At 71.0% G+C, this 57,671-nt stretch carries 46 protein-coding genes, 2 tRNA genes and 1 pseudogene (1 of these 49 only partly in view); 30 read left to right on the top strand and 19 right to left on the bottom strand.

What is annotated here, in order from left to right; all coding sequences use genetic code 11:
- Positions 1–278: the 3' portion of an HNH endonuclease gene (locus tag ACFWBW_RS06220; RefSeq protein ID WP_385368873.1), read on the top strand. 277 nt of this gene lie to the left of the window's left edge; only the last 278 of its 555 coding nucleotides appear in the window; its start codon lies off the left edge, out of view; it ends in the stop codon at positions 276–278.
- 162 nt (positions 279–440) lie between these two features.
- Here the strand turns inward: ACFWBW_RS06220 and ACFWBW_RS06215 are convergent, their stop codons facing one another.
- Entirely contained in the window at positions 441–3,467 is a 3,027-nt protein-coding gene (locus ACFWBW_RS06215; RefSeq protein ID WP_385368871.1) for a beta-N-acetylglucosaminidase domain-containing protein, read from the bottom strand.
- Positions 3,468–3,949: 482 nt separating this feature from the next.
- On the opposite strand from ACFWBW_RS06215, the gene ACFWBW_RS06210 reads away from it, so the two are divergent.
- The 3 genes from ACFWBW_RS06210 to ACFWBW_RS06200 are packed head-to-tail and all read left to right on the top strand — an operon-like array spanning position 3,950 to position 6,477.
- On the top strand, positions 3,950–4,147 hold the full coding sequence (locus ACFWBW_RS06210; RefSeq protein WP_385369051.1) for a hypothetical protein: 198 nt from the start codon (positions 3,950–3,952) through the stop codon (positions 4,145–4,147).
- A gap of 15 nt (positions 4,148–4,162) precedes the next feature.
- On the top strand, positions 4,163–6,217 hold the full coding sequence (locus ACFWBW_RS06205) for a 4-alpha-glucanotransferase (protein WP_385368869.1): 2,055 nt from the start codon (positions 4,163–4,165) through the stop codon (positions 6,215–6,217).
- Positions 6,218–6,237: 20 nt separating this feature from the next.
- Positions 6,238–6,477 (top strand): hypothetical protein, encoded by a 240-nt coding sequence (locus ACFWBW_RS06200; RefSeq protein ID WP_385368867.1) that lies wholly within the window; start codon positions 6,238–6,240, stop codon positions 6,475–6,477.
- A 136-nt stretch (positions 6,478–6,613) separates the two neighbouring features.
- Here the strand turns inward: ACFWBW_RS06200 and ACFWBW_RS06195 are convergent, their stop codons facing one another.
- Positions 6,614–7,105: a MarR family winged helix-turn-helix transcriptional regulator gene (locus ACFWBW_RS06195; RefSeq protein ID WP_385368865.1), complete on the bottom strand. Its 492-nt coding sequence runs from the start codon at positions 7,103–7,105 to the stop codon at positions 6,614–6,616.
- A gap of 114 nt (positions 7,106–7,219) precedes the next feature.
- Here ACFWBW_RS06195 and ACFWBW_RS06190 point away from each other — a divergent pair, with 114 nt between their 5' ends.
- The 3 genes from ACFWBW_RS06190 to ACFWBW_RS06180 are packed head-to-tail and all read left to right on the top strand — an operon-like array spanning position 7,220 to position 10,067.
- On the top strand, positions 7,220–8,161 hold the full coding sequence (locus ACFWBW_RS06190; RefSeq protein WP_385368863.1) for an EamA family transporter: 942 nt from the start codon (positions 7,220–7,222) through the stop codon (positions 8,159–8,161).
- Positions 8,162–8,203: 42 nt separating this feature from the next.
- On the top strand, positions 8,204–9,154 hold the full coding sequence (locus tag ACFWBW_RS06185) for a DMT family transporter (protein WP_385368861.1): 951 nt from the start codon (positions 8,204–8,206) through the stop codon (positions 9,152–9,154).
- 10 nt (positions 9,155–9,164) lie between these two features.
- On the top strand, positions 9,165–10,067 hold the full coding sequence (locus tag ACFWBW_RS06180; protein WP_385368859.1) for a LysR family transcriptional regulator: 903 nt from the start codon (positions 9,165–9,167) through the stop codon (positions 10,065–10,067).
- Between the two features lie 304 nt (positions 10,068–10,371).
- Here the strand turns inward: ACFWBW_RS06180 and pepN (ACFWBW_RS06175) are convergent, their stop codons facing one another.
- Positions 10,372–12,957: an aminopeptidase N gene (pepN, locus tag ACFWBW_RS06175; RefSeq protein ID WP_385368857.1), complete on the bottom strand. Its 2,586-nt coding sequence runs from the start codon at positions 12,955–12,957 to the stop codon at positions 10,372–10,374.
- Positions 12,958–13,097: 140 nt separating this feature from the next.
- On the opposite strand from pepN (ACFWBW_RS06175), the gene ACFWBW_RS06170 reads away from it, so the two are divergent.
- Positions 13,098–13,610, top strand: coding sequence for a DUF1203 domain-containing protein (locus tag ACFWBW_RS06170; RefSeq protein WP_385368855.1), 513 nt, complete (start codon positions 13,098–13,100; stop codon positions 13,608–13,610).
- Positions 13,611–13,685: 75 nt separating this feature from the next.
- Here ACFWBW_RS06170 and ACFWBW_RS06165 read toward each other — a convergent pair whose 3' ends face one another.
- A complete protein-coding gene (locus ACFWBW_RS06165) occupies positions 13,686–14,714 on the bottom strand; it encodes an aspartate-semialdehyde dehydrogenase (protein ID WP_385368853.1) in 1,029 nt (342 codons plus the stop codon).
- A gap of 252 nt (positions 14,715–14,966) precedes the next feature.
- Between ACFWBW_RS06165 and ACFWBW_RS06160 the strand changes: the two genes are divergently transcribed.
- Positions 14,967–16,466, top strand: a complete 1,500-nt coding sequence (locus ACFWBW_RS06160; protein WP_385368851.1) for a M28 family metallopeptidase — start codon at positions 14,967–14,969, stop codon at positions 16,464–16,466.
- Positions 16,467–16,569: 103 nt separating this feature from the next.
- On the opposite strand, the gene ACFWBW_RS06155 is transcribed toward ACFWBW_RS06160, so the two are convergent.
- Positions 16,570–19,887 (bottom strand): S8 family serine peptidase, encoded by a 3,318-nt coding sequence (locus ACFWBW_RS06155; protein WP_385368849.1) that lies wholly within the window; start codon positions 19,885–19,887, stop codon positions 16,570–16,572.
- A gap of 273 nt (positions 19,888–20,160) precedes the next feature.
- Positions 20,161–20,721, bottom strand: a complete 561-nt coding sequence (locus tag ACFWBW_RS06150; RefSeq protein ID WP_385368847.1) for a CGNR zinc finger domain-containing protein — start codon at positions 20,719–20,721, stop codon at positions 20,161–20,163.
- Positions 20,722–20,914: 193 nt separating this feature from the next.
- Between ACFWBW_RS06150 and ACFWBW_RS06145 the strand changes: the two genes are divergently transcribed.
- The gene (locus ACFWBW_RS06145; RefSeq protein ID WP_385368845.1) at positions 20,915–21,820 is read left to right on the top strand and encodes a pyridoxamine 5'-phosphate oxidase family protein; all 906 of its coding nucleotides are present in this window, start codon (positions 20,915–20,917) and stop codon (positions 21,818–21,820) included.
- Positions 21,821–21,885: 65 nt separating this feature from the next.
- Here ACFWBW_RS06145 and ACFWBW_RS06140 read toward each other — a convergent pair whose 3' ends face one another.
- Together ACFWBW_RS06140 and pepN (ACFWBW_RS06135) are read right to left on the bottom strand one after the other, a co-directional pair.
- Complete coding sequence (locus tag ACFWBW_RS06140; RefSeq protein ID WP_385368843.1) at positions 21,886–22,845, bottom strand: hypothetical protein; 960 nt, start codon at positions 22,843–22,845, stop codon at positions 21,886–21,888.
- 310 nt (positions 22,846–23,155) lie between these two features.
- Positions 23,156–25,711, bottom strand: coding sequence for an aminopeptidase N (gene pepN, locus ACFWBW_RS06135; protein WP_385368842.1), 2,556 nt, complete (start codon positions 25,709–25,711; stop codon positions 23,156–23,158).
- A 111-nt stretch (positions 25,712–25,822) separates the two neighbouring features.
- Here pepN (ACFWBW_RS06135) and ACFWBW_RS06130 point away from each other — a divergent pair, with 111 nt between their 5' ends.
- On the top strand, positions 25,823–26,470 hold the full coding sequence (locus ACFWBW_RS06130) for a DsbA family protein (protein WP_385368840.1): 648 nt from the start codon (positions 25,823–25,825) through the stop codon (positions 26,468–26,470).
- 51 nt (positions 26,471–26,521) lie between these two features.
- Complete coding sequence (locus tag ACFWBW_RS06125) at positions 26,522–27,238, top strand: hypothetical protein (RefSeq protein ID WP_385368838.1); 717 nt, start codon at positions 26,522–26,524, stop codon at positions 27,236–27,238.
- 37 nt (positions 27,239–27,275) lie between these two features.
- On the opposite strand, the gene ACFWBW_RS06120 is transcribed toward ACFWBW_RS06125, so the two are convergent.
- The 3 genes from ACFWBW_RS06120 to ACFWBW_RS06110 all read right to left on the bottom strand — a co-directional run bounded on the left by ACFWBW_RS06120 (position 27,276) and on the right by ACFWBW_RS06110 (position 31,128).
- Positions 27,276–27,932, bottom strand: coding sequence for a superoxide dismutase (locus ACFWBW_RS06120; RefSeq protein WP_385368836.1), 657 nt, complete (start codon positions 27,930–27,932; stop codon positions 27,276–27,278).
- A 192-nt stretch (positions 27,933–28,124) separates the two neighbouring features.
- Positions 28,125–29,540 (bottom strand): amino acid permease, encoded by a 1,416-nt coding sequence (locus ACFWBW_RS06115; RefSeq protein ID WP_385368834.1) that lies wholly within the window; start codon positions 29,538–29,540, stop codon positions 28,125–28,127.
- Between the two features lie 145 nt (positions 29,541–29,685).
- Positions 29,686–31,128 carry an amino acid permease gene (locus ACFWBW_RS06110; protein WP_385368832.1) on the bottom strand — a complete coding sequence of 481 codons (1,443 nt, stop codon included), beginning with the start codon at positions 31,126–31,128 and terminating at the stop codon, positions 29,686–29,688.
- A 283-nt stretch (positions 31,129–31,411) separates the two neighbouring features.
- Between ACFWBW_RS06110 and ACFWBW_RS06105 the strand changes: the two genes are divergently transcribed.
- Positions 31,412–31,993 carry a biotin transporter BioY gene (locus ACFWBW_RS06105; protein WP_385368831.1) on the top strand — a complete coding sequence of 194 codons (582 nt, stop codon included), beginning with the start codon at positions 31,412–31,414 and terminating at the stop codon, positions 31,991–31,993.
- A gap of 121 nt (positions 31,994–32,114) precedes the next feature.
- Here the strand turns inward: ACFWBW_RS06105 and ACFWBW_RS06100 are convergent, their stop codons facing one another.
- Positions 32,115–33,554 carry an amino acid permease gene (locus ACFWBW_RS06100; RefSeq protein WP_385368830.1) on the bottom strand — a complete coding sequence of 480 codons (1,440 nt, stop codon included), beginning with the start codon at positions 33,552–33,554 and terminating at the stop codon, positions 32,115–32,117.
- 220 nt (positions 33,555–33,774) lie between these two features.
- Here ACFWBW_RS06100 and ACFWBW_RS06095 point away from each other — a divergent pair, with 220 nt between their 5' ends.
- Both ACFWBW_RS06095 and ACFWBW_RS06090 read left to right on the top strand, forming a co-directional pair.
- Positions 33,775–34,260: a ribose-5-phosphate isomerase gene (locus ACFWBW_RS06095; protein WP_385368828.1), complete on the top strand. Its 486-nt coding sequence runs from the start codon at positions 33,775–33,777 to the stop codon at positions 34,258–34,260.
- A gap of 79 nt (positions 34,261–34,339) precedes the next feature.
- Positions 34,340–35,146 carry an Fpg/Nei family DNA glycosylase gene (locus ACFWBW_RS06090; protein WP_385368826.1) on the top strand — a complete coding sequence of 269 codons (807 nt, stop codon included), beginning with the start codon at positions 34,340–34,342 and terminating at the stop codon, positions 35,144–35,146.
- Positions 35,147–35,189: 43 nt separating this feature from the next.
- Here the strand turns inward: ACFWBW_RS06090 and ACFWBW_RS06085 are convergent, their stop codons facing one another.
- Complete coding sequence (locus ACFWBW_RS06085) at positions 35,190–36,425, bottom strand: GNAT family N-acetyltransferase (RefSeq protein ID WP_385368824.1); 1,236 nt, start codon at positions 36,423–36,425, stop codon at positions 35,190–35,192.
- Between the two features lie 117 nt (positions 36,426–36,542).
- On the opposite strand from ACFWBW_RS06085, the gene ACFWBW_RS06080 reads away from it, so the two are divergent.
- Entirely contained in the window at positions 36,543–37,688 is a 1,146-nt protein-coding gene (locus ACFWBW_RS06080; protein WP_385368822.1) for a PP2C family protein-serine/threonine phosphatase, read from the top strand.
- 759 nt (positions 37,689–38,447) lie between these two features.
- On the opposite strand, the gene ACFWBW_RS06075 is transcribed toward ACFWBW_RS06080, so the two are convergent.
- The gene (locus ACFWBW_RS06075; RefSeq protein ID WP_385368820.1) at positions 38,448–38,837 is read right to left on the bottom strand and encodes a hypothetical protein; all 390 of its coding nucleotides are present in this window, start codon (positions 38,835–38,837) and stop codon (positions 38,448–38,450) included.
- 15 nt (positions 38,838–38,852) lie between these two features.
- Between ACFWBW_RS06075 and ACFWBW_RS06070 the strand changes: the two genes are divergently transcribed.
- From ACFWBW_RS06070 to ACFWBW_RS06050, 5 genes are all read left to right on the top strand, one after another.
- Positions 38,853–39,662, top strand: a complete 810-nt coding sequence (locus tag ACFWBW_RS06070; protein ID WP_385368818.1) for an ABC transporter ATP-binding protein — start codon at positions 38,853–38,855, stop codon at positions 39,660–39,662.
- A complete protein-coding gene (locus ACFWBW_RS06065; RefSeq protein ID WP_385368816.1) occupies positions 39,662–42,085 on the top strand; it encodes an FtsX-like permease family protein in 2,424 nt (807 codons plus the stop codon). The genes ACFWBW_RS06070 and ACFWBW_RS06065 overlap by 1 nt, the downstream gene beginning before the upstream one ends.
- Positions 42,086–42,349: 264 nt before the next feature.
- Entirely contained in the window at positions 42,350–43,741 is a 1,392-nt protein-coding gene (locus ACFWBW_RS06060; RefSeq protein ID WP_385368814.1) for a pyridoxal phosphate-dependent decarboxylase family protein, read from the top strand.
- Positions 43,741–44,193 (top strand): HD domain-containing protein, encoded by a 453-nt coding sequence (locus ACFWBW_RS06055; protein WP_385369049.1) that lies wholly within the window; start codon positions 43,741–43,743, stop codon positions 44,191–44,193. Before ACFWBW_RS06060 ends, ACFWBW_RS06055 begins: the two co-directional genes overlap by 1 nt.
- A gap of 130 nt (positions 44,194–44,323) precedes the next feature.
- Entirely contained in the window at positions 44,324–44,518 is a 195-nt protein-coding gene (locus ACFWBW_RS06050; protein ID WP_250739483.1) for a hypothetical protein, read from the top strand.
- Positions 44,519–44,618: 100 nt separating this feature from the next.
- Here ACFWBW_RS06050 and ACFWBW_RS06045 read toward each other — a convergent pair whose 3' ends face one another.
- The 4 genes from ACFWBW_RS06045 to ACFWBW_RS06030 form a co-directional block, all read right to left on the bottom strand.
- Positions 44,619–45,338 (bottom strand): hypothetical protein, encoded by a 720-nt coding sequence (locus ACFWBW_RS06045; RefSeq protein ID WP_385368812.1) that lies wholly within the window; start codon positions 45,336–45,338, stop codon positions 44,619–44,621.
- 386 nt (positions 45,339–45,724) lie between these two features.
- Entirely contained in the window at positions 45,725–45,958 is a 234-nt protein-coding gene (locus ACFWBW_RS06040) for a hypothetical protein (RefSeq protein WP_385368810.1), read from the bottom strand.
- Between the two features lie 163 nt (positions 45,959–46,121).
- The gene (locus ACFWBW_RS06035; protein WP_385368808.1) at positions 46,122–46,391 is read right to left on the bottom strand and encodes a hypothetical protein; all 270 of its coding nucleotides are present in this window, start codon (positions 46,389–46,391) and stop codon (positions 46,122–46,124) included.
- 54 nt (positions 46,392–46,445) lie between these two features.
- Positions 46,446–47,201 carry a GntR family transcriptional regulator gene (locus tag ACFWBW_RS06030; RefSeq protein WP_385368806.1) on the bottom strand — a complete coding sequence of 252 codons (756 nt, stop codon included), beginning with the start codon at positions 47,199–47,201 and terminating at the stop codon, positions 46,446–46,448.
- A gap of 734 nt (positions 47,202–47,935) precedes the next feature.
- Here ACFWBW_RS06030 and ACFWBW_RS06025 point away from each other — a divergent pair.
- From ACFWBW_RS06025 to ACFWBW_RS06000, 6 genes and pseudogenes are all read left to right on the top strand, one after another.
- The gene (locus ACFWBW_RS06025; protein ID WP_385368804.1) at positions 47,936–48,664 is read left to right on the top strand and encodes a GntR family transcriptional regulator; all 729 of its coding nucleotides are present in this window, start codon (positions 47,936–47,938) and stop codon (positions 48,662–48,664) included.
- Positions 48,661–48,942 carry a hypothetical protein gene (locus tag ACFWBW_RS06020; RefSeq protein WP_385368802.1) on the top strand — a complete coding sequence of 94 codons (282 nt, stop codon included), beginning with the start codon at positions 48,661–48,663 and terminating at the stop codon, positions 48,940–48,942. The genes ACFWBW_RS06025 and ACFWBW_RS06020 overlap by 4 nt, the downstream gene beginning before the upstream one ends.
- A 406-nt stretch (positions 48,943–49,348) precedes the next feature.
- Complete coding sequence (locus ACFWBW_RS06015; protein ID WP_385368800.1) at positions 49,349–51,940, top strand: NB-ARC domain-containing protein; 2,592 nt, start codon at positions 49,349–49,351, stop codon at positions 51,938–51,940.
- 412 nt (positions 51,941–52,352) lie between these two features.
- Positions 52,353–53,300, top strand: a pseudogene (locus tag ACFWBW_RS06010) (replication initiator); the annotation flags it as partial.
- A complete protein-coding gene (locus ACFWBW_RS06005) occupies positions 53,293–53,496 on the top strand; it encodes an excisionase family DNA-binding protein (RefSeq protein WP_385368799.1) in 204 nt (67 codons plus the stop codon). The pseudogene ACFWBW_RS06010 and the gene ACFWBW_RS06005, both read left to right, overlap by 8 nt.
- Positions 53,496–54,662, top strand: a complete 1,167-nt coding sequence (locus ACFWBW_RS06000) for a tyrosine-type recombinase/integrase (RefSeq protein WP_385368797.1) — start codon at positions 53,496–53,498, stop codon at positions 54,660–54,662. The genes ACFWBW_RS06005 and ACFWBW_RS06000 overlap by 1 nt, the downstream gene beginning before the upstream one ends.
- Positions 54,663–54,731: 69 nt before the next feature.
- Here the strand turns inward: ACFWBW_RS06000 and ACFWBW_RS05995 are convergent.
- Positions 54,732–54,802, bottom strand: a tRNA-Gly gene (locus ACFWBW_RS05995).
- A gap of 178 nt (positions 54,803–54,980) precedes the next feature.
- Here ACFWBW_RS05995 and ACFWBW_RS05990 point away from each other — a divergent pair.
- The 3 genes from ACFWBW_RS05990 (at position 54,981) to ACFWBW_RS05980 (ending at position 57,600) form a co-directional block, all read left to right on the top strand.
- Positions 54,981–55,057 (top strand) — tRNA-Pro (locus ACFWBW_RS05990).
- Positions 55,058–55,246: 189 nt separating this feature from the next.
- A complete protein-coding gene (tig, locus tag ACFWBW_RS05985) occupies positions 55,247–56,650 on the top strand; it encodes a trigger factor (protein WP_385368795.1) in 1,404 nt (467 codons plus the stop codon).
- Positions 56,651–56,982: 332 nt separating this feature from the next.
- Positions 56,983–57,600, top strand: a complete 618-nt coding sequence (locus tag ACFWBW_RS05980; RefSeq protein WP_250739480.1) for an ATP-dependent Clp protease proteolytic subunit — start codon at positions 56,983–56,985, stop codon at positions 57,598–57,600.
- The last annotated feature ends 71 nt before the right edge of the window (positions 57,601–57,671 follow it).

Genomic DNA, 57,671 nt, shown 5'->3' with positions numbered 1-57,671 from the left:
TCGATCACGTCATCCCGCGCAGCCGGGGCGGACAGCACGCCTGGGACAACGTCGTCGCCGCGTGCCGCCGCTGCAACCACGTCAAGGCCGACCGGCACCTCGTCGACCTCGGCTGGCGCCTGCGGCACCAGCCGGCTCCGCCGTCCGGGCTGGCCTGGCGGATCATCGGGACGGGGCACCGGGATCCGTGCTGGATGCCGTACCTCCAGCCGTACGGGGCGGAGGACGCGCTGGACCGCATCGGGGTCCCGGTCGCCGCAGTGGCGGTCGCGTCGTAACCCCCTGAGCCGGACCCGGTCCTCGAACGCCGGACGGGCTGGATGTGCCGCCGCGCGGCCCAATTCAGCCTCACCGGCGTTCGAGGCGCGGGGTCCGGGGCGGAGCCCCGGGGAACGGGCGAAGGGCGGGTAGGGGACTGCCCCGCAGGGCTGCCCGGCGCCCTACGGGGCCACCGCGAAGGCTTCGGCGCCCAGCAGGCTGCAGCCGTAGCGGGTGGCCCGGGCCTCGCAGGTGACCCGGACGAAGCGGGCCGGGGCGGCCACCGGGTCCAGGTGGACGGAGTCCACCCCGCCGCGCGAGGCGACCGTCGCCGACGGATGCCAGGTGACACCGTCCGCAGAGGTCTCCACACGGAACCGGGACGGGTAGGCCTCCTGCCAGCGCAGCCGCAGCAGCCCGATCCGCGCCGGAGCCGGCAGCTCCGCCTGCCACCAGGCCCCGTCGGCCGCCGGCGAGGACCAGCGGGTGGCCGGGGAATCGTCAAGCGCCCCCGAGGCGGGGAACGCCGGGGTCTCGTCGGCGGAGGACGAGGCCACGGCGGAGCGCAGCAGGTCCGGGCCGGCCGTGCGCGGATGCGCGCGGACCTTCAGCGTGTGGGTCTGGGAGCCGAAGGCGACCGGAACCTCGTAGGTGCCCGGCGCCGTGCCCGCGGCCACCGCGACCTCCACCGGGACGGTCGCCGTCGTACCGCGCGCGGCCGCGGCCGTCTCCGGCAGGCGTACGGAGATCCCCGGCGGCGGCGTCGCCGACAGGGGGCCGCGGACCTCGCCGGGACGCAGTGCGGACAGCTGCGCCGGGATGCGCTGCGGGGCCCCGCCGATCTCCGCGTCCACGGCCGGGGCCAGCTCGAAGCGGGCCTCCGGGCCGTCCGCCGTCCACGGGACCACGCCGTGCACGGCCGGAGCCGGACCCGACCAGACGAGCCGGACCGCGTCGGCCCGCAGGCCGCCCAGGTCCGCCTGGGTCCAGCCCGACACCGCCGCGTCCGCGACCTTGCGCCAGCCCTCTCCCGGTACGCGGGCCTCCACGGCGCCCCGGCTGCCGGGCGGCAGCGGGTCGGTCATCACGGTCACCACCGACACCGGCCGGGCACCGGACAGCTCGACCGTCCACGCGTCGGCCTGCCGGGTCACCGTGCCGGGCGCGCGGGCCGCGCCGGTCCACGCGTCGGCCTCGGCAGCGGCCCGCGTCAGGAAGGGGTCCAGCACCGCCTTGTCGACCCGGGCGGCCTCCGCTCCGGACAGCGCCGCGCGGGCGGCGGTGAGGGCCCGCGATGCCCGCCAGGCCGCCGCCCCGTCCCCGCGGGCCTGCGCCTGGAGGACGTCGAGCGCCAGTTCCCCGGCGGTCCCGTAGCGCGCGAGCCGCGACAGCCAGGGCCCGGCCTCCCCGGCGAGTGCGGGCAGCCGGTCCGGGGCCTCGCGCAGCACGCGGAAGGCGGCGCGCAGCCGCTCGCCGGCCGCCGGGTCCCCGGAGCTGCGGGCCCGCCAGAACTGTTCCATCAGCGGGACCAGGTAGGCGGACTCGGGCTGGGCGAGGCCCGAGGAGGCGTTGTTCCCGGCCAGCGCGGCCAGCGCCGCCCGGGCCTTGGGGTCGGGTCCGGCGAGCGAGGCGACGGCCGCCGCCCAGGAGTCGGCGGCCCGGTAGCCGCGCGGGTTCCACGTGAAGTCCGCCGCGGTGAACAGCGGGATGCGCGACAGCGTGCCCTGGGGCATCGCGTTGGCCAGTACGGCCGCCGATCCGCTCGCGACCACCGGGTCGCGTCCCGCGTACGGGCCGAGGAAGATCCGGCCCGGATCCCAGTCGTTGACGGGGTAGTTGTCCATGGTGACCAGGGGGTGCTGCCCGAGCGCGGCGCGCGCCCCGGTCATCTCCGGCCCGGTGATGGTGCGCGGGACCACGCCGACGCCCGTCCAGGCCACTTCCACCCGGTCGTCCAGGGACTCGGCGAGCGCGGTCCGGTAGGGCGTCGCGCCCTCCTGGTAGTACTCGGTCGGCAGCAGCGACAGGGCGGGCGCCCCCGGGTAGCGCCGGGCCAGGTGCGCGGCCAGCTCGCCCGCGACCTCGGCGTGCGCCTTCGCGGCAGCCTTCGGGCCCCTGCCGTACCGCTCCCGGTCGTCCCGGCAGCCCCACTCGGTGTAGCTGACGTCCTGGAACTGCACCTGGAACGCCCGGAATCCGAGGTCCCACATGGCGTCCAGCTTGCGTGCGAGCGCCGCCCGGTCGGCCGAGGAGGCCAGGCACATCGACTGCCCGGGCGCCACCGCCCAGGCGAGCACCACCTTGTTGGCGCGCGCCCGTTCGGCCAGCTCCCGCAGCTCCGCCGCCTGCGCGGCCGGGTAGTCGCGGCGCCACTCCGTGGTCCGGTACGGGTCGTCCCCGGGGGCGAGCAGCAGCCGGTTCAGCTTGGTGCGGCCCATGAACTCCACCTGCGCGAGCCGCTGGGCGGCCGTCCAGGGAGTCCCGTAGAACCCCTCCGTGATCCCGCGCACCGGGGCGGACGGCCAGTCCCGTACGAGGACCCCGGGGGCCTTCCCGCCGCCCTGCGCCAGCAGTTGACGCAGCGTCTGCGCCGCGTGGAACAGCCCGTCCTCGCCCACGCCCGCCAGGGCGACCGTGTCCCGCCCCTCGGCGCGGCCCACGGCCAGCCGGTAGCCGCCGGCCGGCAGGTCGCCGGCCTCGCTCGCGCCCAGGGCCCGCAGCGCCCGCTCCGCATCCGGCCCTTGGAGGCGTACGACGGGTCCCGCAGCGGGCAGCGGTTCCCCGTCGGCCCGCTCGTGCAGGGTCCGTACGCCCGCCCCGCGCAGGGCTTCGCGCACCAGCTGGGCGGCGTACGGGTCCACGTCCGTGGGCAGCACCAGGACGGCCTCGGCGCCCAGCGGCACCGCGCGCGCCGGGTCGACGGCCGTCGACTGCGGCCGGGGGTACACCGCGGGCCCTTCGGCGGCGGCGCGCGCCGGAGGGGTGCCGGGGTCGAGCACGGGGGCGGGTGCGGGGAGGGGAACCGGGTCGCGCAGCGCGGCGGGAGCCGCGGCGGTGCCGGGCGCGGAGGGCGTGTCCGGCGCGTCCGGCGAGGTGGGTGCGGTGAAAGCGGTGGGGGGACCCACGACCGCCGAGCCGCTCAGCAGCGCACCGATGACGGCGACCGCCGCGGCGGTCGCCGTGGCCCGCTTGCTGCCCCTGATCTGCACGGAGCCACCCCGTCCCGAGTCGTCTCCCGCTCGTACGAACGAGCCAGAGCCCACCATCCGCACGGCCGGGGTGTCAACGCCCGCGGGTGATCTGACCTGGATCGGCCAGGAATGCGGCGGCGCCGACGGGGTATGGCTGGGATGTCCTCCGGGTCGCGCGCCGGAGGGTGTTCCCGACGATCCCGCACGCCAGGGCGAAGGCTCCGGGCGTGCGGTGAGCGGCGCGGAGCTCCGCAACACCTCCCGCGCACGGCCCGAACGCAGGCACGTCTGTACGGATTCACGGACCGCACAGGAGAATTTCCGCTGTCGGTGGTGCGCGGACGGCGCGCGGACCGACACAGTGGGAGCCGTCCACGGGTCCGAAACGATCCTCACGTACGAAGGAGAGCCTGCCGGTGAACACCAAGGCCGTGAAAACCGAGAACGCCACCAGCGCCACCACCGCCATATCCGCCGCCATATCGGCCGCCGGATCCGCCGTGCCCGCCCGGAAACGGCGTCCGCCGCTCGCCCACCTGCCGGCCCAGTCCGGACCGGACGAGTTGCCCCTGACCAGCGAGCCGTCGCTCGCCGACGCCGCGCACGCGCCGTTGACCAGTGAGCCCCCGCTCGCCTGCGAGGCCCCGCTGACCAGCGAGCCGACCACCCATGCCGCGGCGGCCGCCGCGGGTGACTAGACGACAAGGAACCTGATGGACGACCTCGCCCGGCTCGCGGCCCTGTACGGAGTCGCCACCACCTACCAGCCCGCCGAGGACGTCACCCTGCGGGTACCGGAGGCCACCGTCGCCGCCGTACTGCGGCAGCTGGGGGTGGACACGGACACCCCGGAGTCCGTGCGGGCCGACCTGGCCGCAGCCGAACACGACGCGGCGCACCGGCTGTTGCCGCGCGTCATGGTGTGGTGGGCCGGGTCCCGGCCGCCCGTGGAGCTGGGCGCGCTCCCGCCCGGGACCCGGACCCTGCTGGAGGCGGAGGGGAGCGGGCCGCCCGAGGCGGCGGGCCGGGCGGCCCCCCAGGAGCCGCGGGCGCCCTGGAGTGCGGCCGAAGCGGGGGAGCCGCCGCTCGGCGTGCACCGGATCCACGCCGAGGCCCCCGACGGCCGCACGGCCAGCGCCACCCTGATCATGGCCCCCGACCGGGCCCCGGCGGCGCCCGAGCGCACCCACGGGCTGCTCGTCCAGCTCTACTCGGTGCTCTCCGAGCGCTCCTGGGGCATGGGTGACCTGGGCGACCTGGCGGAGCTGGCGCGCTGGGCGGGCCGCGTCCACGGAGCCGGCTTCGTCCAGGTCAACCCGCTGCACGCGGCCGTGCCCGGCACCCCGACCGACCCCTCCCCCTACCGGCCGTCCTCGCGCCGCTTCCCCGACCCGGTGCACCTGCGGATCGAGGACGTCCCCGAGTACGCCGACTGCCCGGACCGGGCCGCCCTCACGGAACTGGCCGACCGGGGGGCGGAGTTGCGGCGCGAGGTGCTGGAGAAGGGGGCGCTGATCGACCGGGACGCCGTCTGGTCCCTCAAGCGGGCCGCCCTGGAGCTGCTGTACGCCGTCCCGCGCAGCCCCGAACGGGAGGCGGCCTACGGGGAGTTCCGTGCCGAGCAGGGTGAGGAGCTGGACCGGCACGCCGTCTGGTGCGCCGGGCACGCCGGGGAGGACCCGCGGGTGCGGGCCGACTTCCACCGCTGGCTGGTCTGGCTCACCGACGCCCAGCTCGCAGCGGCCCAGCGGGCCGCCAAGGAGGCCGGGATGGCGGTCGGCATCGTGCACGACCTGGCCGTCGGGGTGCACCCCGAGGGCTCGGACGCCACCGGAGCCCCCTTCGGAGCCCCCCACTACGCCCGGGCCGTCTGCGTCGGCGCCCCGCCGGACGCCTTCAACGCGCGCGGCCAGGACTGGGGGCTGCCCCCGTGGCGGCCCGACCGGCTGGCCGACACCGGGTACGCGCCGCTGCGGGCCCTGCTGCGGGGGGTGTTCCGGTACGCGGGCGCCCTGCGCATCGACCACGTCATGGGACTGTTCCGGCTCTGGTGGATCCCGGAAGGGGCCCCGCCCGCCGAAGGCGCGTACGTCTCGTACGACGGGGAGGCGATGCTCGCCCTGCTGGTCCTGGAGGCCCACCGGGCGGGGGCCCTGGTCATCGGCGAGGACCTCGGCACCGTGCAGCCGGGGGTCCGTCAGGCGCTGGCCCGGCGCGGGGTGCTGGGCACCTCGGTGCTCTGGTTCGAGCGCGACTGGGGCGGGGACGGGGAGCCGCTGGAGCCGGAGCGCTGGCGGGCCGACTGCCTGGCCACCGTGACCACCCACGATCTGCCGCCCACGGCCGCCAAACTGGCCGGCTCCCACGTGGAACTGCGCGACCGGCTGGGCCTGCTGACCCGCCCGGCGGAGCGGGAGCGCGCCGAGGACGCCGCCGACACCGCGCGCTGGCTGGACGTACTGGAGGACCTCGGGCTCGACACCAAGGGCGAGGAGGCGGCCGTGCGGTCCCTGTACGGGTTCCTGCTGCGCACCCCGGCCCGGCTGGTGGGGGTCTGGCTGCCCGACGCGGTGGGGGACCGGCGGCCGCAGAACCTGCCCGGCACCTGGGACCAGTACCCCAACTGGCGGCTCCCGGTCGCCGACGCGGAGGGCCGGCCGCTGACCCTGGAGGCACTGGCCGCCTCGCCGCGGGCGAACGCCCTGCTGGGGGCGGTGCGGGGGGCGGTGGGAACCCGTACGGCACCCCCGGGCGCGCGCGGAGTTTAGGTGTTCGCTACGTTTGCACCGTGGACAAGAAGAACGCTCTGCGCGCCGGCGCCGTCACGGCCGGAACGACGCTGATGATGCTGCTGATGACGTCTCCCGCCCTCGCGCTCACCCGTGACGACGGCGACGACCCGGGTCCGGGCCTGAGCGTCGCCGAGACGCTCGGCCTCTACGTGGCCGCGCCGATCGTGCTGTTCCTGCTCATCACCGGTCTGGTGATGGTCGGCGACAAGTCGCGCAAGACGCAGAACGAGAGCTGACCGAAGACTGAACGAAGGCGCCGGGGGTCCGTGAGGACACCCGGCGCTCAGTCGTACCCGGGTCCGGATTCCGCGGCCCGGCTCCCCTGTCCACGGGCCCCTGTCCACGGGGCTCCTGTCTGCGGGGCTCCTGTGTCTACGGCGCCCCTGCCATCACCTTGCGCAGCAGCCCGGTGAGCGCCGTGATCTCCTCCGCGTCCAGCCCGGTGAGCGCTTCGCGCTGCACCTCCAGTCCCGCCTCGACCGCCTCGTCGATGAGTGCGAGGCCCCGGTCGGTGATGGTCACGCGCAGCCCCCGCCGGTCGTCCGGATCGGGGCTGCGGCGGAGCAGCCCGGCCTTCTCCAGCTTGTCCAGCCGTCCCGTCATCCCGCCCGTGGTGAGCATCAGCGTGGCCGAGAGCTGGCGGGGCGAGAGGGTGTACGGGGTTCCGCTCCGGCGCAGCGTGGCCACGACGTCGAACTCCCCGCGCGAGATTCCGTAGCGCCCGTAGGCCTTCTCCATGGCGTCGCCCATGGCTTTGGAGATCCGGTAGATACGGCCGAAGACGGCCATGGGTGCGGTGTCCAGATCGGGGCGCACCGCGAACCACTGGTCCGCGATCGCGTCGACGGGGTCCTTGTCGGTCATAGGCGCAGTATCCGGCTTCCGCTTGTTCGTTGGCAAGAAAGTAGCTCGCAGGAAAGTAGCTTACTGCTAAGCTACTCCCAAGTGAGCTACTCATCCTGCCGGAGGAGCACCGCCGTGAACCGCGCCACCACCGTCGTCCTGACCGCCCTCGCCCCCATCTCCTGGGGCTCCACCTACTTCGTGGCCTCCGAGCTGCTGCCGCCCGACCGGCCGCTGTTCACCGGGGTGATGCGGGCCCTGCCCGCCGGGCTGCTGCTCACGGCCCTCGCGCGGAAGCTGCCCACGGGGCAGTGGTGGTGGAAGGCGGCCGTCCTGGGCGGGCTCAACATCGGGGCCTTCTTCCCGCTCCTGTTCCTCTCCGCCTACCGCCTGCCCGGCGGGGTCGCGGCCGTACTGGGCTCCCTGGGGCCGCTGTTTGTCGTGGGGCTCGCCGCCCTCCTCCTGGGCGAGCGGGCCCGGCTGCGGACCGTGCTCGCCGCCGTCGTGGCGGCCTTCGGCGTCGGCATGGTGGTGCTGACCGCGCAGGCGGAGCTCGATCCGGTCGGGGTGGTGGCCGGCGTGGTCTCCTCCGCCTCGATGGGCGCGGGCATCGTCATGACCAAGCGCTGGGGGCGCCCGGAGGGCGTCGGCCCGCTGGCCATGACCGGCTGGCAGCTCACCGCGGGCGGCCTGGTCATCATCCCGGTCGCCGTGCTGCTGGAGGGGGCGCCGCCGGCCCTCGACGGCAAGGCCTTCCTCGGCTACGGCTACATGATGCTGATCAACACCGGCATCGCGTACTGGCTCTGGATCCGCGGCATCGGGCAGCTCACCGCCACATCGGTCACCCTCCTCGGCCCGCTCTCGCCGCTCACCGCCGCGGTCATCGGCTGGGCCGCCCTGGGGCAGAGCCTGTCGCCGGTGCAGGTGGTGGGCATGGCGATCGCCTTCGGCGCCACGGTCGCGGGACAGCTCGCGGCGGGCGCCCCGAAGCCGAAGGCCGAACCGTTCGCTTCTGCTGAAGGAACCAATCAAAATGTTTCGATGGACCTGACGGGTGGCTCGGTGCGACGGTAGACCAACGAACCGACACTCCGAACCCCGAGGGGGAGACACACAGTGGCCGTCACGGACCGCGTCCGCACCATCCCGACCGTCCCGCAGCAAGCACTGCCCGGCAAGGCGCTGCCCGGCAAGGCGAAGAAGGGGGCCGCCGGTCTCGGCGTCCTGCTCGCCCTGATCGCCACGGTCGTCTGGTCCGGCAGCTTCGTCGCCACCCGGGGCATGGCGGACAGCATCCCGCCCGTCCAGGCCGTGTTCTGGCGCTGGGTGATCGCCACCGTGGCCGTCGCCCCCTTCGCCGCCCGGCAGGCCTGGCAGCAGCGGGCCCTGATCCGCAAGCACTTCGGCTACATCGCCCTGGCCACCCTCTTCGGAGTCACCCTCTACAACACCCTCGTGCACCAGGCCGGACTGACCACCTCCGCCTCCAACATGGGCATGATCATGGCCGCCTCGCCGGTCATCATGGCCCTGTACGCCCGCCTCGGCGGCGAACGGCTCGGAGCCCGGCGCACCTTCGGCCTGGCCCTCGCGGCCCTGGGCGTGCTCCTCCTGGTCGGCAAGGGATCGATCCGCTTCGACTTCGCCGCCGGCGACCTGTGGATGTTCGGCGCCGCCCTCTCCTTCGCCACGTACAGCGCGCTCCTCAAGCGCAAGCCCGCCGAACTGGGCGGCCTCGCCTTCCTGCTCACCACCTTCGTCCTCGGCGCCCTGATGCTCGCCCCCGCCTACGCGGTGTCCGTCGGCGTCCAGGGCGGCTTCCAGGTCACCCCCTCCACCGCCGGAATGCTCCTGTACGTCGGCGTCTTCTCCTCCGCCGTCGCCTTCTTCGCCTGGAACAAGGCCATCGGGATGATCGGCGCCGCCCGCGCCGGAGTCGTCTACTACCTCCAGCCGGTCTGCGTCGCGGGCCTCGGCCTGCTGCTCCTCGGCGAGACCACCGGCCCCACGCAGCTCCTCTGCATGGCGCTGATCCTGGGCGGCGTGGGTCTGGGTGCCCGGCGGTAGGTTCGGTCCCATGATCGAGTGGGACATCAAGAAGCTGCGGATCCTGCGGACCCTCGCCGAACAGGGGACCGTGACCGCCACGGCCGAGGCGCTGCACATGACGCCCTCGGCCGTTTCGCAGCAGCTGACCAACCTGGCCAGGATGCTGGGGGTCCCGCTGCTGGAGGCCCAGGGCCGCCGGGTCCGGCTCACCGACGCCGCCCACCTCGTACTGCGCCACGCGGAGGCCGTGTTCGCACAGCTGGAGCGGGCCGACGCCGAGCTCACCGGATACCTCGCGGGGGAAGCGGGGGAGGTCCGGATCGGGGCCTTCTCCACCGCCGTACCGGTCCTCGTGGTCCCGGCGGTCGCCGTCCTGAGGCGCTCGCACCCCGGCGTGGAGGTCCGCGTACGGGAAACCGAGGCCGCCGAGTCCTACGAGCTGCTGTCCGCCGGGGTCGTCGACCTCGCGCTCTCCCTCGCGGCCCACGCCCCGACGGCCCGCGATCCCCGCTTCACCCGCAGGACCCTGCTGGAGGACCCCCTCGACGTGGCCCTGCCCCCGGACCACCCGCTGGCCGGCGCGGCGGAGCTGAGGCTCGCGGACCTGTCCGGGGACCCGTGGATCTACGGGGGCTCCGGGCCCTGGTCGGAGATCACCCGCAATGCGTGCGAGGCGGCGGGGTTCGTGCCGGAGCAGGCGCACTCGGCGTCCGGGTGGACCGCGATCCTCGCGATGGTGGAGGCGGGCATGGGAGTGGCACTGGTTCCCCGGATGGTGGCGAGCCGCGCCTCGGGCGTCGCCGTCCGCGTGCTGTCCCACGACCGGCCGACCCGGCACGTCATCGCCGCCCTGCGGCGGGGCTCGGAGTCGGCGCCCGCCGTGGCGCACGTCCTGGCGGCCCTGCGGTCCGTCGCCGCCGCCCGGCCGTAGCCGCAGCTGCGGGGTGTGCCGCTGCGCGGGGCAGAGTCCGCGCAGCGACCTATCCCGCTGCGCGGGGCGGAGGTCCCCTACCCGCCCTTCGCCCGTTCCCCGGGCTCTGCCCGGACCCGGTCCTCAAACGCCGGACGGGCTGGAGTTGCCCTGCGGGCAACCCAGCCTCGTCGGGCGGACGGCGTCAGCCGAATCCAGCCTCGCCGGCGTTTGAGGCGCGGGGTCCGGGGCGGAGTCCCGGGAGCGGCGCCGCACCCGGGGGACAACCGTGCTCTCACGGGTGCGGGCAGAGCCCGGGAGCCCCTCAGACCTGAGCGGCAGCGGCAGCCGCGTCGGCGGCCTGGGCCGTCAGCGCGCGCTCGACACCGGCGCGGGACTCGGAGACGAGACGCCGCAGGGCCGCGTTGGGCTCGGCCGAGGCCAGCCAGGCGTCCGTCGCCGCGAGGGTCTCCGCGGAGACCTGGAGGGTCGGGTAGAGCCCCACCGCGATCTGCTGGGCGATCTCGTGGCTACGGGTCTCCCAGACCTCCTTGACCGCCGCGAAGTACTTCGCCGTGTACGGGGCGAGGAGCTCGCGCTGATCGGTCTGGACGAAGCCGCCGATCACCGCCTCCTGCACCGCGTTCGGGAGCGAATCGCCCTCGACGACCGAAGCCCAGGCCTCGGCCTTGGCCTCCGCCGTCGGACGCGCCGCGCGGGCGGTCGCCGCGTGCCGCTCGCCCGCCGCGGTCTTGTCCCGCTCCAGCTCGGCCGCGATGGCCGGCTCGTCGGCGACGCCGGTGGCGACCAGGCGCTCCAGGAACGCCCAGCGCAGCTCGGTGTCCACGGCCAGGCCCTTGACCTCCGCCGAGCCGTCCAGCAGCGCCGCCAGGTAGGTCAGCTGCTCCTCGGTACGGGCCGTCGCCGCGAAGGCGCGGGCCCACGCCAGCTGGTGGTCGCTGCCCGGCTCGGCCGCACGCAGGTGCTCCAGCGAGGCCTCCGTCCAGATGGCCAGGCCCTGGTCGCGCCACGCCGGGTCGGCGTACAGCTCCACGGCCAGCTTGACCTGGCGGTGCAGCGACTGGACGACGCCGATGTCCGACTCCTTGCCGATGCCCGACAGGACGAGGGCGAGGTAGTCGCGGGTGGCCAGTTCGCCGTCGCGGGTCATGTCCCAGGCCGAGGCCCAGCACAGCGCGCGCGGCAGCGACTCGGTGAAGTCGCCCAGGTGCGCGGTGACGTTGGCGAGGGACACCTCGTCGAGGCGGACCTTGGCGTACGACAGGTCGTCGTCGTTCAGCAGGACCACGGCCGGACGGGTCCGGCCGATCAGCTCCGGCACGGCGGTGAGGTCGCCGTCGATGTCCAGCTCGATCCGCTCGCCGCGCACCAGCTTGCCGTCGATCAGGTCGTAGAGACCGACCGCGATGCGGTGCGGGCGCAGGACCGGCTCGCCCTTGGCGCCGGCGGGCAGCGCCGGGGCTTCCTGGCGGACGGCGAAGGCGGTGATGGAGCCGTTCTCGTCCGTCTCGATCTCGGGGCGCAGGATGTTGATGCCGGCCGTCTCCAGCCACGCCTTCGACCAGGCGGTCAGGTCGCGGCCGGAGGTCTCCTCCAGGGCGCCCAGCAGGTCCGACAGGCGCGTGTTCCCGAAGGCGTGCGCCTTGAAATAGGCCTGCACGCCCTTGAAGAAGGCGTCCTGGCCGACGTAGGCCACGAGCTGCTTGAGGACCGAGGCGCCCTTGGCGTACGTGATGCCGTCGAAGTTGACCAGGACGTCGTCCAGGTCACGGATGTCGGCCATGATCGGGTGCGTGGAGGGCAGCTGGTCCTGCCGGTACGCCCAGGTCTTCATGGAGTTGGCGAAGGAGGTCCAGGCGTGCGGCCACTTCGAGCCCTCCGCGTACGCCTGGCAGGCGATGGAGGTGTAGGTGGCGAACGACTCGTTCAGCCACAGGTCGTTCCACCACTCCATGGTGACGAGGTCGCCGAACCACATGTGGGCGAGCTCGTGCAGGATCGTCTCGGCGCGCGTCTCGTACGCCGCGTCCGTGACCTTCGAGCGGAAGACGTACTGGTCGCGGATGGTCACCGCGCCCGCGTTCTCCATCGCGCCCGCGTTGAACTCCGGCACGAAGAGCTGGTCGTACTTCGCGAACGGGTAGTCGTACGCGAACTTCTCCTGGAACCAGGTGAAGCCCTGCCGGGTCACGTCGAAGATCTCGTCGGCGTCGAGGAACTCGGCGAGCGAGGGACGGCAGTAGATGCCGAGCGGGACGGACTGCCCGTCCGCGCCCTCGTAGGAGCTGTGCACCGCGTGGTACGGACCGACGATCAGGGCCGTGATGTACGTGGAGATGCGCGGGGTGGGCTCGAAGCGCCAGACGTTGTCCGCCGGAGCGTCCGGCGTCGGGGAGTTCGAGATGACCGTCCAGCCCGCGGGGGCCGTCACGGTGAACCGGAACGTCGCCTTCAGGTCGGGCTGCTCGAAGCTCGCGAACACGCGGCGCGCGTCCGGGACCTCGAACTGGGTGTACAGGTACGCCTGCTCGTCGACCGGGTCGACGAAGCGGTGCAGACCCTCACCGGTGTTCGTGTACGCGCAGTCGGCGACGACGCGGAGCTCGTTGGCCCCGGCGGCCAGGTGCGCGAGCGCGATCCGGGAATCCCGGAAGACCGCGGCCACGTCGAGCGACTTGCCGTTGAGGACGACCTCGTGCACGGCCGGAGCGACCAGGTCGATGAAGGTCTCGGCGCCGGCCTCGGCGGACTGGAAGCGCACGGTGGTCACGGAGGGGTATGTGCCACCCTCCTGCGCGCCGCTGAGATCGAGCTCGATCTCGTACGAGTCGACACTGAGCAGCTTTGCGCGCTGCTGAGCCTCTTCACGGGTCAGATTCGTGCCTGGCACGCGGTCATCTCCTTCGATGGTGACGTTCCGGCCCATCCTTCCACGCGGGCCGGGCCACCGCGCCGGAGTAATCCACGGGCGAAACTCGACGTCCGATTTCTGCCAGCTCAGACCGGTCCGCGGGGCGCACCCTGGACCCCATGACCACCCACACCGTGCTCGCCATCGCCCCACCCGTCCTCGCCCGGCTGCGCACCCTCGACGACGCCGGACGGCCCTGCTCGCCGTACGAGGACCCGGAGGGCGGCGCCCCGCTGCGCTGCTGCCTGCGCCGCAGCGCCCCCGGCGAGCGGATCGCCCTCGTCGCGTACGCCCCGCTGCGCCGCTGGGCCGCCACGACCGGCGTCGACCCGGGGGCCTACGACGAGCAGGGCCCGGTGTTCATCCACGCCGCCGACTGCGGGGGACCGGCGCCGGCGACGGGCCTTCCCTTCGCTCACCCGGGGGCCCTGCGCACGGCCCGCCGCTACGACGCGGCCGGCCACATCCTCGGCGGGCGGGTCCTCGACCTCGCCGAAGACCCGGAAGCGGTGGTCGGGCGGGCGCTGACGGAGGCCTTCGAGGATCCGCGGACCGAGCTCGTCCACGTCCGCTCGGCCGAGTACGGCTGCTACCTCTTCGAGGCCCGCCGGGCACAGGGCGAAACGCCGTAGGGAGGAATCCCGTAGGGAACGCCGAAGGGCGGCACCGTGACGGTGCCGCCCTTCGACTCGATGGTGCGAGCGGGATCAGCCGCGCAGCTCCTCCGCGACCAGCTCCGCGATCTGGACCGCGTTCAGCGCGGCGCCCTTGCGCAGGTTGTCGTTGGAGAGGAACAGCGCGAGGCCGTTCTCGGTGGTCTCGTCGACGCGGATGCGGCCCACGTACGAGGCGTCCTTGCCGGCGGCCTGCAGCGGGGTCGGGATCTCCGAGAGCTCGACGCCCGGGGCGTCCCCCAGCAGCTCGTAGGCGCGCTCCACGCTCAGCGGACGCTCGAAGCGGACGTTGACCTGGAGGGAGTGGCCGGCGAAGACCGGCACGCGCACGCAGGTGCCCGAGACCTTGAGCTCCGGGATCTCCAGGATCTTGCGGGACTCGTTGCGGAGCTTCTGCTCCTCGTCGGTCTCGAAGGAGCCGTCGTCGACGATCGAGCCGGCGAGCGGGATCACGTTGTAGGCGATCGGCCGCTTGTAGACGGCGGGCTCGGGGAACTCCACCGCGTCGCCGTCGAAGGTCAGCTGGTCGGCCGCCTCGGAGACCGCGCAGGCCTGGCCCTTGAGCTCGGCGACGCCCGCCAGGCCCGAGCCGGACACGGCCTGGTAGGTGGTGGCGATCAGCGCCGTCAGACCGGCCTCGTCGTGCAGCGGGCGCAGCACCGGCATCGCGGCCATCGTGGTGCAGTTCGGGTTCGCGATGATGCCCTTGGGGCGGTTGCGAATCGCGTGCGGGTTGACCTCGGAGACGACGAGGGGGACCTCGGGGTCGCGGCGCCAGGCGGAGGAGTTGTCGATCACGACGGCGCCCTGCGAGGCGACCTTCTCGGCGAGGGCCTTGGAGGTGGCGCCGCCCGCGGAGAAGAGCACGATGTCCAGGCCGGAGTAGTCGGCCGTGGAGGCGTCCTCGATGGTGATCTCCCGGCCCTCCCACTCGAGGGTGGAGCCGGCCGAACGGGCCGAGGCGAACAGCCGCAGCTCGTCCACCGGGAACTTGCGCTCGGCGAGGATGCCGCGCATGACTCCGCCGACCTGTCCGGTGGCTCCGACGATTCCGACCCTCACGGTGACTCCTCTTCGTACGTACGACGCGGGCGCGCGTGAAGCCATCATGCGTTCGACCCCACGAGCCTTGTCCAATCCATTGTCCGAGGAGCGGACGGTGTTCTGCGTGTGAACCCCCGTGACAACTCCGTGGCGGCCGTGTTGCACCGCCGCCCGGTGGGCGTTTCGCCTGGTCGCGGCCGATTACGGTCCCGTCTGTCGCGTCCGCAATCCGGACGGGCGTTCCGTCATTCGAACTCGGGGAGAATCACCGTGCGTGCCATCCGCCACCGCCGCCGGTCCATACCGGCGCTCGCCGCCCTCGCGGCCGCCGCCGTCGCCGCGCCCGTCCTGCTCGCCGCCGCCCCGGCGGCCGCCCACCCGCGCGAGGGCCGGCTGGCCAAGGAGCTGGTGGAGGAGGTCACCGCCCGCGGCGCCTACCGCCACCTGGCGAAGTTCCAGCAGATCGCCGACGCCAACGGCGGCAACCGCGCCGCCGGCACGCCCGGCCACGCGGCCTCCGCCGCCTACGTCCACGACACCCTCAAGAAGGCCGGGTACCAGGTCTCGTACCAGGACTTCGACATCTACGAGGCGCGCACGAGGACGGAGAAGACCACCGTCCTCGGCGGTGCGGGCGGCGAGGCCTCCCGGGAGCTGGCCACCGCCGCCTTCACCTTCACCAAGTCGACCCCGGCCGGCGGTCTGACCGCCGCGCTCGCCCTCGCCCGGGTCGACGAGAGCCCCGGCTGCGAAGCCGAGGACTACGCGGCCGGCGCCTTCACCGGGAAGATCGCCCTGGTCAAGCGCGGCACCTGCACCTTCGTCGAGAAGCAGCGGGCCGCCGCCGCGGCGGGCGCGATCGGCGTGATCGTCTACAACCACAGCGGGACCACCCCGGTCCGCGGCAGCTTCTCCTCGCCCGCCGAGGGGATCATCCCGAGCGCCGGCATCACCCTCGCCGACGGGCAGGCACTGACCGCGGCCGCGGCCAAGGGCGAGGTGAGCGTGCGGCTGGAGCTCGACCAGGAGCACGTGAAGAAGACCACGCGCAACGTGATCGCCGAGACCCGCGGCGGCCGCGCGGACCGCGTGGTCACGGTCGGCGCCCACCTGGACTCGGTCCCCGAGGGCCCGGGCATCAACGACAACGGGTCCGGCTCGGCCGGCCTGCTGGAGGTGGCCCTCGAGCTCGCGGACGAGGGCGCCAACAAGAAGGGCAAGGGCAAGCAGACCGCCAACAAGGTCCGCTTCGCCTGGTGGTCGGCGGAGGAGCTCGGCCTGCTGGGCTCCGAGCACTACGTGGCGCAGCTGTCCGAGCAGCAGAAGAAGGACATCGCCCTGTACCTGAACTTCGACATGATCGCCTCGCCGAACCCGGTGCAGTTCGTCTACGACGGCGACGACTCGGACAAGACGGGCGAGGGTGCCGGGCCGGCCGGCTCCGCGCAGATCGAGGCGCTGATCAACGGCTTCCTCGACAAGAAGGGCAAGCCGCACGAGGGCAGCGACTTCGACGGCCGCTCCGACTACGGCCCCTTCATCGCGAACGGCATCCCGGCCGGCGGCACCTTCACCGGTGCCGAGGGCATCAAGACGCCGGAGCAGGCCGCGCGGTACGGCGGCACGGCCGGGGCCCCGTACGACCCGAACTACCACGGGGCGGGGGACACCCTGAAGAACATCGATCTGAAGGCCTTCGACACCAACCTGGACGTGATCGCCCACGCGGTGGGCACGTACGCACAGGACCTGGGCTCGCTGGGGAAGTAGCCCGCACCCGAGGGGGGAAGCCGGAGGGGACACCGGCGGGGGAAACAGGCGGGGGCGGTGCTCTGACGAGCACCGCCCCCGCTGTGTTCAGGCTCCTACCGGGTTACGGGAGGACCTTCTCGATCTGCACGCTGCCGGTGCCGGCGGCGGTGCCGCGGGCGTTGAGCAGCTTGACCTCGCCGAAGAACTGGCGGCCTTCCGGAGCGGCGCTGTTGACCAGCACGTTCGCGGAGACGGCAGCCGAAGCACCGTTGGCGAGGTTGACCGCGGCGGCCTCGTCGACCTGGACGGCGCCCAGGGCGGCCGAGTAGTAGACGTCGCGGTAGTCGTACGCGGTGGAGCCGGACGGGATCGCGTAGCCGAACACCTCGATGGTGTAGGTGCCCGCGGCCGGGTTGACGAGGCTCACGGCCTCCTCGGAGTCGCCGTCGGCGGAGGAGCCGACCTTGATGCCGTCCTTGTACACGTCCAGGTCGAGGTCGGCGGCGGCGTCGGACACCTTGCCGATCGCGATGTCGAGGCGGGAGACGCCCTCGCCGATGACGACCTCGGTGGTGTGGGTCTCACCGGCGGCGATGGTCGGCTTGGCGACCTTCGCGGAGCCGAGCGGACCGCCCTGGAGCTTGCCGCCGGTGATGGCGGCCCCGTCGTTCTTCACGGTCCACTCGACCGGCGCCGGGGTGCCGAGCTTGACCTCGGGCAGGACCTTGACCGCGGGGTCGAAGGCCGCGCCGAGCACGGACACGTCCAGCTTGAACGGGTTGTCGAGCAGCGGCGACGTACGGCGCGACTCGACCTCGATCTCCCAGACGCCCGGCTGCGGGTTCGGGTACGAACGCAGGTCGGGGCGGCACTGGTTGGCCGGGTTGTCGTAGTTCGGGTAGCACTGGGTCGTCGCGCTGTCCTCGACGCCCACACCGTACGGGTGGAGCGAGATGAAGCGCGTCTGGCTGCCCGCCGCGAGTCCGCCGAGGGAGACCTCGAGGGTCTTCGCGCCCGCCGGGACGGTCACGAAGTAGGACTTGTGGCTGTTGCGCTGCACGGACGAGGTGTTCGAGTAGCTGAACGAGGGCTTCGCCAGCGGGGTCGAGACGACGACCGTGGAGAGGATCTGCTTGTCGATGCCCTCGGTGAGGGGGTCGTCGAGCTGCAGGATGCCGCTGTGGACGCCGGCCGTCGTGGCCTTGGCCTCGACCTTGATGGTGACGGGCTTGTTCAGCGGCAGGGTGACGTAGTCGTAGCCGCCGATGACCTTGAACGTGCCGTCGTTGTTGCGCCAGCTCAGCTCGTGCGGGGTGCCGTACTTGACGCCCGTGGTGCGGGTGACGACGACGTCGTAGACCTTCTTCTGGCCGACCTTCAGGCCGCCCTCACGGTCGTAGACGCCGGTGCCGAAGCCCGGGGTCTTCAGGAACTGGTCGATCGCGGTGTCGACCGGCGCCTTGACGGTGAACTCGTTGGCCTTCGCGCCGCGCTGGATGGACTCCCATGCGCCGGGGATGTTGATCAGGCCCGCGCCCTGGGCGTGCGCCGGAACGTCCTCGATCTTCTTCGCGCTGCTGGTGAGCGCGATGCGCAGGACCGCCGGGGTGAGGGCGATCTTCTGCTGCTTGGCCGCCGAGATCAGCAGGGCGCTCGCGCCCGCCGCCTGCGGCGAGGACATCGAGGTGCCCTGGAGCATCGCGTAGCCGGCCGGCAGGGTGTAGCCGGCCTCCTTCACCGGCGCGCCCGGGATCCAGGTCTGCGCGGTGTTGATGGCGGCGCCGGGGGCCGTGATGGTCGGCGTGAAGCCGCCGTCCTCACGCGGACCACGGGAGGAGAAGGGGAACATGTTGTACTTCTTGGCCACACCGGAGCCGTAGTTGGCCGCCCAGGTCTCCTTGGAGACCGACGCACCGACGGAGATGACCTTGTCCGCGAGACCGGGGTCGCCGATGGTGTTGATGCCGGGGCCCTCGTTGCCCGCCGAGATGACGAGCTGGACACCGTAGGTGTCGATGAGGTTCTTGTAGAGCTCGGTGCGCGCGTTGTTGCCGTCGTTCAGGGCCGGCAGGCCGCCGATCGACATGTTGACGATGTCCACGCCGCGGTTGACGACGAGGTCGATCATGCCCTCGGTCAGCGCGATGTTGGTGCAGCCGCCGGACCAGGAGCAGGCGCGCGAGGAGACGAGCTTGGCGCCGGGCGCCTCGCCGTTCATCGCGCCGCCGAACAGGCCGTTGGCGGCGGTGATGCCCGCTACGTGCGTGCCGTGCGTGCCCTCGATGATGCCGATGTTGACGAAGTCGGCCTTCTTGCCGACCCAGTCGCCGCCGAACGGGTCCATCGGGACGTCTTTGCGGATCTCGATCACGAACGGGATGCGCTCGGCGACCTCGGTCGCCGGGTTGTCCGTGCCGAAGTAGCCGATCTGGTAGCCGTCCTTGTACGGCTTCATCGGCTCGTTGTTCGTGAAGTCGTTGTCCTGGTCGGTGTCGACGCGGACGGTCCCGGCGACCGGGTCGTAGAGCAGGCCGAACCGGTCGGTGGTGTCCCCGTCCCGGTTGACGTCGCCCTGCATGTCACCGTTGGCGGTGATCGACTCGGTGAAGCGGCTCCACTGGAACGAGCCCTCCGGAGCCTTCCAGCTGCCGCCGCCCGCGGTGAAGGTGCCACCGGCGACCGGGGTGATCTGCGGCCGCCACGTGGCGTCGCTGTCGGTGATCGGGTCGGTCGCGGTGACCCAGTCGACGATCTTGCGCTCGCCGGTGGTGGTCTTCTGGAGCGCCGGGTGGCCGAGGTCGACGCCCGAGTCCATGATGCCGATGGTCACGCCGCGGCCGTCGGCCTTCGGGTTCTTCTTGAGGAAGTCCAGCGCACCCGTCTCGAAGACCGGGTTGTACGGGTTCTTCGCCGGGGTGGTCTTGCCCGGCCCGGGGTAGGTCTCGGCGGCGGTCCGCTTCACCGTCCCGGTCTCGCGATCCGAGTCCGGACGGGGGTCCGGGAGCTGGATCTCGTGCCGCAGGTCGATGCCGTGCACGGAGGACAGCTTGGCGGCCGCCTTCAGCGCGGCATCCGCCTTGTCGGTCGGCAGGGTGGCGCGCACGTAGCCGAGCTTGTCGTACGTCCGGCCCACCGAGGCGCCCGGGACGTCGTCGAGCTGCTTGGCCACCTGCTGGGTCTCGCCGGGGGCCGTCGCGACCATGACCGTGACGGTCTTCTCGCCCTTGGTCTTGGCTTCCTGGAGCAGCTCGGCGTCGGCCGAGCCGAGCTTCTGGTCGGCCGACTTCACCGCGGGGTTGGGCGCGGGGGTATTCGAGCCGGTCGCCGCGAAGACGGGCATGGCACCGGTGGCCGCGAGGGCGGCCACCAGGCCGGCCGCGGCCGCGACGCGCGCGGCGCGTCGGGCCCCGGGTATGGAGCTGGGGGAGTCGAGGGTCATCAGCATCCCTGGCTAAGTGAAAGGTACGGTCCGGATTTCGGTGCCGGATGACCGGTCAGCCTCGCGTAAGCGACCGCTCTTTGGGGAGAGTTGTCACGGACCGATACCTGCCATGGCGGACTCCCGCCAGCTCGGGGCATACGCCAGAAGGCTCGTACCGGAACGAACCGGTGCGAACCTTCGGGTCAGAACATGGATTTGTAGATTTCCCGACCGTGCGTCAGGGCCGGTACGGGCCCCGGTCTCGGATCGGGTGTGACAACTTCGGGGCGTTCAGCGCTCGCGCGTGCGCGCGTAGTGTCGGGATGCTTTCGCCCGGTTTCCGCACGCGGCCATCGAGCACCAGCGCCGGGTGCCGTTGCGCGAGGTGTCGTGGAAGTGCAGCACGCAAGCTTCGGAGGCGCACTTGCGGATCCGGTCGGGACCGGAGCCCAGCAGCTCCAGGTAGTCGCGGGCGGCCGTCCAGGCCGGACCCCAGGTCGGGTCGTCGAACTCGGTCCGCTCGCCGATCCCTTCGGCGGTCAGGGTGACCCGGATCCGTCCGTGCTCCAGGACGGCGTCGACCAGGGCGCGGGCGCTCTCGTCGGCGGGGTCCGCGACCGCGCGGGCCAGGGACTCGCGGGCGGTGAGCAGGTGGACCAGGGTCGCGGCGTCGGCGCGGAAGCGGCCGGCCAGTCCCGTGCTCTCCAGCCAGAGGGCGAGCCCTTCGACACGGGTGAGCCCGAAGGCCCCCGCGAAGAGGTCGACGCTTTCCCCGTCCTGGACCCACCGGGTGTTCAGCAGGTCCAGGGCCACCGGTTCCCCGGTCAGGGGTCGTGGGTCCGCCGTCGTCATGTCCGCCTCCTCGTGGCACTAACCCCTCAATACTACGTGAGCGGTTGACTCCTCCATTTCTAACCCCTAACCTCAATTTAGAGGGTTCGGAAGAACGTGGTTCTGGGGAAGGAACCGTTGTGACGACCGTCATCGGCAAGCTGCGCACCGGCCACGTGGCCACCACAGGGACCCCGGCCTGCGGGTTCTTCTGATGTCCGGGTACCACTGGGGCTCGCTGGCCATCCAGGAGCGCGTCGGCGTCCGGGAGCACGCCGTGCACGTCGGCCAGTCCATCACCCCGCACATCACGAACGTGGCGGCCGCCTTCCTGGGGCTTCAGCCGCACCTGGTCGTCGGCGCGGCCGATCCGGGAGGTCTGCTCTGGGCCTCACTGCTGACCGGCGCCCCCGGCTTCGTACGGGCCACCGGGCCGGACCGGGTCGCGGTCAAGGGGGGAATTCCCGAGGGCGATCCGCTCGCCGAGGCGCTGGCCACCGTCGGCACCCGGGTCGGGACCATCTCCCTCGACCCGCGCACCCGGCGCCGGATGCGACTGGGCGGAACCCTGGAGGTGACCGCCGGCGGGTTCGCGCTGGCGGCCGAACGGGTCTTCGCCAACTGTCCCAAGTACCTCCAGAGGCGGCAGCCTGTCCAGCTCGTCGCCGAAGGAGCCGGTGTCGTGCGGCGCGGGGGCGCGCTCACCCCCGACCAGGAACGGGCCGTCCGCGCCGCCGACACCTTCTTCGTCGCCACCTCCGCGGGGGCGGACGGGGCCGACGCGAGCCATCGGGGCGGAATGCCGGGCTTCGTCGAGGTGCTGTCCCCGACCGAGCTGGCCTGGCCGGACTACGCGGGCAACGCGATGTTCCTGACGCTGGGGAACCTGCTGGCGGACCCGCGGGCCGGGCTGCTGTTCCCCGACTGGGAGAGCGGCGCGCTGCTCCAGCTCAGCGGGCGGGCGGAGCCCGAGTTCGGGGCGGGCGGGGAGCGGCGGGTCCGCTTCCGGGTCGAGTCGGTGGTGGAGAGCGTGCACCCGGGGCGGCTGCGGTGGAGCGCCCCGGAGTACTCGCCGGCCAATCCGGCGCTGCCCGCGCCGCCTTGGCAGCCTGCGCGGTAGGGCGTTCGGCGGTAGGGGTTTCGGCGTTAGGGCGTTCCGCGGTAGAGCTTCCAGCGGTAGGGCCGTCACCTGGGCAGGACCACGAGGTAGGCGGCGGGCTCGCGGTCGGCGGACGCCGTCAGGGCGGTCCGTACGACCGCCGCCTGCTGCTCGGGCCAGTCGCGGAGCTTGCGCGGGGTGATGTGCAGGACGGTGATCCCGCACCGCTCCAGGGTCTCCCGCTTGCGGACGGACTCCGACCAGGCCTCGTCCTCGCCCTGGCGCGGGGCCCGGGTGTCGATCTCCACGGCCACCGCCTGCTCCGGCCAGTACGCGTCGACCCCGCCGAGGTGCGGGCCGCCGGGCAGCCGCAGGTCCACGTTCCAGACGGGCTCGGGGAGCTCGTAGCCCCGTACGAGCTGGTACAGGCGGTCTTCGGCGATGGCCCGGCCCTCGGCGAGCAGCGACTCGACGGCGTCCACCACGTGCGGGCGGTTCAGCAGCCGGGCCACCGTCAGCTCCCGCACCACGGCGGCCGGTTCGCAGTGCCCGCCGCGGACGGCTTCGCTGAGCAGGCGGCGGACCGTACCGGCGTCGGAGAGGTGGGCGACGGCGTCGGCGACGGCGCGGGCCACGGGGGCCACGGGCAGCCCGGTGACCTCGACCGGCCGGGGCGGGGTGTGCGTCCGGACGATGCGGACCTGTCCGGCGGAGCGCAGCCGGCGGGTGTTCGGGACGAGCACGTCGATCTGGGGGAGGCCGAGCAGGGCGGGGGCGGAGGAGAACCGGTACAGGGCGAGGGCGGCCAGCCCGGTGATCATGACCTCGTCCCCGCGGCGCCCCGCGTAGAGCAGCGCCGCGTGCAGCCGCTCCTCGCTGGTCGCGGTACCGGTGTGGAGCAGGAACACCCCCGGCAGGATCTGCTGCCAGGACCGCTCGGCGGCGTCGGAGGCGGTGACCCCGTGCTCGCGGAGCTGGGCCAGCGACAGCACGCGGGGGCGGTTGTCGGTGAGGTGGGCGAGGGGGAGGGGTGCGTTGTGGTTCATGACGCTGAGATTCCCTCAGGCCATGGCCTCGCTAACCCCTGTTACACATCCGTCGGCAAATCGGGACAAGACGGGGCTAAAGTACGGGCGTTCGACTGCCGATGGGCTGCGCAGCGAATCCCCCTCCACCTGGGGCTCCGCACGCAAACGCCGGCGGGGCTGGAAAATCCAGCCCCGCCGGCGTTTGAGGCGCGAGGTCCGGGGCGGAGCCCCAGGGAACGGTGGAACCGGGGGTCCCCCCGGACGGAGTCCGGGGGGAGGGTAGGGGACTTCGCCTCGCAGGGCTACCTCGCAGGGCTACCCCGCAGGGTCAGCCCGCCGCCACGTCGCAGGTCTGCGCACGCAGCGCCCGCGCCAGGTCGTCCCGCGACTCCAGGACCAGGCGGCGCAGCGCGGGCGCGGCATCCGCATGGGCGTCGAGCCACGCGTCAGTCGCGTCCAGGGTCTCCTGGGAGTCCTGCAGCGACGGGTACAGCCCCCGCACCACGTCCATGCCGATCTGGATCGACCGGTCGGCCCAGACCCGCTCGATCACGGCGAAGTAGGGCTCCGCGTAAGGCGCCAACAGCCCCCGCTGCGAAGACTGCTGCATCCCCGCGATCGTCGCCTCGACCAGCGCGTTCGACAGCGCGTCCGACTCCACCACCGCGGCCCACGCCTGGTCCTTGACCGCCGCCGACGGCCGCGCCGCCAGGCACCGCACCTGGTGCCGCTTGCCCGAAGCCGTGTCGTCCCGCGCCAGTTCCGCCGCGAGGACCTCCTCGCCGATCGCCCCGTGGGCGGCCAGCGGCAGCAGGAAGTCCCAGCGCAGCTCCTGGTCCACCTCCAGCCCGTCGATCCGCGCGGATCCCTCCAGCAGCCCCAGCAGCAGCTGGAAGTCGCCCTCGGTCGCCGCGCCCGCCGCGAAGAAGCGGGCCCAGGTGAGCTGGTGCTCCGACCCCGGCTCCGCGAACCGCAGTTCCTGCAGCGCGCACGCCGCCAGCACCTTGCCGCCCTGCTCCCGCCAGTCGGGCGCCGCGTAGTGGGTGACCGCGGTCAGTGCCTGCGCGTGCAGCATCTGCAGGACGCCGACGTCCGTCTCCCGGCCCGAGTGGGCCAGTACGAGCGAGACGAAGTCCCGTGCCGGCATCAGCCCGTCGCGCGTCAGGTTCCACAGCGCCGACCAGCACAGCGCGCGGCTCAGCGGGTCCGCCACCGAGCCCAGGTGCGAGCGCAGCGCGGCCAGCGAGGCCTCGTCGAAGCGGATCTTGCAGTACGTCAGGTCCTCGTCGTTGACGAGCACCAGCGCGGGCTTCTCCTGCCCCGCCAGCTCGCCGATGACCGTCCGGGCCCCCGCGACGTCCGCCTCGGCCCGCGCGTAGCGCACCAGCGCGCCGTCCGGGTCCAGCCGGTACAGGCCCACCGCGACCCGGTGCGGGCGCAGCTCGTCGCCGTCCTGGACCACCGCCAGCTCGGTCACCCGGCCGCCCGCGTCGCAGGTCAGCACCGGGGTCAGCGCGTTCACGCCGGCCGTCTGCAGCCAGGCCCGCGACCACTCGGCCATGTCCCGCCCGGAGACCTCGGCGAGCACCGACAGCAGATCGTCCAGGGTGGTGTTCCCGTAGGCGTTCGCCTTGAAGTAGCGCCGCGCGCCCTCCAGGAAGGCGTCCCGTCCCACGTACGCCACGAGCTGCTTGAGCACCGCCGCGCCCTTGGCGTAGGTGATGCCGTCGAAGTTCAGCTTCGCGTCCTCCAGGTCGCGGATGTCGGCCGTGATGGGGTGCGTGGACGGCAGCTGGTCGGCCCGGTAGGCCCACGCCTTGCGGCTGTTGGCGAAGGTGACCCACGCCTGGTCGAAGCGGGTGGCCTCGACCAGCGCGAAGGAGCCCATGAAGTCCGCGAAGGACTCCTTCAGCCACAGGTCGTCCCACCACTTCATGGTGACCAGGTCGCCGAACCACATGTGGGCCATCTCGTGCAGGATCGTGTTCGAGCGCCGCTCGTACGAGGCCTTCGTGACCTTCCCGCGGAAGATGTACTCCTCCCGGAAGGTCACCATCCCCGGGTTCTCCATGGCGCCCAGGTTGTACTCCGGCACGAAGGCCTGGTCGTACTTCCCGAAGGGGTACGGGTAGTCGAAGATCTCGTGGAAGAGGTCGAAGCCCTGCTTCGTGACGAGGAACACGTCGTCCGCGTCGAAGTGCTTCGCCAGCCCCTTGCGGCAGATGGCGCCGAGCGGGATCGTCAGGTCCCCGCGCGTGTAGGAGTCCGTGACGTAGTGGTACGGCCCCGCCACCACGCAGGTGATGTACGTGGAGATCGGCGCGGTCTCGGCGAAGCGCCGGGTCTGCCCCTCGTGGGACTCCTCGACCCCGTTGCTCCAGACGTGCCAGCCCTCGGGCGCGGTCACCTCGAAGCGGTACGGGGCCTTGAGGTCGGGCTGCTCGAAGTTCGCGTACACCCGCCGGGCGTCGGCCGGCTCGTACTGGGTGTAGAGGTAGACCTCGCCGTCCTCCGGGTCCACGAAGCGGTGCATGCCCTCGCCGGTCCGGCTGTACGCGCAGTCGGCGTCGACCACGAGCACGTTCTCGGAGGCCAGATCGTCCAGGGCGATCCGCGCGCCGTCGAAGACGGCGGCCGGGTCCAGCTCGCGCCCGTTGAGGGTCACGCTGTTCACCGAGGGTGCGATGAGGTCCGCGAAGCTCGAAGCTCCCGGAGCGGCGGCGCGGAAGCGGACGGTGGTCACCGAGCGGAACGTCCTGGGGCCCTCGGCCGGTTCGGCCTCGTCCACCGCGGACCTCAGGTCGAGGACCACCTCGTACCCGTCGACGGACAGCAGCTCGGCCCGCTCGCGGGCCTCGTCACGGGACAGATTCTCTCCGGGCACGTGCACTCCTTCGTGCGTGATCGCGATACCTGACCGAATCCTCCCACGGGGGAATGCGCGTGCGGTCGGAGCGGTTGGGCAGGCAGGAACGTTCCGAATAAGAGGAGAGACATGGCTGACACCCAGGTGCGCGAGAAGACCCCCGTCGACTTCTGGTTCGATCCGCTCTGCCCCTGGGCCTGGATGACGTCCCGCTGGATGCTGGAGGTCGAGAAGGTCCGTGACGTGGAGGTCCGCTGGCACGTGATGAGCCTCGCGGTCCTCAACGAGAACAAGCTCGACGAACTGCCCGAGATCTACCGCGAACTGCTCGGCCCCAAGGGCTGGGCCCCCGTGCGCGTGGTCGTCGCCGCCCAGCAGAAGTTCGGCGACGAGGTCACCGGCAAGCTCTACACCGCGCTCGGGACGCGTTTCCACAACGAGGGCCAGGGCCCGACGCGCGAGGCGATCGCCGAGGCCCTGAACGAGGTGGGCCTGCCCGCCGAGCTGATCCACTACGCGGACTCCGACGAGTACGACGAGGTCCTGCGCGACTCCCACAACGACGGCATAAACCGGGTCGGCCAGGAGGTCGGCACCCCGGTCATCTCCGTGCCCGGCGCCGACGGCGAAGAGGTCGCCTTCTTCGGTCCGGTCGTCACCCCCGCCCCGCGCGGCGAGGCTGCGGCCCGCCTCTGGGACGGCACCCTGCTCGTCGCCTCCACCCCGGGCTTCTACGAGATCAAGCGCACCCGCACGCAGGGCCCGATCTTCGACTAGTCAGCGCCGGTCCGACTAGCAGGGGTCCGGTTCCTCCCTTAACGTCCCCCTATGGGGATTGGTCCGACACGCGAGGAACCGCTCGGCCGCAGCGGCGGCCGGGCGGAGCCCGCGATACCGAACGACAACGCCGCGCACGCGACCCTGCCCGCACGCCCCCGAGACCGGGTGCTGCGGGCAGCTTGCGTTGTGGTGCCCCCGCTGTGGACGGCCCTCGGGGTCCGCCAGGCCGCCGGCACCCTGCGCCACTACCTCCGGGGCACGGGCCGCCCGTACCGGGCCGACGCGCGGGCCCTGCTCGCCGTGCCGACCGTACGGCAGGACGTGGACCGGCGCCTGGCCGAGTGGCGCCGGGCCGCGCGGGCGCTCGGCGAGCCCGGCGCGTACGCGGCGGACAGCGGCTGGCGGGGGGTGGTGATCACCCGGCGCGCCCGCGAGGGGGGCAGCGCGGACTGGTGGCTGGCGCTGCGCGGGGCCCAGTACCGGATCAGCGGCACGGTGCGGGTCCACGAGGACGGCTCCGTGGTGAGCGACTACCGGTTCCAGGTGCACAAGAGCTGGAACTTCGACCGCGGGGAGTCGGAGTTCGGCATCCCCTTCACCCCGTTCGCCCGGCTCCACGAGACCGGGCTGGCGCGGGAGTTCACGGTGGTCGGGGAGGTGGACGGGCTCGTCGACACCGCGGACGCCGTGGAAAGCGCAGAAGGCCCCCGCGAGTCACGTCCTCGCGGGGGCCTTCTGGTGGACACGCCCGCAAGTGAAGGTTGAGAAGACGATCACGAGGCGGACGGGATGGTGGCGCCGATCAGCCCTTGACGGGGATCAGCAGCGGGGTGTTCGCCTTGGCGTCGGCGTAGCGCTTGGCCACGTCCTGCCAGTTGACGACGTTCCACATCGCCTCGATGAAGTCCACCTTCTGGTTCTTGTACTGAAGGTAGAAGGCGTGCTCCCAGGCGTCGAAGACGAGGACCGGGGTGCTGGCGATGCCGACGTTGCCCTGGTGGTCGTAGATCTGCTCGACGATCAGGCGGCCGCTGACGGGCTCGTACGCGAGCACGCCCCAGCCGGAGCCCTGCGTCGCGGAGGACGCGAAGGTCAGCTGCTTCCTGAACTTCGCGAAGGAGCCGAAGGACTCGGTGATCGCGTCGGCCAGCTCGCCCAGGCCGTCGGCCGCGGTGGGCTCGCCGCCGCCCTCGCCGGTCTTCGGGCTGGCCATGTTGTGCCAGTAGATGCTGTGCAGGATGTGGCCGGAGAGATGGAAGGCCAGGTTCTTCTCCAGGCTGTTCAGCGCGCCCCAGTTCTCCTTCTCGCGCGCCTCCTCCAGCTGCTCCAGCGTGTTGTTCGCGCCCGTGACGTAGGCCGCGTGGTGCTTGTCGTGGTGCAGCTCGATGATCTGCGGGTTGATCACCGGCTCGAGAGCCGCGTAGTCGTAAGGAAGCTCAGGAAGCGTGTAAATGGCCATGCGTGTGTCCGGTCCCCTCGGCGTGCCAACTGCTTATTGCAATCAATGCGCAACTGCACGCTAGCAGTATCTATTCCTCAGTTCTCATAAGGGTCACCTCACTTGCCGGGACCCCGGAAACGCCGAAGGCCGGGCCCATGCGCTCGCATGGGTCCGGCCTTCGGGGCCGCCGTCCGGCGGGGTGCTGCGCGGCTACGCGGCTTCGCGCGCCGCCGCCCGGCGCTGCATGCCGTAGCCGGTGACGGCCAGGGCCACCGTCAGGCCGCCGGTGAAGACGAGCTGGATCCGGGTGTCGTCGCCCATGGCCATCAGGACCAGGACCCCGGCGAGCCCGGCCAGCGCGACCCAGGTCAGGTAGGGGAAGCCCCACATCTTCACGACCAGCTTCTCGGGGGCCTCGCGCTCCATGCGGCGCCGCAGCACGAACTGCGAGACGGCGATGAAGCCCCAGACGACGAGGATGACTCCGCCGACCATGTTCAGCAGCCAGGCGAAGAGGGTGTCCGGGTACCAGTACGACAGCAGCACGGTGACGAAGCCGAAGCCGGAGGAGGCCAGCACCGCCCGGCGCGGCACCCGGCCGGAGACCTTGCCCAGCGCCTTGGGGCCCTGGCCGCGGGAGACCAGGGAGTAGGCCATGCGGGAGGAGCCGTAGATGTTCGCGTTCATCGCGGAGAGCAGGGCGATCAGGATGACCACGTTCATGACCTGGCCGGCGTGCGGGATGCCCAGGTGGTCCAGGGTGGCCGCGTACGGGCCCGCGGTGGTGACCGCCGGGTCGTTCCACGGCAGCAGCGTGACGATGACCAGCATCGAGCCGACGTAGACGATCGCGATCCGCCACATGGTGGTCTTCACGGCCTTGGCGACGCCCCGGACCGGATTGTCGGACTCGGCGGCCGCGATGGTCACCGTCTCCAGACCGCCGTACGCGACCACGGAGGCGAGCAGGCCGACCAGCAGCCCGTCCACGCCATTGGGCAGGAAGCCGCCGTCGTGCAGCAGGTTGGCGGTGCCGGGGGAGCCGGTGCCGGGCAGCACGCCCAGGACGGCCAGCACGCCGAGGCCCAGGAACAGGCCGATCGCGCCGATCTTCAGGGCGGCGAACCAGAACTCGAACTCGCCGAAGTTGGAGACGGCGGCCAGGTTGGAGCCGCAGAACATCGCCATGAACACCAGGACCCACATCCACGAGGGGGTGCCCGGGAACCAGCCCGTCATGATGTGCGCCGCGCCGATGGCCTCGATGGCCACGCCCACGCACAGCAGGGTCCAGAACATCCAGCCGGCGGTGAAACCGGCCCACGGGCCGATGGCCCGGTCCGCGTGCACCGAGAAGGAGCCGGAGGCGGGGTTCGCGGCGGACATCTCGCCGAGCATCCGCATCACGAACATCACGAGCAGCCCGGAAGCGGCGTACGCGAGCACGATCGAGGGACCGGCGGCCGCGATGCCGGCGCCGGAGCCGACGAAGAGGCCCGCGCCGATGACCCCGCCGAGGGCGATCATCGAGAGGTGGCGCTGCTTGAGTCCGTTGCCGAGGGGCGATCCGGCTTCGGGCCGTGCCGGGATCTGCTGCTCAGGGGGTGTGATGGTGCTCTGGCTCATGGGGGCCAGTCTGCCGATCGTCCGATAATCGGACGGCTTGTGTCCGCCATGCGGACACCTGTTTCACCCGACGTGATCGTCCGCCCGCACAGCAGAAGGGGCCCGGGACCGAAGTCCCGGGCCCGTTCCGTCACCCCGCGGGGGGTCAGGGCCTCTCGGCCCGGGTCTCCCGACTCTCCCGGCCCGCCCGGATCTCCCGGCTCGCCCGGATCTCCCGGATCCACGCCACCAGCAGCACCGCGGCCGCGGCCCCCGAGGACCACAGCAGCTGCGGCCGTGCCGAATCGTCGAACAGCATCAGGACCAGCACCATGGCCATCCCGATCAGCGCCGCCCACGTCGCGTACGGGAACAGCCACATCGGCAGCGTCAGCCGCTCCGGCATGTCCCGCTCGATCTTCTTGCGCAGCTTGAGCTGCGAGATCGCGATCAGGGCCCACACGAAGATCAGCACCGCGCCGACCGCGTTGAGCATGTAGAGGAAGATGGTGTCCGGCCACAGCAGGTTCAGCACGACCGAGAAGAAGCCGAAGGCCACCGACGCGAAGACGGCCCGGCGCGGCACCCCGCTTCCCGACACCTTCAGCAGGGACCTCGGCGCCTCGCCCCGCTCCGCGAGCGAGAACACCATGCGCGAGGACCCGTACAGGTTCGCGTTGAGCGCCGACAGCAGGGCCACGAAGATCACGACGTCCATGATCTGGCCGGCGTGCGCGATGCCGATCGAGTCGAGGACGGCCACGTACGGGCTCTGCCCCGGCGTCAGCGAATCCCACGGCAGCAGGGTCACGATGACCAGCATCGAGCCGACGTAGAAGAAGAGGATGCGCCACACGGCGCTGCGCACCGCGCGGGACACCGAGCGGGCCGGGTCGTCCGATTCGGCGGCCGCGATCGTGACGACCTCCAGCCCGCCGAAGGCGAAGACGACGGCCAGCATGCCGGCCACCACGCCGCTCGCGCCGTTGGGGAAGAAGCCGCCCTGGCCGGTCAGGTTGGCCATGCCGATCGGGTCGGTGTCGGGCAGCAGGCCGAAGACGGCCAGCGTGCCGAGGATCAGGAACAGCACGATCGCGCCGACCTTGAGGGCCGCGAACCAGAACTCGAACTCGCCGAAGTTCCGCACGGCGGCCAGGTTGCTCACGGTGAAGACCACCATGAACACGAGCACCCAGACCCACTGGTCCACCGAGGGCAGCCAGCCGTTCGCGATCTTCGCCGCGGCGGTGGCCTCCACGGCCAGCACCACGACCAGCAGGAACCAGTACAGCCAGCCGGCCGAGAAGCCGGCCCAGCGGCCGAGCGCCTTCTCCGCGTAGACGGAGAAGGAGCCGGAGGCGGGCATCGCCGCCGACATCTCGCCGAGCGCCCGCATCACCAGCATCGCGAGGATGCCCGCGAGCAGGTACGAGCAGATGATCGCGGGACCGGCGATGGTGATGCCGGCGCCGGAGCCGACGAACAGCCCGGCGCCGATGACGCCGCCGAGGCCCAGCATGGTCAGGTGGCGTTGCTTGAGGCTGTGACTCAGGGGTTCCGGTGGGAGTTCGTCCGTGGTGCCGGGAGGGGCGGACGGGAGGTCGCGCATGAGGAGTGCTCGTACTCTCTAAGGCCTGGCGGCGGTGGGGGCTCCGCGACAGTTGGAGGGACCCTACAGTCTCTCCGGAGAGCGCCCATCCGCGCAAAACGGACGTGTTGTCGGTCATCGCCCGTGATGCGGATCACTGCAACACGGGTATGGGGCGGGGTCTTTGTGTACTCCCCACCAAACCGGGGAGTACGGCTTTGTCCCGGGCAGCCCTGATGAGACCCGGACCCGGGACTAACGTCGGTGATCGTCCCTGTCGACCCCACCTCCCGCGGAGTCCCCGATGAGCACTGCTTCCGTCTCCTTCCGGCCCGGCGCCGTCCTCGCCGACCTGCTGCCCGCGAGCCGCGTCCGCGACATCGCGCTCGTGGCCGGCGGAGCCGCGCTCACCGGCCTGGCCGCGCAGATCGCCGTCCACGTCGACGGCCTGGCAGCCCCGATCACCGGGCAGACCTTCGCCGCGCTGCTCGTGGGCACAGCGCTGGGTGCGGGCCGGGGCTTCCTCTCCCTGGCCCTCTACACCCTGGTCGGCATGGCGGGCGTGCCGTGGTTCGCGGGCGGCTCCTCCGGCGCGGGCGGCGCGACCTTCGGGTACGTCCTCGGCATGCTCCTGGCCTCCACCGTCGTGGGCGCCCTCGCGCGGCGCGGCGCGGACCGCTCCGTGCTGCGTACGGCGGGCACGATGGTGCTGGGCTCCGCGGTCGTCTACGCCGTCGGCGTCCCCTACCTCGCGCTGTCCACGGGGATGTCCTTCAGTGCGGCCGTCGCGGGCGGCCTGACCCCGTTCCTGATCGGCGACGCGCTCAAGGCGGCACTGGCGATGGGCCTGCTGCCGGCCGCCTGGAAGCTCCTCGGCCGCGCGTGAGCGCCCGTACCCCACAGGCTCCACCCGCTTCACACGGCAGCCCCGGACCGCGCAGTGCGGTCCGGGGCTGCCGTCGTGTTCGGGGCTGCCGTCGTGTTCGGGCGTGCCGCGATCGGAGGTACTACGCGGAGGCCGTCAGGGCAGCCTTGCGGCGCAGGTCCCGCACCACGCCGATGGCGATCACCACGGCCGCGACCAGCAGCGACAGCAGGACGACCTGGCGGTTGTCCTTGTCGTAGACCATGTAGCCGAGGACGAAGGTGATCATCGCGGCGGTGGCCCAGGTCAGGTACGGGAAGAACCACATCTTCACCGTCACCTTCTCCGGGGCCTCGCGCATGAGGATCCCGCGCATCCGCAGCTGGGTCAGGCAGATGACCAGCCACACGAACAGCGCGATCGCGCCCGAGGCGTTCAGCAGGAAGCTGAAGACCGTGTCCTTGAAGGCGTAGTTGAAGTAGACGGCGAGGAAGCCGAAGACGACCGAGCCGAGGATCGCGGCCATCGGCACGCCCCGCTTGTTGACCTTGGCGAAGGCCTTCGGGGCGTCACCGCGCTCGCCGAGCGAGAAGGCCATGCGGGAGGCGGTGTACAGGCCCGAGTTCAGGCAGGACAGCACGGCCGTCAGGACGATCACGTTCATGATCTGGCCGGCGTGCGCGATGCCGATCGAGTCCAGGGCGGCGACGTACGAGCCCTTCTCGACGATCGACTTGTCGTTCCACGGCAGCAGGGTCAGCACGATGAAGATCGAGCCCAAGTAGAAGACGCCGATGCGCCAGATCACCGAGTTGGTGGCCTTGGTGACCGCGCGCCGCGGGTCCTCGGACTCGCCGGCGGCCAGCGTGACGATCTCGCTGCCCATGAAGGAGAAGACGACCATCAGCACACCGGTGAGGACCGAGCCCCAGCCGTTCGGCATGAAGCCGCCCGTGTCGGTGAGGTGGGCGAAGCCCGCGCCCGGGTTGTCCGAGCCCGGCAGCACGCCGAAGACGGCCAGCATGCCGATGATCACGAAGGCGCCGATGGCGACCACCTTGATGCCGGCGAACCAGAACTCGAACTCGCCGTACGAGGCGACCGAGCCGAGGTTGGTGACCGTCAGCACGGCCATCACGATCAGTGCCCAGGCCCACTGCGGGACGGCCGGGACCCAGCTTTCGAGGATGACGGCGCCGGCGGTGGCCTCCACGGCCAGGACGACGACCCAGAAGAACCAGTACAGCCAGCCGATGGAGAAACCGGCCCAGCGGCCGAGCGCCCGGTCGGCGTACGCGGAGAAGGAGCCGGAGTTCGGGCTGGCGGCGGCCATCTCGCCCAGCATCCGCATGACGAAGACGACCATCGCGCCGACCAGCGCGTAGGACAGCAGGATGGCGGGACCGGTCTTGGCGATACCGCCGCCGGAGCCGACGAAGAGCCCGGCGCCGATGACGCCGCCGATGGCGATCATGGACAGGTGGCGGTTCTTGAGACCGGCCTTCAGGCCGTCGGAGGGCTTGCCTTCACCGGGATCGCCGGTGGGGGAGCCTTCCTTCTGAAGGGTCGTCGTGGAGCTCATGAACGGATCCTTAGGTTCTCGGGTGGCGAGCCCCGGCATTCAAACCTGAGATGAACGCAGGGCGGAAGACCCCAATCCGGATCGTTGCTTCGGGACGAACGGCCAGGACCTTGGTCCCGCGGTGTCCCATCTGCGTTCTTTGGGTTTACTTGAGCTTTAGAAGTGACTTACGCGACACCCCGCGGAGGGTCCCCGGCCCGGCTCGTGCCACACTCGGACCATGCGCGTGTACCTCGGATCCGACCATGCCGGCTTTGAGCTCAAGAACCACCTGGTGGACTGGCTCAAGAACAACGGCCACGAGCCCGTCGACTGCGGGCCCCACATCTACGACGCGGTGGACGACTACCCGCCGTTCTGCCTGCGCGCCGCGGAGAAGACCGCCGCGGACGCCGACAGCCTCGGCATCGTCATCGGCGGCTCCGGCAACGGCGAGCAGATCGCCGCGAACAAGGTTAAGGGCATCCGCGCCATCCTCGCGTGGAGCGTCCAGACCGCAGAGCTCGGCCGTGAGCACAACAACGCCAACGTCATCTCCGTCGGCGGCCGGATGCACACCCAGGACGAGGTCGTCAGCTTCATCGACGCCTTCCTGAAGACCCCGTACTCCGACGAGGAGCGCCACACCCGGCGGATCGACATGCTCTCCGCCTACGAGGCCACCGGCGAGCTCCCCCCGATCCCCGCCCACCACCCGCAGGGCTGATCCCGCGTCCGGCCGTGCCGCCCTCCCGGGCGGCGCGGCCGGTTTTTCTTTTCCGTCCGCATGCCCGAGGAGTACTGCCGTGCCCGAGGGGCATACGATCCACCGCCTCGCCGAGGACCACACCGAGCGCTTCGCCGCCCGGCCGGTCTGGGTGAGCAGCCCGCAGGGCCGGTTCGCCGAGAGCGCGGCCCTGCTCGACGGCCGCGAGCTGGAATCCGCCGAGGCGCACGGCAAGCACCTGTTCCTCGAACTCGGCGACGCCTGGATCCACATCCACCTCGGCCTCTTCGGGAAGCTCGGCTTCGGCCCCGCCCCGGCCCCGCCGGCCACCGAAACGGTCCGGCTCCGGCTCCTCAACGAGGACCACTACGCCGACCTGCGCGGCCCCACCGCGTGCGCACTCATCGACGAGGGCGAGAAGAAGGCGATACACGACCGGCTCGGCCCGGATCCGCTGCGCCCCGCCGACGACCCCGACCGCGCCTGGGCCCGGATCTCCCGCTCCCGCACCACCGTGGCCGCCCTGCTCATGGACCAGAAGATCGTCTCGGGCGTGGGCAACGTCTACCGCGCCGAGGTCCTCTTCCGGCACGGCATCGACCCCTACCGGCTCGGCAAGGACCTGACCCGCCGCGAGTGGGACGCGATCTGGGCCGACCTGGTGCTGCTCATGCGCGAGGGCGTCCGCAACAACCGCATCGACACCGTCCGCGACGAGCACCTGCCCGAGGCCATGGGCCGCCCGCCGAGGGTGGACGACCACGGTGGCGAGGTGTACGTCTACCGCAGGGCCGCCATGCCCTGCCACATCTGCGGGGGCGAGATCCGCACCGCCGGTCTCGCCGCCCGCAACCTCTTCTGGTGCCCGGGGTGCCAGAGCCGTTAGTGCTGTGAACCTTCCCGGTCACAGCACTAGGGCACCGGCCGTTCTAGAACCCGTGCGGCAGCCAGGGGGCGACGTCTCCCGCGAAGGCGCGGGAAGCAGGGGCCAGCGCGCCCGGCCGTACCTCGCGCACCAGGCCGGCCGCGGCCAGCGTGTTCAGAGTGACCCCGCCCAGGTACGCCGCGCCCAGCTCCCGCACCGCCAGCTCCAGGTCGGCCGGGTCCTCCGTACGGGTACAGGCCGCGGACCCGTCCGCGCCGACGGCCAGCCGCCAGCGCCCCGCGTTCCACGGGCAGAACGCGTCCTCGACCTCCAGCACCACGTCCAGCGGAGCCCCGTACGCCCGCGCGGCCAGCGCCGCCGGCAGGTCCACCAGCCGTACGTGCATCGAGTCGCGCAGCCGCACCTGCGTCCGGCGGACATCGGTGACCAGGTGCAGCAGCGCATCGTCCGCCGGCCGCTTGACGGCCCGTACGGTCCAGGTCAGGTCGATGGAGCACACGTACCGCCACAGCGCCGCGTACGCCGCCGGATCGAGCGCGTCGAGGTCCGCCACGTCCACCCGGCCGTCCGAGCCGGTCAGATCCCACTCGGGCTTGACCCGGTACCGGGCGTACCCGACCACCTCGCCGTCCGCCCGCTCGGCGACCACGCACTTCAGCGGCGACCCGCCGCTCCTCGTCGCCTCCGGGTCCAGCAGCGCCTGCAGCTCCCAGCCCGGCTGCCGGGCCGGCATCCCGGGACGGCCCGCGACCAGCGCCGCGTAGACCCGCTCGCAGTCGGCCAGGGCCTTGCGCGGATCGACCAGCCGCAGCCGTACGTCATCGGTCCCCGGCGGCACGGAGAGCCGTACGCGGGTCGTGTCGATCTCCACGGACATCGAGTACGCGGCGGTGCCGTAGCCGAAGCGCCCGTAGATCGCCGGATCCGAGGCCGTCAGCACGGCGATCGGTTCACCACCCGCCCGGACCTCGTCCAATTGGCGCCGCATCAGCGAGGTCAGCACACCCCGCCTGCGGTGCGTGGGGGAGACGCCCACCATCGTGACCCCGGCGGCGGGCACGAGCGCCCCGCCCGGCACCGAGAGCCGGAAGGAGAACGCCCCCGCCGCGCCCACGCAGGTCCCGCCGTCCCAGACGCCGAGGGACCGCTCCGTCTCCGTCAGCGACCGGTAGAGCTCCCGCTCCTCCGGGGATTCGGGCACTCCGCCGAAAGCCAGTTCCAGCTGGTCGTACCAGACATCCCACTCATCGGGCTGCAATACGCGCGTCTCAAGAGGCATACGGCCATCCCTATCAGGGCAATCCGTCCCGGGGCGATCTCTTTTCGGTTGCCGATGGGCCCATCTCAGGGGGTACCCCTGTGCGCGCACAGCCAGGATGGATAGGGTCCCGAAGCAATGGCCGGAGCACACGTGGAGTCCCTCCTGGCCCGGTCCCGCATGATGTGGCACCGGGCGCGCACCGCGCTGCGCAAATCCGCCGTCGACTACTTCCGCGGCGACGCCTCCGACTGGCTGGCCTTCGGCGGCCTGCTCCTGACCATCCCGGCCATCGCCTGCGGCACGCTGATGCTGCCCGTGTGGTTCTCGCCCGCGGCGCTCGTCCTGCCCATCGTCGCCGGCGGCCTCCTGCTGCGCCCCGCCAGCCTGCTCGCCCTGTACGGGGCCTCCGCGGCCGCGCTCATCGTCGAGGCCCTCGTCCTCGGCCCGTACACCCAGGGCCCGGCCCGAGTCACCCCGGGCACCGTCCTGGTCGTCGCGGCCTGCGGCTTCTTCGGCCTGGTCATCGCCCAGTTCCGCAGCCGCGTCGGCGTGCCCTGGCGGCGCGGCGGCACCATGCTCTTCGACCTGCGCGAACGCATCCGGGTCCAGAGCAAGCTGCCCTCCCTGCCGCGCGGCTGGCACCGGGAGATGGCCCTGCGCCCGGCCGGCGGCCAGTCCTTCTCCGGCGACTTCGTCGTCGCCGCCCGCACGAACGGCGGCCGCACCCTGGAGATCGTCCTCACCGACGTCTCCGGCAAGGGCATGGAAGCCGGCTCCCGCGCCCTCCTCCTCTCGGGCGCCTTCGGCGGCCTCCTGGGGGCGCTCCCCCCACACGGCTTCCTGCCCGCCGCCAACGGCTACCTGCTCCGCCAGGACTGGGACGAGGGCTTCGCCACCTCCATCCACCTCGTCCTGGACCTGGAGACCGGCGACTACGAACTCCTCTCCGCCGGCCACCTCCCCGCCCTCCAGCTCTCCGCGGGCACCGGCCGCTGGCAGGAGATGACCGGTGAGGGCCCGCTCCTCGGCGTCTACGACGGCGCCGAGTTCACCCCCGCGCGGGGCAACCTCCGCCCCGGCGACGTCCTGATGCTCTTCACCGACGGCCTGGTCGAAACGGCCGACCGCGACATCAGCGAGGGCATCGACCGCCTCACCGGCGAGGCCGACCGCTACGTCGCCTCCGGCTGGGAGGGCGCGACCTGGCACCTGATCGAAAAGGTGGCCAAGGACGTCAACGACGACAGGGCCCTCCTCCTGATCCGCCGCCATTCCTTTTAGACGCGGCCCCTTTCTGACGCGCCGCTCGCGCGGTGCGGCCCTGGCGGGCCTTACCGGCTTCGCGGCGCTGCGCCGGACTCCGTCCGGCGGTGGCGGGTCGGGGTGCCCGCCACTGCCGCCCGGGGCGGGGGCCGGTGGGCGGGTGCGGGTGGTCTTGCCCTGCGGGGCGAGGTCCCCTACCCACCCTTCGCCCGTTCCCCGGGGCTCTGCCCCGGCCCCGTTGCCGGGGGCCGGCCCCCGGACCAGGCGCCTCAAACGCCGGCGAGGCCGGATATGGCCTCCGGGGTGCTGGAGTTGCCTCCGACAACCCAGCACGGGTGTGCTGCGTTCGGGGTGCTGCACGAGCCGTGCTGCGCAAGCGGTCCTGCGCACACGTGCGGTCCGGAGCCGGCCGAAATCCAGCCCCGCCGGCGTGTGGGGCGCGGGGTCTGGGGCGGGGCCCCAGGGGCGGCCAAATCCAGCCCGGCCGGCGTTTGAGGACCGGGGTCTGGGGCGGAGCCCCAGGGGGTCCGGGCGCAGCCCGGCACCCCCCTCCAGCCCGTCCGGCGCTTGAGGACCGGGTCAGGGCCGGCCCTGGGAACGGTGGAAGGGCGGGTAGGGGACAGCCCCGCAGGGCACCGCCCGAAGCCGTGGCCGGGCCCCGCCCGCCGGCCGCCCGGACCCCGGCCCCGCCCGCCGGCCGCCCAGACCCCGGTCCGGCCCCGCCTGATTCCCGGGCCGATGGTCGGGTTACCCCCACCACCCGTCCGCCAGCTCCCGTCATGGTCCCGACCACCGCACCCTCCGTAGCGTCGGAGACACGATCACCACCGGGTGGTCGACCGGCACGGAAGGCGGCACATCATGGGGCTCCGGCGCAGCAAGCGGCAGGCCGAGCAGCAGACGCAGCAGGCCGGGCAGCCGGGCCACGCAGGGCACACGAGCCAGCCGGGCCACCCGGGTCAGTCGGGCCACCTGGGTCAGCCGGGCCACCCGGGCCAGCCGGGCCACTTGGGCCAGCCGGGGCACCTGGGTCAGCCAGGTCAGCCGGGCCAGCCGGGCCACTTGGGCCAGTCGGGGCACCTGGGTCAGCCAGGTCAGCCGGGCCAGCCGGGCCACTTGGGCCAGCCGGGGCAGCCGGGCCAGCCGGGCCAGTTCGAGGCGGCCCAAGAGGCCGCCCCCGCGGTGGAGCTCCGCTCCGTCCGCCGCCAGTACGGCCGCGGCGCCACCGCCGTACACGCCCTGCGCGGCATCGACCTCAGCCTCCCCCGCGGCAGCTTCACCGCGGTGATGGGCCCCTCCGGCTCCGGAAAGTCCACCTTCCTGCAGTGCGCCGCCGGCCTGGACCTCCCCACCGAGGGCTCCGTCCGCCTGGGCGGTACCGAGATCACCGGCATGAACGAGAACGAGCTCACCGAACTCCGCCGCAGCCGCCTCGGCTTCGTCTTCCAGGCCTTCAACCTCCTCCCCTCCCTCACCGTCGAGCAGAACGTCCTGCTCCCCATGCGCCTGGCCGGCGGCCGCGGCCGCACCGCGGCGCAGGGCCGGGCCCGCGCAGCAGACCTGCTCGCCCGCGTCGGCCTGGAGGGCAAGGGCCGACGCCGCCCCGCCGAACTCTCCGGCGGCCAGCAGCAGCGCGTGGCCATCGCCCGCGCCCTGGTCACCCGGCCCGACGTGGTCTTCGCCGACGAGCCCACCGGCGCCCTCGACACCACCACCGCCACCGAGGTGCTCGGCCTGCTCCGCAGCGCCGTGGACACCCTCGGCGCCACCGTCGTCATGGTCACCCACGACCCGGCCGCAGCCGCCCACGCCGACCAGGTGCTCTTCCTCGCCGACGGCCTCATCGCCGACCGCCTCCCGCGCAGTTCCGCCGCCACGATCGCCTCCCGCATGACGGCTCTGACCGCGCGCGCATCCGCATCGGCGTCCGCACCGACACCCGCACCCGGATCCGCGCCCGCCGCGTCCCGTTACGCCGGGGCGGCCGCCTGATGCCGCGGCTCCTGCCCCGTTCCAACGGCCTGGCCCGCGCCGTGCTCCGGTTCCGGCCCGCCGCCTTCGCCGGCACCTTCGTCGCGCTGTTCCTGGCCGTCGCCATCGTCTCCGCCTGCGGGATCCTGCTGGAGACCGGTGCCCGTGCGAGCACCCCGCCGACGCGGTACGCCGCAGCCCCCGTCGTCGTCGCCGCCGATCAGCAGGCCCGCCTGCAGATGGGCCGCGGCGACGGCGCCTACGAGGTCACCGCCTCGCTCCCGGACCGGGCGCGGGTGGACGCCGCGCTACTGGAGCGGCTGGCCCCGCTGGGGCGGGCGGTGCCCGACGTGATGTTCCCCGTACGGGACGGAGCGGGCCGCACGCTCGACGCCTCCGGCTGGGGCTCCACCGCCTTCAGCCCTGCGGAGCTCCGCGCGGGCCGCGCCCCGGCCGCCCCGGGCGAAGTGGTCCTGGGCGGGGCCGACGGCCCGGACCGGGTCAGGCTCGACACCCCCGCCGGGCTCCGCGAGTTCCGCGTCGTCGGGCGCGCCGACCGGCCCGGAGCCTGGTTCGCCGACACCGAGGCCCGCACCCTGTCGGGACACCCCGACGCCCTCGACGCCATCGTGCTGTTCGGGGCCGACGCGGCGCGGGCCCGTGCCGCCGTCGACGGCGGCGCCCAGGTACTGACCGGAGACGCCCGCGCCCTCGACGGGCGGCTCGCGGGGGCCCAGGAGGTGCTGACCGGCCTCGGTGGTTCCTTCGGCGGGATCGCCACGCTCGTCGCCGTCTTCACCGCCGCGGGCACCGTCGCCCTCTCCCTCGGGCAGCGCTCCCGCGAGTTCGCCCTGCTGCGCGCCGTCGGAGCCACCCCGCGCCAGATCCGCCGCACGGTCGCCACCGAAGCCCTGCTCGTGGCTCCGGTCGCGGGCGCGCTGGGCTGCGTACCCGGCATCGCGCTCGCGGCCTGGTGGTTCGGGCAGCTCAAGGCGAAGGGCGCAGTCCCCGCCGAAGTCGACCTCGTCGTCTCCTGGATCCCCCTGGTCAGCGCGGTCGGCCTGGCACTGGCCGCCGCCCTGATCGCCGGCTGGGCCGCATCCCGCCGCCCCGCCCGCATCCGCCCCGGCCAGGCCCTCGCCGCGGCCGCCGTGGAAAGGCTGCGGCCCGGGTGGATCCGCACCCCGCTCGGCCTCGCCGCCCTGGCCGGCGGCACGGCCTGCGCGACCCTGGCCGCCACCAGCAGCGGCCCGGACGCCGCCAACGCCGCACTCGGCGTCGTCATGCTCTTCATGCTCGCCGTCGCCCTGCTCGGCCCGCTGATCGCCCGCGCCTGCGCAGCCCTCCTCGGCCTCCCGCTGCGCGCGGCCGGCGCACCCGGCGAGCTGGCCGCCGCCAACTCCCGTACCCAGGCCCGCCGTCTCGCCTCCGCCATCACCCCGATCGTGCTCGCCATGGCCTTCTCCTCCACCCTGGTCTTCCTCCACACCAGCGAGGACCGGGCCGTCCGGCAGCAGCAGGAGGCCGGACTGCTCGCCGACCACGTCGTGCCCCTCGGCGGGACGGATCCCCACAGCGGCACGGACCGCCCGGCGGTCGACGGGGCGGCCATCGACCGGGCCGTCGCGGCCGGGGCCGTCGCCCTCACCCGTACCTCCGTCCTCACCGTCGTCGGCTCCGGCGGCGACCGGACCTTCCACACCGCCTCCGCGCAGGGCGTCACCGGGGACCTCACCAAGGTCCAAGACCTGGGAGTCCGTACGGGGGACCTCGCGCGCCTCGCCCCCGGCACGGTCGCCGTCGACCGCACCCTCGCCGAAGCCACCCACACCGGGACCGGCGACCGCATCGACCTGCGCCTGCCCGACGGCACCCGTGCCGCCCCCGAGATCGTGGCCGTCTACACCCGCGGCCTCGGCCTCGGCGAGGTCACCCTCCCCGCCACCGACCTGGCCGGCCACACCACAGCCGGCCGCCCCACGGAACTCCTGTTCAGCGGCCCGGTCCCCGAAGGCCTCGGCCCCGTGCTGTCGCCCGCGGCCTGGACCTCCGAGCAGAGCGCGGACCGGCAGCTCAACGCCTGGGCCAACACCACCATGGCGGCCGTCCTCGGCGGCTTCGCGGCCGTCGCCGCCGCCAACACCCTGGTCATGACGGTCCTGGACCGCCGCCGCGAACTGCAGCTCCTCCACCTGATCGGCTCCACCCGCCGCCAGATCCTGCGGATGCTGTGCTGGGAAGCCCTCCTGGTCAGCGGCACGGGCATCGCCCTCGGCTCGGCGATAGCCCTGGCCACCCTGACCCCCCTGACGAAGGCGATGACGGGCTCGGCCCCGTACATCCCGCCCCTCGTCTACGCCTCCTTCGCAGCAGCCGCCATCACCCTGACCCTGGCCGCCACGACCCTCCCGGCCCGCCGAACCCTGCGCCCCGGCCGAACCTGACGTGCCGCACGCCGACCAGCGCGCGCAGAATCCGCCTCGGGGCGCGCCGCCGCCAACATCGGCCGAACCCAGCCTCGCCGGCGTTCGAGGCGCGGGGTCTGGGGCGGAGCCCCAGGGAACGGTGGAAGGGCGGGGCCACCCACCCCAGGGCCACCCACCCCAGGGCCACCCACCCCAGGGCCACCCACCCCAGGGCCACCCCCCCGGGCCACTCACCCCCGATTGGCCGGTCCGCCGGGGCCCGGCGGCCCCTACCGTGCCCCCATGGACCGCACACTCGCCACCGACCTGGCCCGCCTCCCCGAACTCCTCGACGCCACCCGCGACGCCGCCGCCGCGACCCTCGCAGCAGTGGACGCGCGCCCCGTCGTACCAGGAGCGGCAGCGGCACCGCCGACCCCGCCGCTCCCCGAACACGGCACCGGCACCGAGGCCGCCCTCGCGGCCTTCGCGGAGCGCTGGGCACCGCGCCTGTCGGCCTCCACCGGCCCCCGCTACCTCGGCTTCGTCACCGGTGGAGCCACCCCCGCCGCCCTCGCGGGCGATTGGCTCACCGCGGCCCACGACCAGAACTCCAACTCCTCCCTGGACGGCGGCGGCCAGGACCTCGAACGCGAAACCATCACCTGGCTCCGCGAGCTCTTCCACCTCTCCGCCGCCCACACCGGCACCTTCGTCAGCGGCGCCACCATGTCCAACACCACCGGCCTGGCCATCGCCCGCGAATGGCTCGGTGAACGCCTCGGCGTCTCCCCGGCCGAGGACGGCGCGGCCGCGCTCGGCCCGGTCCGCGTCCTCTCGGGCGCCCCGCACTCCTCCATCGCCAAGGCCCTCTCCGTCCTCGGACTCGGCCGCGCCGCCCTGGTCCCCGTACCGACCCTGCCCGGCCGTGAGGCCGTCGACCCGGCCGCCCTGGACCGCGCCCTCGCGGACGCGCCCGGCCGGCCCGCCGTGGTCGTCGCCAACGCCGGCACCGTCAACACCGTGGACTTCGACGACCTCCGCGCCATCGCCGCACTCCGCGAACGCCACGACTTCTGGCTGCACACGGACGCCGCCTTCGGCGCGTTCGCCGCGCTCTCTCCGGCCCACGCCCACCTCGCCGCCGGCCTCGACGCCTCGGACTCGATCTGCGTCGACCTGCACAAGTGGCTCAACGTCCCCTACGACAGCGCCGTCCAGTTCACCCGCCGCCGCGACCTCCAGGCCCGCGTCTTCCAGAACGCCGCCACCTACCTCGGCCCCCTGTCCGAGGACCCCGACCTGGTGCACCTCACCCCGGAGAACTCCCACCGGCTGCGCGCCCTCGCCGCCTGGTTCACGCTGCGCGCCTACGGCCGCGAGGGCCACCGCGAGATCGTGGAACGGGACATCGCCTGCGCCCTCTCCCTCGGAGAATTCCTCACCCAGGACCCGTACTTCACGGTCCTCGCGCCCGTCCGCCTGAACGTCGTCTGCTTCACCCTCGCCGAAGCCCCCACCCCGGACCGCCTCACGGCCCTGCGCGAAGCGGCGGGCCCCGAGGTGTTCGTCACCCCCACGACCTACGCGGGAACCCCCGCCCTGCGCGCGGCGTTCTCCAACTGGCGCACCACACAAGCAGACGTACGCCGGATCGCGCAGGCCCTCCACACGGCGGCGAAGGAGCTCGGATGATGCACGGCCCACTCACCCTCATCGAGGTCGAGGCCCTCGCCCGCACCGCGCACGAGGGCCAGACCGACAAGGCCGGCCGGCCGTACGCGGAACACCTCGCCGCCGTCGCCGAGGGCGTCCGCGCCCGCGGCGGCACCGCCGAACAGCAGGCTGCGGCCTGGCTCCACGACGCGATCGAGGACGAGGCCCTCACCCCGGCCTGGCTGGAATCGGCCGAACTCCCGCAGCCCGTCAAGGACATGGTCCTGGCCGTCACCAAACGCCCCGGCGAACCGGTCGAGGCGTACACGGCCCGCATCCTCGCCACCCCGGGCGCCCTCCTGGTCAAGGAAGCCGACCTGGCCCACAACGCGGACCCCGCCCGCCTCGCGGTCCTCGACGCCGCCACCCGCGACAGGCTGTCCGGAAAGTACGCATACGTCCGCTCCCTCCTCGGCCTCACCACCCCCTGACGCAAAAGCGTCACCGTCTCTTCGTCACGAGACGGATAGCCGGGGCGTGTTGGTGGGAGGATGGACCATGTGGGGGTGCGCACGGCCGCGCCCCGGGCCGACCAGGGGACGACCGAAGGTGTGATCAGAAGTGGCCATTTCGCTGTCAGTGGTAGTCCTGTTGGCGATCATCCTCGTGGTGCTCGTCCGCGGAGGCCACCTCAAGGCCGGCCCCGCGATCGTCGCGGTCCTCTTCGGCTTCTTCCTCGCGTCCAGCTCCATCGCCCCGGACGTGAACCGCTTCCTGAACTCCCTCGCGGACACCATCGCAGGCATCAAACTCTGACCGGCGTCTCCCGGTAGACACACCAGGGCCAGATCCGAGGCAACACCCTCTGACCTGGCCCTGAGCCGTCTGGAGAGAGTCCCGCCAGGGCGTACACGGATCAAGGGGCGAGCGCGGCGGCCACCCGTGACAGTCGATCGGCCGGCAGCGCAAAGTGGTTGGCGGGGTTGCGGAAGGAGTAAGCGCCGTCGTTGACGGCACAACCGCGGCCGTCTGTCGTCCAGCATGCGGGGCCCGTTGCCCCCTGACCGTCCAGGAGAACGGTTCCGAGGGCCTCGGGATCCTCCACGCCCGTACAGGCACGCAGCGCGGCCGCCAGGCGGCCCACCGCATCGTCGGGTAGCTCGTCGTCCCCCAGCGCGGGAAGCAGGAGGAGCAGCCGAGCGTCCGGGTCGGTGGTGCTCCCGCCGGGCAGTGCGTTGTCCGCGGCGGCCACCAGCTCGGGCCAGGACAGGCCCGGCCCCATGAAATGCCCGTCGTCCTGGGCGAGGTGCTCGGCCTTCTCCCAGTCGGGGTGGTGGAGCAGGTAGTCGGTGCCGGCCTCGCCCGTGAGGGTGCGATAGACGACGTGGAGACGGTGATCACCGGCAAGGGGGATGGTGAACGCCGGCCACTTGGCCTGCTCCCACAACTGCCGCTGGAACTCGCCCGCCGCGTCGTAATCGGCGCCGAAGAGCAGTTCCGCGGCTTCCTCGGAATGGACGGAGCAGAGGTGCCCAAGCCAGAACAGGGGCTCCTCCAGGAACCCCACCCCGTGTGTGAGGGGTCCGCCGTCGTATCCCGGTATCCGGTCAGGATGCAGGTCTGCGCTGTTCGGCACGGAGGACATCATGCCGTCAGGGTCCAAGCCCCCCGGGGCGGCGCGGGCGGGCAACACGCTCGCCGCGTCGACGACTGCCGGCACACGGGAGTTGACGACGAGGACGGCCACAGCGCCGCCCGCGCCGCGCCCCCCGGGAACGACGAAGGGCCAGGTCGAGGAAATGTCCTCTGACCTGGCCCTTTGTGTCTCTGAGCGGGTGACGGGAATCGAACCCGCGTAGCTAGTTTGGAAGATCGCGTACCCACCCCTGCCCCGACCGGCCAAGACGCTGACCAGCAGCTCCCCAGCACCCACACCGTCATTCCCCGCGACTCCCCGCGCATCGCTCCGCCATCAGACACGCAGGAGACACGGCTCCGAAGCCTGGCACGAGGGCCGCTCCGCTACAGATCCCTCTCGGACCGCGGCGGCTGCGGCTGTGGTGCCGGCTGCGCCTGGCTTCTGTTTGCCTGCCACTTCACCGACTCGCGGCCGTAGCGAGCCGCCCACATGAGGATTGCGACGGCCAGGAAGCCACGCATGACCGGGTCTTCCTCTCTGATCACGAAGATCAGCACCGGTGTCAAGAGCACCAGGATCCAACGTGGGTGGTTCCACCAGTCGTTCTTGCCTGCCATTTGGCCTCCCAGCCGGACCCTAAGGCGCGAGTAGCCCGGAGATCTAAGGTTTGCCACTCTCCGCTGGGTCGTCAGGGCACTGTTCCTCACGGAAGCCAGCAGCGTGGCTGGCGGCCTGAACGGGTGCCTGGTGGCCCGACGGGCAGGACGCCGACCGGCGGGGCTAGAGGTCGCCCTGAGACCGCTCAAAGCCTTCCATGAACGCATTGTGGAAGGCGAGCTCGGCGGCCCGGCAGGCGGCGGTGATGAACATCGTCTTAGCCTCGCCGAGGCTGCACCCGACCACCTGACTGGTCACCATGACCGCGTCCACGCCGTGACAGCCGATCTCCTTCAGGAAAACCTGTAGAACCCCACCGTCGCGGCTCTCCTCCCAGACTGGCTGCGCCGTCACGACCAGGTCGGCTATCCGGGCCTTTCGCTCCGCGTCCACAGCGGGTTGCCCTCTCTCGTGCTCGCCAGGTGCTCGGGATGGTGCTGGGTCGGGCTAGCGACCGACAGGGATCTTGTAGACGATCTCGCACAGTGCGGCAGGGATGACGATGTCCGCGGTCTCCACGGGCTGCCCTAGGTCGCTGTAGTACGTCCGCCGGATGTGAGTCACCAGTGCAGCCTTCTGGATCCCGAGAAGCGACGCCTCCTCGGCGGTCGCCTGCCGCGGCTCCGGCTGCTCCACGGCGTGGCTGACCGTGATCCCAATGACGGCCATCCGGTTCACAACACCAACGCCGGCGTGCGGCCCACCCTCGGGCAGGACAACGAGCGTGCCGGCGGTGAGCGCGTACGGCTCCCAACTCGTCGACAGTTGCACAGGCCTGCCATCGGCAAGGAACTCGTACACGGTGCGCACGCACAGCTCCCCACCCGGGATCCCGAGACGCGCGGCGATCTCGACCGGCGCGGGAACCTTCGCCTCGGTCCGACTCTCCCAGTTCCCCTGCCTACCCAAGGCCTGCATGTCCGCACGGAACGGAGACCCACCCGGCTGCTCACGAGCCGACGACCGAACGACCCGCACGCGCTGCCGCGGCTCCGCGACATACGTACCCGAGCCCGCGCGCCCCTCCAGCACTCCCTGGGAGATCAAGAGCTCCTGCGCCCGACGAACGACGTTCTCGCCAACGCCACACTCCTCGGCGATCTGCGTCCGCGAGGGGAGCCGGTCCCCAACGTTCCAGTCATGCTCCGCGATCCGCTGCCGCAGTACGTCGGCGATACGGAGATAAGGCGGCTGCTCAGGCATGTAGAAAATCTAGTCCACTAGCTCTAATTTAGTTAACTAGCTTCACTCAACGTGCTCACTCGGCGACGGAGGCCCTCGGTGCCCGTTTCGGAATCAACAGCCGCTGCCCGCCTCCGCATGGCGGGCGGTCCTGGAAGTGGTGGCGGAGGCCGACAGATTCGGGCTCCTAGCCAGCAGCTTGACCGGCCGCGCGCTATGGGCCGCCGTACGCAAAGCGGTCCCCACGACGGGCGACGTCCGGGGACCTGGCCGACAGCAGTAGGAGCTGATCAGCATGTTGAACCGTATGGTCCCCACAACCGCCCGCACCAGTGGGCGCCCCCTCCGGCCGGCATTACCGCCCGCCACGGACCCCACCCCCTACCGGTCGAGCTCGTGCACGATCGGCACCCACCACGAATGCGCGCAGTCGTCCCCCGCCACGGCTCCGGTAGGCGTCCCCGTGATCTACGAGGCTTGCGACTGCCCCTGCCACACCCCAAACGACCGGCCCGAACCGCGGCAGGTGACCCAGTGAGCGGATGGACCCCAAGCGGCGCCCTCGCCACAAACGTCGAGATCACCTCGACCACCGTCCAACGCGGCGACGTAATCCAGATCGGTGGCCAACCGTGCCGCGTCATCGACCTGATCCAACTCCCCGCCAGGGCGAAGCGACTCTGCTTCGAGTCGGGCGAACTCCTGACCATGCACACCCGAACCCGCTTCATCGCCCTCCGGATGCGGAGGAACTGGTGACCCAACCCCCACCGTCCCGCCGCCACGCCATCGCAGACGACCTCCGGAACCAGATCTCGAAGGGTCGCTTGAAGGCCGGCGAACGCCTCCCCTCCGAAGCCCGCCTGGCCGCCCACTACGCAGTCAGCACACCCACCCTCCGGAACGCCCTTGCCCTCCTCCAGGCCGAAGGCCTAGTAGAGAAGATCCACGGCAGCGCCAACTTCGTTCGCCACCCACTCCGCAGGGCCACGTACATCGGCGGCGGACACACGCCGAGCGCACCGGCCCCGGCCGAGGAGGCGCTCCACACCACGGTCCGCGCCACCAACCTCCGAGCGCACGGCCATCTGACCGCCCTCCTCAAGGTCTCGCCCCGCAGTCCCCTGACGGAGTTCCTCTGCCTCAGTCACGAGGGGAAGACACCGCACAGCCTGGCCCGCATCTACGTCCCCCGAGACCTGGCGCCGGCCAGCGTCCAGGAAGGACTGCTAACGGCACGAGTGCCAGACCAGCGCCCACCACTGTCCGTGGTCCGGGAAACAGTAAGCACCCGCCTCCCAACTCCATCCGAAGCGACAACCCTTCGCATCAGCCCGACCCTGGCCATCCTGTCGATCACACGCGTGGCAACCGACACCACCGGCCGCGTAGTCGAGGCGGCCCTTCTGGCACTTCCCGGCGACCGCGTCGACGCTGTCTTCACCAAGCACCACACGGCCGAAGCCAGGAGGGCGGAACAATGACACCCCACAACGAACTGCGACTCCTGCCGTGGTCGGGCCCCGACGGCAAACCCTGCTTCCTGAGCGCTGACGACAACGCCGGCCACCTGTCCCGCCTCGCCGACAACACCGAAGCGGCGCAACTCGGCTTGGGCTCGGAACTCCTGGACCGCGCCCTCGAAGTCCTATCGGACGAGCATGCAGCCCCGGACGAACTCCGCTGTTTGGCAACGGACCTAACCAGCGCCTTGAGGGACGTGGTCCGCGTAGCAACCAGCCGCGGCCACCGCCTACCGTGACCAGTCCCTTCCAGCCCCAGAGAACATGGTGAAGTCCTGCACACGCCGGCAGGCCGCGGTTTGCATCACCGCACCTGAGCGGCGAAGCCCCCAGAAAGGCTCTGAGGGCTTCGCCGCTCAGGTGCGGAAGCGACTGGCAACGGCTCCGGAGGCCCGGTGCACCTCATGCGCTAGAGCGGCTCAGATGCATGCAGCGCCGTGCGGCCCTGCCTAAGACACTCGAAGGTCTGTGCGCACCTGCACGGTTTTCCAGACACGGCACCTCCCTTCACCTACGCTGAAGCTGCCAGGTTCTGGAGGGGGCAGCTTGCTTCACACTCGCATGACACGAGCACGACTCTACGTACTAGTGGACTCGTTCGAATCTGATGTACGTCGGACGATCTTGCGATTCATCCTTGATCACATGAGCGAGGTCGAGGCTCTGGGTGATAGCTACGATCGCGCAGAGGATCGCCGCCGCGTGGATGCGAGTGATGACGATCTTTCGATTGTCGAGTACTTGGATATGCGTGAGGCGTACGACATCCTTAATCGGCACCGTGAAGCGCTACCTGTGGAACTTGCAAGAGAATTGCGTCATGGTACGCCCAGGATGGACACGCTCGTCCCGATTCGCAATCGCGTCATGCACGGACGCCCCCTTCAGGCTGGGGATGCCGAAAAGGCTGTAAGCGTCTGCTGGGAGTTCAAAAGCCGATTCTGGCCCACGATGCGCGATACGCTGGATAGATTGGGCGCAGAGCCGGGCTGGGAGCCCGCCTTCAACGGCTCAAACCGACGGTACTCGGATCGCGTTCTCCATAATCTTCCACCGTTCGACTATGACGATACCGGTCTTATCGGTAGGTCGCAGGCGTGTGGCGATATTGTCAAACACCTGCTACGCCGGCGAGAGCCGATGATCACCATCACGGGTGAAGGCGGAATCGGGAAGACGGCATTGGCCTCTGATGTGGCTTATTCGTTGCTGGATAATCCAGATTCTCCCTATGAGTGTATCCTGTGGACTTCCCTTAAGACGGAGCGATTGACGGCCAACGGCGTGGTGGCGATTGCCGGGGCTGTACGCGATATCACTGGAGCCACCCACACTTTGGGGAAGGTGCTTGCCGACGATTTCAAAGGTGGGGCGCAAGAGCTCGCGGAAGCCCTTGAAGGAATCGAGACGTTGCTCATCATCGATAACCTGGAAACGGTTAGTGGTAGTGAGATTGTAACGCTCTATGAAACGCTCCCTGATAACGTGACTTATCTTATGACGAGCAGGATTGGCGTAGGTCAGATTGAGCGTCGGATTCCCCTCCCTCCGCTTGAGAAGAAGGACGCTCAAACACTCTTCAGGTCCTTTGCTAGAGTCCGAGGTGGAAGGGCAGGATTTCTGGCCTCCCTGAAGCCGGAGACTGTCGAGGAGATCATAACTCGACTTCGGTTTAGCCCCCTTGCTATTCGATGGTATGTCCTTTCTGTTGAATCGGGGCGAGAGCCGCACCCCACCTTGTCTGGCCAGGACGAACTAATCGATTTCTGTGTGAGGTCGGTATTTGACGCTCTGAGTGAAACGCCGAAAGCAATCCTCTCCGTCCTTTTTGCTCTCGACCGATCCTCGACGTTCGATGAGTTGGCGGTCCTAACAGATTCGCCGATTGATGACCTAAATCTAGCGGTCAAGGAGCTCAGCGCAGGCTCCCTTGTGAGTCAAAAGCCCGACCCTGAGGATCAGCTGGTCTCGCGGGTTCAGATTACGGAGGCTGCACAACATTTCTTGCGCAGGGTCTCGCCGCCGCCGAAGGCTGACATAAGCAGAACCTTGTTGCGGGAGCAGGAATTTAAGCGCTCGGAGGAGCAGCGCCGCGCCGAAGCGAGTAAGCGTCAATTCTCTCCCGGCGCCGTCCGGGTGCGGTCCTCGCACGATGAGCCCACAGCGCATCTACTCAGGCTTGCGCTGGCGCAATCACGTGTGTCAATCGACCGTGCTCAAAGTTACCTGGATCGGGCGCGGGCATTGAATCCAGAGTTTTGGGAGGTGGATCGCGTTGAAGCTTTCATCCTCTCCCAAAATGATCAAATCGATCAGGCCACCTCGCTTTATCGATCTGCCCTGAGGAAGGCCGACGAGGCCGGCCGGGCTATTATCTCGTATTACTTCGCTGGCCATCTCGGCGGTCGTGGTCACGACGTAGATGCAGCCCTTCCCCTAGCCGCTGCTGCCCACGACTACCTGCAGACTGCTGACACTGCACAGCTTCTGGGTAAAATCAACCTGTGGGCGCGAAACTATGAAGAGTCTCAGATCCACCTGGAGTGGGCGCTTGACAACATGACTGGCCGGGGAAGGCTGCGCCTGATCATTATTACCAGTCTGGTCGATTCTTGGCGTCGGTGGTCTGAATCACTGCTCGAGGATGATCGGCGACCGATTGAATCTGCACACAAGGCATCTGCAGGGTTTTCGCAAGGTATCAAAGAGCTGGATTCGGGGGCGTGGGATCAGCGACTTGCCGAGATGATTCTGGAAAGCGCAAACGCATTCCTGCGCGCGGTTGGTGAACTCGGGACCTTTCCTCCGATTTTCGAAGGTGATGCCCTTCGGCTCTTGAAGGGTGTCAAGCGGCATTCTGTGCTTTTTGAGCGCTGTGCGGCGTGGCGCCACTTTCCCGGGAGGGTTGGTCGACTTTATCGATTGACGGGGATCAGTCAGGAGGTTGCTAACCTCTGTGAGAGTCTTGTGCATGTGGCCAGGCCCCGACCAGACGGTGCTACTCAGGGGTCTCCGCAAGGGATCGTAAAGGCCTGGCGTGGAACCTATGGCTTCATTTCGCACCCGGACTACCCGAGCGACGTATTCTTTCCGGGATCGGTTGTGCAAGATGGCCATGATGTGAAATGGGATCCGATTAACCCCGTCGGGGTGCATGTTGTTTTCGAAGTCGACGAACATGGGAACGAGGATCGTCCTCGGGCCAACTATGTAGCGCCTGCATCGCTCGACGAGTGAGCCGCGAGAAGCGGCCACAGTTCCAGGACGCCTTCCTCGAACTGATGTGCCGAAGTGTTCGCCTCTGAGTTGATTTCGGAGCTGCGGAGTGCGCTTGGCGCCAGCCATACGGTCCGACTTGCTGTCATCCCGTCTGCCGTCGACCCACACGGAGTGATAGCGGGGCAGGCTTCTGGGGCCCAGGTGGAGCGCCCTGCTGGACGAACGACCTGGGCCCCAGAAGCCTGGTCTGCTATGGCTTGCCTGGGTCGACGGCAGACGGGATGACAGCTTCCCCCCCCTCCACAAACCGGACCGCACCTTCACGGCTGGGCGAGGTCATCCCGGAGCCTGAGTGCCCCTGCCGGAGGCATGTCTTTGAGCGGCTGACGGTTTCGGACCTTGGTAACCACATGCTGTTCCCTGGCGGCTTGGTGTGCTCCGCTGGGGCTTGCGTCAGAGGTTGGGTGCGCCGGCGCCTGGGACAGTGGGCGCGGGCGCATTAGTTGTGCTGCAGCTCTCCCTCTTCAACAACCACGCGGGACAGCTCTGGCAACGCTTCACTACCCGCCTGCGCCGCGAGATCGCCGCCTCCGCCGGCCTCACCCAACGCGAGCTGAAGGAGGAAGCCCGGATCTCCTACGGCAAGGTCGCCGAGTTCCAGAAGCGTGGCGCCATCCACTTCCACGCCGTGATCCGGATTGACGGACCCGCAGGCCCGCTCACCTCTCCGCCGGCCTGGGCCACCACGGAGCTCCTCGACCGCTCGATCCGGGCCGCCGTAGCCCACGCGTACACCTCGATCACCGTCCCAGAGGCTGCTGACCAACCCGCCCGCACCTTCAGGTGGGGAACCCAGCTCGACGTACGCCCGATCAAGGCCTTCGGAGACGGCTCCGACATCACCGAACAGGCGGTCGCCTCGTACGTGGCCAAGTACGCGACCAAGGCTGCCGAGAACACCACCCTCGACCGCCGGATTGGCAACCGCGAGGCCCTCGTCCTCCTCGACGTGCCTGAGCACACCGCCCGCCTGATCGGCGCCTGCCTCGACCTCGACGCGCTCTACCCGGACCGTCGCCTCGCCGCCTGGTCGCACATGCTCGGCTTCCGCGGCCACTTCTCCACCAAGTCGAGGCAGTACTCCACCACCCTCGGCGCCCTCCGTCGGACCCGCGCTGACTACCGCGCCGCGCAGGACCGGGAAGCCCGCGGCCTGGAAGACGTCGAGCCGGACACCGTGCTCGTCCTCGCCTCATGGCAGTACGCCGGACACGGACACAGGCCGGGGGAGTCGGTGCTCGCCGCCACCATCGCCCGGGACATCCAGGTCAACCGCCAGACCGCCCGCGAAGCCCTGCAAGGAGAGCAGCATGAATGAGCGCTACCTCAGCGTCGTCCAGGTCGCCGAACTGCTCGGCACCACCGTGCGGTTCCCCCGGCGGCTCATCGAGGAACGGCGGATCACCTACGTGAAGGTGGGACGGCACGTCCGTATCCCTGAGAGCGCAGTCCGGGCCTACATCGACGCCCACACCGTCGAGCCACGTCGCAGCCGTCTGGGGGTGGCTGCCTGATGGCCGGGAAGCGCCGCCCGTTCGGCCGGGTCCGCAAGCTGCCCTCCGGTCGGTATCAGGCTAGGTACCTCGGCCCGGATGGACAGCTCCGTCCCGCGCCCGAGACCTTCCGTACCAAGAAAGACGCGGACGACTGGCTCGCCGACAAGCAGACCGAGATGCGGCGCGGCGACTGGCGCGATCCCGACGCTGGGAAGGTCGCCTTCGGCCCGTACGCCGTCGCCTGGATCAAAGAGCGCGAGCTGACCAGCACCACCAGACAGCTCTACTCTTCGCTCTTCAAGCACCACCTGGAGCCCGTCCTCGGAGCCGTCAACCTTGGGGAGATCTCGCCGCCCCTCGTACGGAGCTGGCGTGCCGACAAGCTCGCCGCCGGCACCGGCCCCACCACCGTGGCCAAGGCTTACGCCCTGCTCCGCGCCATCCTGGGAACGGCCGTCTCCGACGAGTTGATCCGGCGGAACCCCTGCCAGGTCAAGGGCGCCAGCACCGTGCACACCCCGGAGCGGCCGACTGCCACGGTCAAGGAGGTCTACGCGCTAGCCGAAGCGGTCCAGCCGCGCTATCGAGCGCTCGTGCTGATGGCTGGATTTCTTGGTCTGCGCTGGGGCGAGCTGATTGGGCTCCACCGGCGGGACATAGACCTGGAGCACCGCACCGTGCGTGTCCGGCGGGCTGTCGCCGAACTGAGCAACGGACAGCGGGAGATCAAGGCGCCGAAGAGTGCCGCGGGCAAGAGGACGGTCTCCATCCCCGGCGTGATCCTCGCGGATCTCCACGAGCACCCGAAGCGGTACGCGGAGGCCGGCGCCGATGGGTGTGTCTTCGTCGGGGCCAAAGGGGCCATCCCACTCCGGAATCACTTCAACCGGCTCTGGCACAAGGCGTGTCGGGAAGCGGGAGTGAAAGGGCTGCACTTCCACGATCTCCGGCCCACGGGCAACACGCTCGCCGCGTCAACGGGCGCAAGCACCCGAGAGTTGATGACGCGCATGGGCCACAGCACCGCCCGCGCCGCGCTCATCTATCAGCACGCCAGTGCCGACCGGGACCGCCTGATCGCCGACGCGCTGAGCGGGCTCGTCACGAAGGGTCGGAAGGAAGCCGCCAAGGGCACGAAGAAAGATCCACACCGGAAGGGGCACGCAGGGGGCACGCGGAGCTGATCGCAGCCCCGGGAACGACGAAGGGCCAGGTCGAGGAAACATCCTCTGACCTGGCCCTTTGCGTCTCTGAGCGGGTGACGGGAATCGAACCCGCGTAGCTAGTTTGGAAGACTAGTGCTCTACCATTGAGCTACACCCGCAGTACGTGCGACGCAGGTCCGGGGACCGCGGCACGAACAGCATCCTAGCGGGTCCCGGCGGGGGATCGCACACAGCATTTCGCGCCCGCGTGTGGCCGCGGCGGGTCCCGGGCGGGCCATTCGCCGAAACTCCGCACGGCGGAGGGTCTTCGGGCATGTACCCTACGTGTCGCACCGACGGGGTGTGGCGCAGCTTGGTAGCGCGTCCGCTTTGGGAGCGGAAGGTCGTCGGTTCGAATCCGGCCACCCCGACCAGCAGGAGGATCGCGCGATCCCCCTCTGCGAGACCGCGTCGATGATCGCGTTGTGGGCTGATTGCCGCTTGCGGCTACTATGCAAGCTGCGTGCCCGTGTGTCTGATGTACCGGGCCCGATCCGCTGAGAACCGCTAGACCGCGGCGATGAGCAGAGACCCCCAGCAGTCAGCCACAAGGAGACCGAACCGTGAAGAGCGCCGTGGAGACCCTGAACCCGACTCGGGTTCGGCTCACTGTTGAGGTGCCCTTCGAGGAGCTCAAGGACAGCCTCGACGCGGCCTACAAGAAGATCAACCAGCAGGTCACGGTGAAGGGCTTCCGCAAGGGCAAGATCCCGGCCCGCGTCATCGACCAGCGCTTCGGCCGCGGTGCGGTGCTGGAGGAGGCCGTCAACGACGCCCTCCCGAAGTTCTACACCGAGGCCGTCAACGAGGCCGACCTGAACCCGCTGGGCCAGCCCGATGTCGACATCACGGAGCTGAAGGACGGCGAGCTGCTGGCCTTCACCGCCGAGGTCGACATCCGTCCCGCGATCGAGATCCCGGACTACTCCGGCATCGAGGTCACCGTGGACGCCGTCGAGGTCTCGGACGAGGACGTCGAGAAGTCGGTCGAGCAGCTGCGCGGCCGTTTCGCGACCACCAAGGACGTCGAGCGCGCGGCGGAGGACGGCGACGTCGTCACCATCGACCTCGAGGCCAAGGTCGACGGCGAGGTGCTGGAGGACGGTGTCGCCCAGGACGTCTCCTACACCATCGGCTCGGGCGAGCTTCTCGAAGGCATCGACGAGGCCGTCAAGGGCCTGGAGGCCGGTGGCGAGGCCACCTTCACCTCCCAGCTGAAGGGCGGCTCCGCCGAGGGCAAGGACGCCGAGGTCACCGTCAAGGTCACCAAGGTCCAGGCCCGTGAGCTGCCGGAGCTGGACGACGAGTTCGCCGGCCTGGCCAGCGAGTTCGACACCATCGAGGAGCTGAAGGCCGACAGCCGCAAGCGCCTCGAGAACATGAAGCAGTACGACCAGGCCACGCAGGCCCAGGAGCGCGTCCTGGAGAAGCTGCTGGAGCTCGTCGAGGTCCCGATCCCCGAGAAGCTCCTCGCGGACGAGGTCCAGACCCGCAAGCACAACCTCGAGCACCACCAGCTCGGCCAGATGGGCCTCACCATCGAGAAGTACCTGGAGATCCAGGGCAAGACGGTCGAGGAGTTCGACGCCGAGACCGCCGAGCAGGCGATCAAGGGCATCAAGACCCAGTTCGTCCTCGACGAGCTGGTCAACAAGGAGAAGCTGAACGTGAACCAGGAGGAGCTCACCGAGCACCTCATGCGTCGCGCCGCCTCCTCCGGCATGTCCCCCGACCAGTTCGCCCAGGCCGTCGTCGAGGGTGGCCAGGTGCCGATGCTCGTCGGCGAGGTCGCCCGCGGCAAGGCCCTCGCGGCCGTCGTCGAGGCCGCCAAGGTCACCGACACCAACGGTGAGGTCGTGGACCTCTCCGACGACGAGGACGACGAGAACGCGGTCGAGCAGGCTGCCGAGACCGTCGAGAACGTCGTCGAGGCCGACGGCGAGATCGCGGCCGACGAAGCCAAGTAACACCCGGGGTCACCCCCACTGAGCAGCACCAGAGCACGGCCCGGAGGGCCCGTACGCCATCGCGTCCGGGCCCTTCGGCCTTCCCGTGGGACGCGCTCCGGGAGACCCTCCCGAGACCCTCTCCGGGACCCTCCGTGAGGGGCCTCTGACCTTGCGCTCCGAGCGAACAGTTCGGGAAGCGGGATGGCGTTGTCGTAGCTGCGCGTTAGGGTCCATGAATACGAGGGCACGGGAGTACCCGACGCCGGTGGACATCGTCCGCACGGCAGGTCCGCGCCCCAGAACGAGACGCTGAGACGGCACATGGCCGTCGGAGACGAGCAGGTGGATACGTGACGAATCTGAAGCCTTACGCCGCGGGTGAGCCGTCCATCGGTGGCGGCCTCGGCGACCATGTCTACAACCGGCTGCTCGGCGAGCGCATCATCTTCCTCGGCCAGCAGGTCGACGATGACATCGCCAACAAGATCACTGCGCAGCTCCTGCTCCTGGCCGCCGAGCCGGAGAAGGACATCTACCTGTACATCAACAGCCCCGGTGGCTCGGTGACGGCCGGCATGGCGGTCTACGACACCATGCAGTACATCCCGAATGACGTGGTCACCATCGGTATGGGCATGGCGGCCTCCATGGGCCAGTTCCTGCTCACCGGCGGTACGCCGGGCAAGCGCTTCGCGCTCCCGAACACCGACATCCTGATGCACCAGGGCTCCGCCGGCATCGGTGGCACCGCCTCGGACATCAAGATCCAGGCCCAGTACCTGCTGCGCACGAAGCAGCGCATGGCTGAGATCACCGCGCACCACTCCGGCCAGACCGTGGAGACGATCATCCGCGACGGCGACCGCGACCGCTGGTACACGGCGGAAGAGGCCAAGGCCTACGGCCTCATCGACGAGATCATCTCCGCCGCGTCGCTGGTCCCGGGCGGCGGCGGCACCGGGGCCTGATCCCGGCCCCGGCCCGGGGGGAGGGGGGAGGTGCGGGGGGCCAGGGAGAGGCGAATACCCACCAAACGCAA

The sequence above is a fragment of the Streptomyces sp. NPDC059957 genome (assembly GCF_042730015.1).
Lineage (GTDB): Bacteria > Actinomycetota > Actinomycetes > Streptomycetales > Streptomycetaceae > Streptomyces.
This window is presented reverse-complemented; position numbering and strand designations above follow the sequence as displayed.

Bases quoted from the DNA above. Each gene is read 5' to 3' on its own strand.
- ACFWBW_RS06120 (WP_385368836.1), bottom strand. From the start codon at position 27,932: ATGGCCATTTACACGCTTCCTGAGCTTCCTTACGACTACGCGGCTCTC.
- ACFWBW_RS06115 (WP_385368834.1), bottom strand. From the start codon at position 29,540: ATGAGCCAGAGCACCATCACACCCCCTGAGCAGCAGATCCCGGCACGG.
- ACFWBW_RS06000 (WP_385368797.1), top strand. From the start codon at position 53,496: ATGGCCGGGAAGCGCCGCCCGTTCGGCCGGGTCCGCAAGCTGCCCTCC.
- ACFWBW_RS06055 (WP_385369049.1), top strand. From the start codon at position 43,741: ATGCACGGCCCACTCACCCTCATCGAGGTCGAGGCCCTCGCCCGCACC.
- ACFWBW_RS06020 (WP_385368802.1), top strand. From the start codon at position 48,661: ATGACACCCCACAACGAACTGCGACTCCTGCCGTGGTCGGGCCCCGAC.
- ACFWBW_RS06170 (WP_385368855.1), top strand. From the start codon at position 13,098: ATGACCACCCACACCGTGCTCGCCATCGCCCCACCCGTCCTCGCCCGG.
- ACFWBW_RS06095 (WP_385368828.1), top strand. From the start codon at position 33,775: ATGCGCGTGTACCTCGGATCCGACCATGCCGGCTTTGAGCTCAAGAAC.
- ACFWBW_RS06065 (WP_385368816.1), top strand. From the start codon at position 39,662: ATGCCGCGGCTCCTGCCCCGTTCCAACGGCCTGGCCCGCGCCGTGCTC.
- ACFWBW_RS06155 (WP_385368849.1), bottom strand. From the start codon at position 19,887: ATGACCCTCGACTCCCCCAGCTCCATACCCGGGGCCCGACGCGCCGCG.
- ACFWBW_RS06140 (WP_385368843.1), bottom strand. From the start codon at position 22,845: ATGAACCACAACGCACCCCTCCCCCTCGCCCACCTCACCGACAACCGC.
- ACFWBW_RS06150 (WP_385368847.1), bottom strand. From the start codon at position 20,721: ATGACGACGGCGGACCCACGACCCCTGACCGGGGAACCGGTGGCCCTG.
- ACFWBW_RS06130 (WP_385368840.1), top strand. From the start codon at position 25,823: ATGGCTGACACCCAGGTGCGCGAGAAGACCCCCGTCGACTTCTGGTTC.
- ACFWBW_RS06195 (WP_385368865.1), bottom strand. From the start codon at position 7,105: ATGACCGACAAGGACCCCGTCGACGCGATCGCGGACCAGTGGTTCGCG.
- ACFWBW_RS06105 (WP_385368831.1), top strand. From the start codon at position 31,412: ATGAGCACTGCTTCCGTCTCCTTCCGGCCCGGCGCCGTCCTCGCCGAC.
- ACFWBW_RS06040 (WP_385368810.1), bottom strand. From the start codon at position 45,958: ATGGCAGGCAAGAACGACTGGTGGAACCACCCACGTTGGATCCTGGTG.
- ACFWBW_RS06180 (WP_385368859.1), top strand. From the start codon at position 9,165: ATGATCGAGTGGGACATCAAGAAGCTGCGGATCCTGCGGACCCTCGCC.
- ACFWBW_RS06080 (WP_385368822.1), top strand. From the start codon at position 36,543: ATGGCCGGAGCACACGTGGAGTCCCTCCTGGCCCGGTCCCGCATGATG.
- ACFWBW_RS06145 (WP_385368845.1), top strand. From the start codon at position 20,915: ATGTCCGGGTACCACTGGGGCTCGCTGGCCATCCAGGAGCGCGTCGGC.
- ACFWBW_RS06015 (WP_385368800.1), top strand. From the start codon at position 49,349: ATGAGCGAGGTCGAGGCTCTGGGTGATAGCTACGATCGCGCAGAGGAT.
- ACFWBW_RS06205 (WP_385368869.1), top strand. From the start codon at position 4,163: ATGGACGACCTCGCCCGGCTCGCGGCCCTGTACGGAGTCGCCACCACC.
- ACFWBW_RS06110 (WP_385368832.1), bottom strand. From the start codon at position 31,128: ATGCGCGACCTCCCGTCCGCCCCTCCCGGCACCACGGACGAACTCCCA.
- ACFWBW_RS06085 (WP_385368824.1), bottom strand. From the start codon at position 36,425: ATGCCTCTTGAGACGCGCGTATTGCAGCCCGATGAGTGGGATGTCTGG.
- ACFWBW_RS06030 (WP_385368806.1), bottom strand. From the start codon at position 47,201: ATGCCTGAGCAGCCGCCTTATCTCCGTATCGCCGACGTACTGCGGCAG.
- ACFWBW_RS06005 (WP_385368799.1), top strand. From the start codon at position 53,293: ATGAATGAGCGCTACCTCAGCGTCGTCCAGGTCGCCGAACTGCTCGGC.
- ACFWBW_RS06100 (WP_385368830.1), bottom strand. From the start codon at position 33,554: ATGAGCTCCACGACGACCCTTCAGAAGGAAGGCTCCCCCACCGGCGAT.
- ACFWBW_RS06125 (WP_385368838.1), top strand. From the start codon at position 26,522: ATGGGGATTGGTCCGACACGCGAGGAACCGCTCGGCCGCAGCGGCGGC.
- ACFWBW_RS06060 (WP_385368814.1), top strand. From the start codon at position 42,350: ATGGACCGCACACTCGCCACCGACCTGGCCCGCCTCCCCGAACTCCTC.